The sequence below is a fragment of the Pseudomonas oryzihabitans genome, from assembly GCF_001518815.1.
Classification (GTDB): Bacteria; Pseudomonadota; Gammaproteobacteria; order Pseudomonadales; family Pseudomonadaceae; genus Chryseomonas; species Chryseomonas oryzihabitans_E.
Map to the genome: position 1 here is coordinate 984365 of NZ_CP013987.1, position 55735 is coordinate 1040099.

A 55735-nucleotide genomic window follows, 5' to 3' on the forward strand; every position below is an offset into this window, starting at 1 on the left:
GCGATCACTTCTTCCCGGAAGACCAGATCACCGACAGATCCAGCCGCTTCCTGGCAGCCGAGCTGATCCGCGAAAAGATCATGCGTCAGCTGGGGGCGGAATTGCCTTACCAGGTCGCCGTCGAGATCGAGGAATTCAAGTACGAGAACGGCGTGCTGCACATTCACGGCCTCATTCTGGTCGAGCGTGATGGCCAGAAGAAGATCCTCATCGGTCAGGCCGGTGAACGCATCAAGCGCATCGGCCAGGAAGCCCGTCACGACATGGAAACCCTGTTCGACGCCAAGGTCATGCTCAATCTCTGGGTCAAAGTCAAAGGCGGCTGGTCCGATGATGAGCGCGCACTGCGCTCTCTGGGTTATTCCGACCTCTAGCGATGCAGGCGTCCGAGCCGCTGTTCGTCCTGCATTCGCGCCCCTATCGGGAAAGCAGTGCGCTGGTGGATGTATTCGGCGCCTTCGGACGGATCCGTACGGTGCTGCGCGCAGCCCGCTCTCGCTCCGGTAGTCTGGCCAGGCCTTTCATTCCGCTCGAAGGCCAGGTCACCGGACGCGGGGAGCTGAAGAATCTGCAAAAGGTGGCTCCCCTGGCGCCACCCTATCTGCTCCAGGGACAGGCGCTGTTCAGCGGTTTCTATCTCAATGAACTCCTGGTTCGGCTACTGCCCGCCGAAGATCCCTATCCCGCCCTGTTCGAGCTCTATGGCCTGACCCTGGCTGCCCTTGCCCAGGGACGCCCGGTTGAGCCTCTGCTGCGTACCTTTGAATGGCGCCTGCTCGATCTCCTAGGCTATGGCTTCTCGCTGTCCCATGCCCTGGATGGTCAGATCATCGAAGATCAGCGCCTGTATCGCTTCATTCCGGACCAGGGCTTCGAGCCCGTCGACGAGGTTCGCCCCGGTTGCCTGGCCGGCGCGGAAATCCTGGCACTGGAGCGTGGCGAGTGGGACGATCCTACGGTCGTTCGGGCTGCCAAGCGCTTGATGCGTCAGGCCCTGGCGCCGCACCTGGGTAGCAAACCCCTGATGAGTCGCGAATTGTTCGCCAAGCCAAGTGAATAAACCATGAAAGAGTTCAGTCGAGTTCTGTTGGGCGTCAACATCGATCATGTCGCCACCCTGCGCCAGGCCCGGGGTACGCGTTACCCTGATCCGGTCAAGGCGGCACTGGATGCGGAGGAGGCGGGGGCGGATGGCATCACCCTGCACCTGCGCGAGGATCGTCGCCACATTCAAGAGCGGGATGTCCGCCTGCTGCGTGATGTGCTGCAGACCCGCATGAATCTCGAAGTGGCCCTGACTGCTGAAATGCTGGCATTCGCTCAGGAGATCCGCCCCGCGCACGTCTGCCTGGTACCCGAGCGTCGTGAAGAGCTGACGACAGAAGGTGGTTTGGATGTGGTGGGGCAGGTCCAGCGTATCCGCGACGCCATCGCCGCGCTGCCCGCGTCGGAAGTATCCCTCTTTATAGATCCCGAGCTGCAGCAGATTCAGGCGGCCAAGGATTGCGGCGCACCGGTGATCGAACTCCATACCGGTCGCTATGCCGAGGCTGAGACCCAGGAAGAGCAGGCCAGTGAGCTGCAACGCCTGGCCAAGGCCGTGGAGTTCGCCATTGGCCTTGGGCTGGTGGTCAATGCCGGCCATGGTCTGCACTATCACAATGTCCAGCCCATCGCGGCACTGCCGGGTATCAATGAGCTGAACATCGGCCACGCCATCGTGGCCCACGCCGTCTTCGTCGGCTTCAAGCAGGCGGTCAAGGAAATGGCTGAATTGATCCGCTGTCACTCGACTGTAAAATAACTGTTGACGCCCTTTGAAACTCGCCTATAATGCGCCCCACTTCCGGCGCAGATGCTGAAGCGGCTTGAAAATCAAGCACTTAGGTCTGAGCCGGGCGAGGGGTCCACGGAGTCCTCGCCGCTAGGTTAACGCCTCCGGGCGATAACAGAGTGAAGCGGAGGGGGTTGACAGCGTCTCAGGATGCTGTAGGATTCGCCTCCCGCTGCCGAGATTGGTTAGACCGGTCAGGCAAGCGCAAGTGGTTGAGTTGAAACGAAAAAGTTCAAATCAACGCTTGACAGGATGTGAGGACAGCGTAGAATGCGCGCCTCGGTTAGCGACACGGTCGCAGCCACTGCTCTTTAACAAGTTGAATCAAGCAATTCGTGTGGGTGCTTGTGAGATAAGTCTGATGTCGCAAGATTATCAGCAACACAAGTAACTCGTGAATTCATGAGTTTTTTGCGATTGCTGAGCCAAGTTTAGGGTTTTCTCAAAACCCGATCAGTCTACTTAACTGAAGAGTTTGATCATGGCTCAGATTGAACGCTGGCGGCAGGCCTAACACATGCAAGTCGAGCGGATGAAGAGAGCTTGCTCTCTGATTCAGCGGCGGACGGGTGAGTAATGCCTAGGAATCTGCCTAGTAGTGGGGGACAACGTTTCGAAAGGAACGCTAATACCGCATACGTCCTACGGGAGAAAGTGGGGGATCTTCGGACCTCACGCTATTAGATGAGCCTAGGTCGGATTAGCTAGTTGGTAGGGTAACGGCCTACCAAGGCGACGATCCGTAACTGGTCTGAGAGGATGATCAGTCACACTGGAACTGAGACACGGTCCAGACTCCTACGGGAGGCAGCAGTGGGGAATATTGGACAATGGGCGAAAGCCTGATCCAGCCATGCCGCGTGTGTGAAGAAGGCCCTCGGGTCGTAAAGCACTTTAAGTTGGGAGGAAGGGCTCATAGCGAATACCTGTGAGTTTTGACGTTACCAACAGAATAAGCACCGGCTAACTTCGTGCCAGCAGCCGCGGTAATACGAAGGGTGCAAGCGTTAATCGGAATTACTGGGCGTAAAGCGCGCGTAGGTGGCTTGATAAGTTGGATGTGAAATCCCCGGGCTCAACCTGGGAACTGCATCCAAAACTGTCTGGCTAGAGTGTGGTAGAGGGTAGTGGAATTTCCAGTGTAGCGGTGAAATGCGTAGATATTGGAAGGAACACCAGTGGCGAAGGCGACTACCTGGACTAACACTGACACTGAGGTGCGAAAGCGTGGGGAGCAAACAGGATTAGATACCCTGGTAGTCCACGCCGTAAACGATGTCAACTAGCCGTTGGGATCCTTGAGATCTTAGTGGCGCAGCTAACGCATTAAGTTGACCGCCTGGGGAGTACGGCCGCAAGGTTAAAACTCAAATGAATTGACGGGGGCCCGCACAAGCGGTGGAGCATGTGGTTTAATTCGAAGCAACGCGAAGAACCTTACCTGGCCTTGACATGCTGAGAACTTTCCAGAGATGGATTGGTGCCTTCGGGAACTCAGACACAGGTGCTGCATGGCTGTCGTCAGCTCGTGTCGTGAGATGTTGGGTTAAGTCCCGTAACGAGCGCAACCCTTGTCCTTAGTTACCAGCACGTTATGGTGGGCACTCTAAGGAGACTGCCGGTGACAAACCGGAGGAAGGTGGGGATGACGTCAAGTCATCATGGCCCTTACGGCCAGGGCTACACACGTGCTACAATGGTCGGTACAAAGGGTTGCCAAGCCGCGAGGTGGAGCTAATCCCATAAAACCGATCGTAGTCCGGATCGCAGTCTGCAACTCGACTGCGTGAAGTCGGAATCGCTAGTAATCGTGAATCAGAACGTCACGGTGAATACGTTCCCGGGCCTTGTACACACCGCCCGTCACACCATGGGAGTGGGTTGCTCCAGAAGTAGCTAGTCTAACCTTCGGGAGGACGGTTACCACGGAGTGATTCATGACTGGGGTGAAGTCGTAACAAGGTAGCCGTAGGGGAACCTGCGGCTGGATCACCTCCTTAATCGAAAGATGTCAGCTTGCTGGCAAGCACCCACACGAATTGCTTGATTCACTGATAGAAGAGCAATTGAGTTAGTTAGACTCAAGGTAAGACGATTGGGTCTGTAGCTCAGTTGGTTAGAGCGCACCCCTGATAAGGGTGAGGTCGGCAGTTCGAATCTGCCCAGACCCACCAATCGATGGGGCCATAGCTCAGCTGGGAGAGCGCCTGCCTTGCACGCAGGAGGTCAGGAGTTCGATCCTCCTTGGCTCCACCATCTCCACCTAACCGCTAACGCAATTGCTTGAAAAGCTCAGACATGAGCGTTTGATGCACCATCCGGTGTAGCCCAAACTCTGATGTCTGGTCTTTGATCAGAACTGTTCTTTAAAAAATTGGGAAAGTGATAGAAGTAGACTGCATTAACTGTTTTCACTGGCAGTTAGTGTCGTCAAGGTAAAATCTTGCGAACTCAAGCGCAAGTTTTCGGCGAAATGTCGTCTTCACTCATCTAACGCCCTGCAGATCGGTAGCGTCCTTGTGACGCCGGCGAGATTGCTTGGGGTTATATGGTCAAGTGAAGAAGCGCATACGGTGGATGCCTTGGCAGTCAGAGGCGATGAAAGACGTGATAGCCTGCGATAAGCTTCGGTGAGGTGGCAAATGACCTGTGACCCGGAGATCTCTGAATGGGGAAACCCACCTAGCATAAGCTAGGTATCTTAACCTGAATCCATAGGGTTAAGAGGCGAACCAGGGGAACTGAAACATCTAAGTACCCTGAGGAAAAGAAATCAACCGAGATTCCCTTAGTAGTGGCGAGCGAACGGGGACCAGCCCTTAAGTTGATTTGAGAGTAGCGGAACGCTCTGGAAAGTGCGGCCATAGTGGGTGATAGCCCTGTACGCGAAACGCTCTTATCAATGAAATCGAGTAGGACGGGGCACGAGAAACCCTGTCTGAATATGGGGGGACCATCCTCCAAGGCTAAATACTCCTGACTGACCGATAGTGAACCAGTACCGTGAGGGAAAGGCGAAAAGAACCCCGGAGAGGGGAGTGAAATAGAACCTGAAACCGTATGCGTACAAGCAGTGGGAGCCCACTTTGTTGGGTGACTGCGTACCTTTTGTATAATGGGTCAGCGACTTATTTTCAGTGGCGAGCTTAACCGAATAGGGGAGGCGTAGCGAAAGCGAGTCTTAATAGGGCGTCTAGTCGCTGGGAATAGACCCGAAACCGGGCGATCTATCCATGAGCAGGTTGAAGGTTAGGTAACACTGACTGGAGGACCGAACCCACTTCCGTTGAAAAGGCAGGGGATGACTTGTGGATCGGAGTGAAAGGCTAATCAAGCTCGGAGATAGCTGGTTCTCCTCGAAAGCTATTTAGGTAGCGCCTCATGTATCACTCTGGGGGGTAGAGCACTGTTTCGGCTAGGGGGTCATCCCGACTTACCAAACCGATGCAAACTCCGAATACCCAGAAGTGCCGAGCATGGGAGACACACGGCGGGTGCTAACGTCCGTCGTGAAAAGGGAAACAACCCAGACCGTCAGCTAAGGTCCCAAAGTCCTGGTTAAGTGGTAAACGATGTGGGAAGGCTTAGACAGCTAGGAGGTTGGCTTAGAAGCAGCCACCCTTTAAAGAAAGCGTAATAGCTCACTAGTCGAGTCGGCCTGCGCGGAAGATGTAACGGGGCTCAAACCAGGCACCGAAGCTACGGGTATCACCTTTGGTGATGCGGTAGAGGAGCGTTCTGTAAGCCTGTGAAGGTGAGTTGAGAAGCTTGCTGGAGGTATCAGAAGTGCGAATGCTGACATGAGTAACGACAATGCGAGTGAAAAACTCGCACGCCGAAAGACCAAGGGTTCCTGCGCAACGTTAATCGACGCAGGGTGAGTCGGTCCCTAAGGCGAGGCTGAAAGGCGTAGTCGATGGGAAACGGGTTAATATTCCCGTACTTCTAGTTACTGCGATGGGGGGACGGAGAAGGCTAGGCCAGCTTGGCGATGGTTGTCCAAGTTTAAGGTGGTAGGCTGACTGTTTAGGTAAATCCGGACAGTTAAGGCCGAGAACTGATGACGATCCTTCTTTTAGAAGGAGAAGTGGTTGATGCCATGCTTCCAGGAAAAGCCTCTAAGCTTCAGGTAACTAGGAACCGTACCCCAAACCGACACAGGTGGTCGGGTAGAGAATACCAAGGCGCTTGAGAGAACTCGGGTGAAGGAACTAGGCAAAATGGCACCGTAACTTCGGGAGAAGGTGCGCCGGTGAGGGTGAAGGGTTTACCCCGTAAGCTCATGCCGGTCGAAGATACCAGGCCGCTGCGACTGTTTATTAAAAACACAGCACTCTGCAAACACGAAAGTGGACGTATAGGGTGTGACGCCTGCCCGGTGCCGGAAGGTTAATTGATGGGGTTAGCGCAAGCGAAGCTCTTGATCGAAGCCCCGGTAAACGGCGGCCGTAACTATAACGGTCCTAAGGTAGCGAAATTCCTTGTCGGGTAAGTTCCGACCTGCACGAATGGCGTAACGATGGCGGCGCTGTCTCCACCCGAGACTCAGTGAAATTGAAATCGCTGTGAAGATGCAGTGTATCCGCGGCTAGACGGAAAGACCCCGTGAACCTTTACTGTAGCTTTGCACTGGACTTTGAGCTTGCTTGTGTAGGATAGGTGGGAGGCTTTGAAGCGTGGACGCCAGTCTGCGTGGAGCCATCCTTGAAATACCACCCTGGCAACCTTGAGGTTCTAACTCTGGTCCGTTATCCGGATCGAGGACAGTGTATGGTGGGCAGTTTGACTGGGGCGGTCTCCTCCTAAAGAGTAACGGAGGAGTACGAAGGTGCGCTCAGACCGGTCGGAAATCGGTCGTAGAGTATAAAGGCAAAAGCGCGCTTGACTGCGAGACAGACACGTCGAGCAGGTACGAAAGTAGGTCTTAGTGATCCGGTGGTTCTGTATGGAAGGGCCATCGCTCAACGGATAAAAGGTACTCCGGGGATAACAGGCTGATACCGCCCAAGAGTTCATATCGACGGCGGTGTTTGGCACCTCGATGTCGGCTCATCACATCCTGGGGCTGAAGCCGGTCCCAAGGGTATGGCTGTTCGCCATTTAAAGTGGTACGCGAGCTGGGTTTAGAACGTCGTGAGACAGTTCGGTCCCTATCTGCCGTGGACGTTTGAGATTTGAGAGGGGCTGCTCCTAGTACGAGAGGACCGGAGTGGACGAACCTCTGGTGTTCCGGTTGTCACGCCAGTGGCATCGCCGGGTAGCTATGTTCGGAAGAGATAACCGCTGAAAGCATCTAAGCGGGAAACTTGCCTCAAGATGAGATCTCACTGGAGCCTTGAGCTTCCTAAAGGGCCGTCGAAGACTACGACGTTGATAGGTCGGGTGTGTAAGCGCTGTGAGGCGTTGAGCTAACCGATACTAATTGCCCGTGAGGCTTGACCATATAACACCCAAACAATCTGACCGCAGGTCAGAGCGTGAGGAAGACGACGCCGGAAACGGGCGCGTGGGTTCGCAAGACCCCAAGACGAATTGTCTACTTCGATCACAGACCCAATTGGGCCAGCCAGGCAGTCTTATTGCCTGGCCAGCCAACCGAATTGCTTGACGAACATAGAGCATTGGAACCACCTGATCCCTTCCCGAACTCAGAAGTGAAACGATGCATCGCCGATGGTAGTGTGGGGTTTCCCCATGTGAGAGTAGGTCATCGTCAAGCGCCTAACACCCAGCACCCCCGCTCAGATCACTCTGGCGGGGGTGTTGTCTTTGGGGCGGAAGAAAGTCGAACGGAGTTCGGGCATGCCGTTGCTGAACCTGCTGAGTGATGGAAAATTTCATTCCGGCGTCGAGCTTGGTGAGGCCTTGGGCGTCTCCAGGAGTGCCATCTGGAAGCGCCTGAAGACGCTTGAAGAAGACTTTGGCGTCGAGGTGTTCAAGGTTCCGGGGCGGGGTTACCGCTTGGAGGAGCCCCTGTTCCTGCTCGATGCCGAGCGCATCGCTCGGCAGGGTGGGTGGCCAGTTACCGTCCTGGCTTCGATAGATTCCACCAATGCCGAGGCGCAACGCCGGCTGCACCAGCACGAGCAGCCACCCTTCGTCTTGCTGGCCGAGCATCAGCAGGCCGGGCGCGGACGTCGAGGTCGTGCCTGGATCAGCCCCTATGGCAAGAATCTCTATCTCACCGCCGTGGTGTCCAGCCAGGGTGGCATCCAGAAGCTGCAGGCACTGAGCCTGACCATGGGCCTGGCCGTGATCCGTACCCTGCAACGGCTGGGTGTCGAAGATGCCTGGCTGAAGTGGCCCAATGACGTCCTGGTTCGTGGTCGCAAGCTGGCTGGCATTCTGATCGAGCTGTCGGGTGATCCGCAGGACGTCTGTCAGGCAATCATCGGAATTGGCATCAACGTCAACATGCGCCTGGCCGAGAACATCGATCAGCCGTGGATTTCCATGGCCGAGGCGTTGGGTGGCCTGCAGGATCGCAACGAGGTCGCCAGCCTCCTGCTCCAGGAGATAGACAACCTGTGGTGTATTCATCGCCAGTCGGGATTCACCGCCCTGCGGGACGAGTGGGAGCGTTATCATGGCTGGCAAGGTCGAGCGGTAACCCTGTCTTCGGGGGTTCGCTGTATCCAGGGCACAGTGGAAGGAGTTGCCGAAGATGGGGCTATCCTCATGCGCGTAGACGGGCAGACGCAGGCTTTCAGCGGTGGCGAATTGAGCCTGAGCCTAGATCATGATTCTTGAACTCGATTGTGGTAACAGCCTGATCAAGTGGCGGCTCTTGGCCAAGGGTGGCGACGTGGTCGCTACCGGCATCGTCGACAGCGACGAAGCCCTGATCGCCGCGTTGTCCCAACCGGACACACCCGCCCTGACGGCCTGTCGCCTGGTCAGCGTGCGCAGTGACGAAGAGACCCAGCGACTCAAGGAGCTTCTCACGGCGACCTTCGGTATCGTCTGCCACCAGGCCTTGCCAGTAGAGATCTGGAACGGCGTGCGCAATGGATATCGGGACCACCAGCGCCTGGGCATGGACCGTTGGCTGGTGATCCTGGCAGCGGTGCAGTTGGCAGAAGGCAAGGCTTGTGTAGTGCTTGACCTGGGTACTGCGGTCACCGCCGATCTGGTCGACGCCCAGGGCGAGCATCAGGGTGGGTTCATCTGTCCGGGTATTCCGTTGATGCGTCGGGAACTGCAGACCCATACCCGTCGTATCCGCTACGATCCACATTGGGCCAGTGGTGAACGCTACGAGGCGCCGGGACGTACGACCATCGAGGCCGTGGAGCGTGGGTGTCTATACATGCTCAAGGGTTTCGTCCGTACTCAGTACGAACTGGCTCAGGATATGTTCGCCGAAGGTTGCGAAGTGTTTCTGACCGGGGGTGACGCAGAACTGGTCAAACATGTCGTTCCGGGTGCGCGAATCGTGCCCGATATGGTGTTTGCTGGATTGGCATTGGCGTGTCCGCTCGAGAACGAATGATGCGTTGGTTGTTTCTGCTATTGGCGGTACTGAACGTTTTCTACTACATATGGCACCAACAGCAGGCGCCTTTGTTAGGTAAGGAAATCGCCCCTCTGGCGTTGTACAAAGGCGAGCGTGAGAACATTCGCCTGTTGAACGAGACGGCATCCGGTGACGCTGTGCGGCGTCAGTGACGGCGGTACCCTTCGATGAGGAGCGAAGATGCTGACGCTAGGTAATCTCTGCCTGTTACTGGGCGCAGTCGGCATTGGTCTGTGGTTCTGGCATGCCCATGGCATTCGCGAACAGGCTCTGAGGTTGGCGGAGCAGGAGTGCCGCCGCCGCAAGGTCATCCTGCTCGATGGCGCCGTGGCTTTTTCACGTTTTCGCTGGATGGCCGATGCCAAGGGGCGCAAGCGCCTGGCCCGGCTATTCGCCTTCGAGTTCACCGTGACGGGTGAAGAGCGGCTGAACGCCTCTCTTGCGCTGTTCGGCAAGACGCTGGCCAAGGTCGACTTCGCCTCCTTCGTGGTACCCGAGGTCGAACGGCCGTCGGCGGACTCAGTGGTGGCTTCGGCTCCCGTCTATCAGGCCAAGCCCGAGCATGGCCAGGTGGTCTATCTGGATCAGTGGCGGCAGCGCCAGCGCACCGATACCAGCAGGCGCCAAGAGCCGGAGTAGGATCCGGCGCTTCTTTCAAACCCTTTCCTTTCTTGGTCTCGACGATCAGCGCGTGCTGGTCCGTTCTGGCTTTTCGCTTCCTTTCATGTGATCCCTGATGTTCAGCCCTCTAGTTACCTTTCCTGCGCTCTATTTCGCCACCCTGTTGATGTTGGCCGGTTCCGGTCTGTTCACCACCTATATCGGCCTGAGACTCACTCAGCAGGGAGCTGGCGACCTCTGGACCGGCGCCCTGATGGCGGCCTATTACTTCGGGCTGGTGTGCGGGGGCAAGTTCGGCCACCGGCTCATCGCCGGTGTCGGCCATATCCGCTCCTATGTGGCCTGTGCCGGTGCCGCCACGGTCACCGTCCTCATCCATGCCCTGGTCGACGACCTGAACGTCTGGATCGCGCTGAGATTCGTCATGGGCATAGTGATGATGAACCAGTACATGGTGATCGAGAGCTGGCTCAACGAGCAGGCGGAGAATCATCAGCGCGGCAAGGTGTTCGCGGGCTACATGGTTGCGGTGGACCTGGGTCTGGTGATCGGCCAGGCGCTGCTGGCCTGGCATCCGCAACTGGATTACAAGCCGCTGTTGCTGGTCGCGATCTGCTTCGCCTCTTGCCTGATTCCCCTGGCGATGACGCGGCGGGTGCACCCGGCCAAGCTGGTGGCGGCGCCCCTGGAGATCCGCTTCTTCTGGCAGCGTGTACCTCAGTCACTGGTGACCATCTTTACCGCGGGACTGCTGGTGGGCGGCTTCTATGGCCTGGCACCGGTATTCGCCAGCCGTAGCGGGCTGGACACGGCGCAGTCGAGCTTCTATGTCGGGTTGTGCATCGTGGCAGGTTTCTGCGCCCAGTGGCCGCTGGGTTGGCTGTCGGATCGTCTCGATCGCTGCAAGCTGATCCGCGCCAATGCGGTATTGCTGTGCCTCGCGGCGGTGCCGCTGTGGGGCCTGATCACCTTGCCCTATCCCTGGCTGCTGGCCGCGGGATTCGTGTCGGGGATGCTGCTGTTCACCCTCTATCCGCTGGCCACGGCCTTTGCCAATGACCATGTCGAGCCCGAGCGGCGGGTGGAGTTGTCGGCGATGCTGCTGACCACCTATGGCGTGGGTGCGTGCATCGGTCCTCTGCTGGCTGGCGCCGCCATGGAGCACTTTGGCCCGGGCATGTTCTATGTGCTGACCTCGGCCTATGCGCTGATCCTGATCTTCTTCGTGCAACCGCGCTTCGTGAGTGGCGAGCACCGACTGGACGCGGCGCCGCTGCATCACGTGGCCATGCCCGATTCGGTGAGTCCGATGGCGGCGGCGCTGGACCCGCGGATCGACGAGGTGCCTCAGGAGCTGAGCGTGGACGCACCCGCCAGCATCGGGCCGGGCAGCGAAAAGATTCATTGAGCGAGCCCGGCGCAAGGCCGGGCAGGAAGGCGCTGATAAGGCTTAGGCCTGGCGGGTCTGGCCGGCCTTGATCAGGCGGTCGAGGGTCTGGGCCGACCCGTTTTCAGCCACTTCATCGCTATCCAGGCGCTGTTGCTGGTCTTCGATGACCTGACCCAGTGGGCGCAGGCTGGACTCTTCGGCGACCCGGTGTTCCTGCAGCTGCCGTTGCTGCTGCTTGATGATCTGGCCCAGGGGACGCAGGCTGGATTCCTCGGCGAGGGTGTGTTCCTGCAGGCGCTGCTGCTGTTGCTTGATCAGCTGGCCCAGGGGGCGTTGGCTGGATTCCTCGGCGATCTGGGTCGCAGCGCTCGGAGCAGAGACGAAGTCCTGGGCGAAGGTGTTGAGGGCAAGAGCGGTCAGGGCAAAACCGAAGGCGATACGCAGGTTCATGGTGGTGTCCTCTGGGGAGACTGGTCTGGAGTGAGTTCAGTATCCCGAGCAGGGCCGCCCGAAAAAAATAGACTGGCGAGATAGTGACTATCAGCGCCGTCGATGGCTTTGCGAAAGTGTCTAGCCTCCTGTCGATGATTCTCGCTTTTCCGCTTCGCTCAGGTGCGCGCCACCGAACAGTTCGCGCAAGGCGGCGGCATAGTCGCGCGTGCCGATCACCATGCTGTTGGAGTGAGTGCCGCCCGGGATCAACAGCAGCCGCTTGGGCGGTTGCGCGGCTGCATAAAGCGCCTCGCTGAAGCGGGGCGGCACATAGCGGTCGTCGCCGCCGTGGACGATGAGCACCGGGATATGGATTTCCGGGATCTTGTCCAGGGAATCGAATTTCTCCGACATCAGCCAGCGCAGGGGAAAGCGGGTGTCGACCACTGCCGAGGCGGCGTCGGCCAGGGTGGTGAAGGTGGATTCGATGATCAAACCGGCCGCGGCGGGATAGTCGCCCGTCGGATCTCCGTCACGGGCGATGCGCCAGGCCAGATCCACCGCCACCGCACCACCCAGTGAATGGCCATAGATGTATCTCTTGCGGGGATCGGGCTGCAGGCTCTGCAGGTGCTTCCAGGCGATGCGGGCATCCTGGTAGACGCTGCGCTCCGACGGGACGTCGCCAGGGCTTTCACCGAAGCCGCGATAGTCGATGGCCAGCACCGAATAGCCGAGTTGTCGCAGGGTGGCGATGCGCCGGACCTGCGCCGTGAGGTTCCAGCGGGTACCGTGCAGATAGAGCAGGGTGGGGGCGTCTGGACGGCGGGCGGGCCACCACCAGGCGTGGAGGTAGTCGGTGCCGGTCAGACCGTCCGGAACCGGCAGATTGAACTGGCGGACGCCTTCCGGCACGCCAGTGAACCAGCTGGCATTGCCGGGCTCGATGCTGAACACCCACTGACGTTCGCGATAGGCCAGTTCCGAGCAGCCATAGGGGACACCTACACCCACCAGCAGGATGACGAAGAGCAGCGGGATCCAGCGGCGGCGGAGTAGGGCGGCAGGGGACATGGCGTTCTCTGAAGACTAAGGCGGGGGACTGGAGCGTTCGTCGCCTAGCGCGAACCCCCGTTTCGGTTGGACAGTCATCCTAGAGTCAACGACTGCAATGTCTCCAACTTGAGGTGAGCCATGAGTGCCACGGCCAAGAAGAGCGATCCCGAACTCTGGGAAAAGGTGAAGCAAGAAATTACCGCGGGCGACAAGGGCGGCAAGCCCGGTCAGTGGTCGGCGCGCAAGGCGCAGCTGGCGGCCCAGGAGTACCAGAAGCGCGGTGGTGAATACCAGGGCGGCAAAGGCAAGGACAACCATCTGCAGCAATGGACCGACGAGAAGTGGGGCACCCGCTCCGGCAAGAAGTCCGAAGCGACCGGTGAACGCTATCTGCCGGAAAAGGCACGGGATTCCCTGAGCAAGGAAGAGTACCAGCGCACCACCGCGAAGAAGCGTCGCGATACGCGACGCGGTAAGCAGCATTCCAAGCAGCCTGCCGATGTGGCACGCAAGACGGCGACCGCGCGCGAATCGGGCCTGGCCGGTCTGACCAAGGACGAGCTGATGAAACGTGCCGCGCGCCGTGAGGTGCGGGGCCGGTCGCGTATGAAGAAAGACGAACTGGTGAAAGCGTTGCAAAAGGCAGGTGAAAAATGAGCACCAAGAAGGCTTCCGACGACGACCGGAAAGAAGTACGCAACGAATTCAAGCAGGTGGTCAACATGACCCCGAGCCAGCTGCGCAAATGGCTCAGCGGTGACACCAGCAAGGGCGTCGGCATGACCAAGGGCGGCAAGAAGGTCACCGCAGCCAACGACGGCAAGGCGGTCGGCCACGCCATGGGCGAACGTATCCTGGAGCTCAAGGGCAAGCGCCAGGCCGAGCTGGAAGACGATGACTACCAGGCCATGCGCAAGGTCATCGGCTATGTCCATCGCCATCTCAAGCAGCGGCCGGAGGGCGATATCGAAGATTCGCGCTGGCGCAAATCGCTGATGAACTGGGGCCACGACCCGCTGCGCGACAAGCGCAGTGCCTGATCCCAACTAACCGCAGCCCAGGCTGCGGTTTTTCTTTTGCAGAGAGTGACTGGCCGAATTTGTGGGCAACTGTGACGCCGCAGCGCGGACACAAAGGAGTAGGGTAGCCGCCTATCTATCTGAACGCGTTCAAGGAGTTGTCGATGGCACCCCGGGATCTGTTGCTGGCACTGGTCGTCATCCTGGCCTGGGGGGTGAACTTCGTCGTCATCAAGCTCGGGCTGCATGGGGTGCCGCCCATGTTGCTGGGTACCTTGCGCTTCTGCCTGGCGGCCTTTCCGGCGATTCTGTTCGTGCGGCGACCCCAGGTGTCCTGGCGGCTGCTACTGGCCTACGGGCTGACCATCTCCCTGGGGCAGTTCGCCTTCCTGTTCTCGGCCATGTACGTGGGCATGCCGGCCGGCCTGGCCTCGCTGGTGCTGCAGGCGCAGGCCTTCTTTACCCTGGCGTTCGCCGCCACGTTGCTTGGGGAAAAGGTAAGACGTGCCAGCCTGGTAGGGCTGGCGGTGGCGGCCCTGGGGCTCTTGCTGATCGGTACCGAGCATGGCGTCACCATGACCCTGGCTGGTTTCCTGCTCACCCTGGCGGCCGCAGCCATGTGGGGCCTGGGCAATATCGTCACCAAGAAGATCGGCAAGGTGGACATGCTCGGTCTGGTGGTCTGGGGCAGCCTGATTCCGCCGCTGCCCTTCCTGGCCCTGTCGCTGCTGCTGGAAGGCCCGGAGCAGATCTCCACGGCACTGACGTCGCTGTCGGGCGGGTCGGTCTTCGCCATCGTCTACCTGGCCTTTATCGCCACCCTGGTTGGCTACGGCATCTGGAGTCGGCTGCTGTCGCGCTATCCGGCCGGTCAGGTGGCGCCCTTTTCGCTGCTGGTGCCGGTGGTTGGCCTGACGTCAGCGGCCGTCGTGCTGGGCGAGCAAATGACCACTCAGCAACAACTGGGTGGGCTGGCGGTCATGCTGGGCCTGCTGATCAATGTCTTTGGCGGTCGCTGGCTGGATGCTCGGAAAAGCGTGTCACCTAACGCATGATGTTGCACGTTTGTATTTGATTGTGCATGATCTACTGATCCTCTTGGAGTATCGGTATGAGTGCAGCTATCCATCTTCCCGAAGAACGCCAGGCCGCGATCCTGGCCCTGCTGCGTGAGCAGGGACGGGTCCTGTCCGCCGAGCTGGCCGCGACCTGGGGCATTTCCGAAGACAGCGTGCGCCGTGACCTGCGCGAGCTGGCCCGTCAGGGCCTGTGCCGACGGGTATACGGAGGGGCGCTGTCGCTGTTGACGCCGCCGGAGCCGCTGCCGACCCGTATCGGCCAGGACGAAACCGCCAAGCAGTCCCTGGGGCAGGCGGCGGCCCGGCTGGTGCAGCCGGGGCAATTGCTGCTGCTGGACGCCGGCTCGACCAACCTGGCCATCGCCCAGGCGCTACCGGGCGATCAGCAGTTGACCGTGGCGACCAATGCGCCAGTAATCGCGGCGGCGCTGCTGCAGCGCCAGGGTATCCGGGTGCTGATGATCGGCGGGCTGGCCGCTCCGGAGTCGGGCGCTTGCCTGGGTGCACGCGCGATGCGCGATCTGCGCGGTGTACGGGCGGACCTGGCTTTCCTTGGCGCCTGCGCCCTGGCAGTGGAAACCGGGGTGACCGGCTTCGATCTGGAGGAAGCCGAATTCAAGGCAGCCGTGGCCGAGCAGAGCAGCCAGGTCGCCGTCGCGGTGACTGCCGAGAAGCTCGACAGCGTGGCCTTCTATCATGTGCTGAAGCTCGATCAGGTGAACCACCTGGTGCTGGAGCCGGGTCTGAGCGAGGGGCGCCTCCAGCCCTATCGCGACGCCGGTCTGCAGCTGCATTCGCTCGCCAGTGACCGTTAGCCTCTCGCCCTAGGATCCCCATGACCACTGCCGTCTTGCGTCGCCAGCGCCGCGCCACCTTTACCGTCTTTCTCGCCAATGGTTGCGGGATTGGCGGCTGGGCGGCGGCCATTCCCGAGCTCAAGCGCAATCTGGCACTGGGGGACGGTCAGTTGAGCCTGGTGCTGCTGGCCGTCGCCCTGGGCGCCATGCTCACCATGCCCTTCGCCGGGGTGCTGGTGCCGCGGCTCGGCGGCACCGGACGCCTCACCCGCTTGAGTATCCTGGCCTTCGTATTGGTGCTGATCTGGCCCGGAGTGGCGCCGTCACTGGCCTGGCTGCTCCTCTGCGCGCTGCTGCTCGGCGCCTGCAATGGCCTGATCGACGTGGCCATGAACGCCCATGCCAGTGATGTCGAAAGCCGTTGGGACAGGCCGCTGATGTCGTCTTTCCACGCCGCCTTCAGCCTGGGCGGCTTCCTCGGTGCCGGCCTCGGGGCGCTGGTGCTGCACCTGGGCGCCTCGGCATTGCTGGTGCTGCTGGCCGCGGCGCTGGTGGCGCTGGTGCTGGCGTTGCCGGCCGCCCTGGCGCTGGACCAAGGTGACCGCAGTCCGGTGAGCCATGCCCTGCGGCTGCCGGATCGACGGGTGCTGGCGCTGGGGTTGATCGCCCTGGGCTGCCTGATGCTCGAAGGCGCCATGACCGACTGGAGCGCTGTCTACCTGGGTCAGGTGGGTGGGGCGACGCCGGTGGTCGCCACCCTCGGCTACGCCGCCTTTTCGCTGACCATGCTGGTGGGCCGTCTGTTTGGCGATGGCATTCGCCACCGCTTCGGCGGGCCCCAGGTGATCTTTGGCGGGGCCCTCCTTGCCACTCTTGGCCTGGCACTGGCGGTGATCCTGCCGGCGCCCTGGAGCGCCATCCTCGGCTTCGCCCTGGTGGGACTGGGTCTGTCCAACGTGGTGCCCGCAGCCTTCAGTGCCGCAGGCCAGGTGGCCGAGACCCCGGCCGCCGGTATCGCCATGACCGCCACCGCCGGCTATCTGGGCTTCCTGCTCGGCCCGCCGCTGATCGGGGCCGTGGCGGGGCAGGTGGGACTGCGCGGCAGTCTGCTGCTGCTGACCCTGATCGGGGTGGCGGTAGCGCTGCTCGCCCTGCGCCAGCGCAAGGCATGACGTCTATCCAGGGAACCCCGCTGCGCTGAGCAGACCCAAGAGGGAACGGAAATCCAAGGAGGCGGCCATGACACGCCCACGCAAGATCCTCGCCTGGCTGCTGGGAATCATCCTGCTGCTGCTCGTCCTGCTGGTGGTGGTCCTCGCCACCTTCGACTGGAATCGGCTCAAGCCAACCATCAACGAGCAGGTATCGAGCGCTTTGCACCGACCGTTCGCCATCGAGGGTAACCTGGGCGTGGTCTGGCACCGCGAGCCGGACCAGGGCGGCTGGCGTGCCTGGATCCCTTGGCCGCACATCGCCGCCGAAGATCTGACCCTGGGCAATCCGGACTGGGCCAAGGAAAAGACCTTCGTTCATCTCGACCGGGTGCAGTTGCGGATCTCGCCGCTGGCGCTGCTGGCCAAGCAGATCTATATCCCGCGCATCGACCTTACCGGGCCGGTGGTCAATGCTCAGCGGCTGGCCGATGGGCGCAACAGCTGGACCTTCGAGACCGCCGAAAAGGATCCCAAGGCCGAGCCTTCGGCCTGGACGGTGGACATCGGCACCATCGGCTTCGATGCCGGCAAGGTGGGCTTCGACGATGCCCAGACCGCCACCCGGCTAAAGGCGCGCATCACCTCCCTGGATGCTCCCATCGCCTATGCCGACCTGGTCGGCAAGCAGGGCACCTCGCGCCAGCGGTCCAACGTCAAGCAGACCCAGGCCTTCCAGTTCGCCCTGGCGGTGGAAGGCAGCTACAAGCAGGTGCCGGTCAATGGCCGTGGCCAGATCGGTGGTCTGCTGGCCTTGCAGGATGCCGATACGCCGTTTCCCATCCAGCTCGATGCCCGGGCAGGTGAGACCCGGGTGCAGGTGTTCGGGACCCTGACCGATCCGCGACGCCTGGGCGCCCTTGATCTGCATCTGGTACTGGAAGGCAAGAGTCTGGCGCAGCTCTATCCGCTGACAGGCGTCACCCTGCCGGAAACGGCACCCTATGCCACCGACGGTCATCTCACCGTCAAGCTCAACGATCCGGCTGGCGCCCGCTTCAGCTACGAAGACTTCAACGGCCGGGTAGGCAAGAGCGATCTGCATGGCGAGGTGCTGTTCACCGGTGGTAAGCCACGACCCAAGCTCAGCGGGACGCTGCGCTCCGATCAGTTGCTGTTCGAAGACCTGGCACCACTGATTGGCGCCGATACCAAGGAGCAGCAGGCCGCCAAGGGTGAAACCAGCCAGCAGCCGACGACCAAGGCGCTGCCCGTGTCCGAGTTTCGCACCGATCGGTGGCGCGCCATGGATGCCGACGTGCGCTTCACCGGTAAGCGCATCGTGCAGAACGCGCAGTTGCCGATCACCGACCTCAATACCCATGTACGCCTGACCGATGGGGTGCTGTTGCTCGATCCCCTTCGCTTTGGCGTGGCAGGGGGCGACCTGAACACCACGGTACGTTTGGAGGGCGACAAGACCCCACTGCGGGGGCGTGTCGACCTGCATGTACGACGGGTCAAATTGAATCAGCTGTTCCCTACCGTGGAGACGATGAAGCGCAGCATGGGTGAGCTCAATGGCGACGCCACCCTGAGCGGCACCGGCAACTCGGTGGCGGCCCTGCTGGGCACCAGCGATGGTGAGCTCAAGCTGCTGATGAACGACGGCCGCATCAGCCGCAGCCTGATGGAGCTGGCCGGCCTCAACGTCGGCAACTACCTGGTCGATCGGCTGTTCGGCGATGACGAAGTGGAGATCAATTGCGCGGTTGCCGATCTCGACTTCAAGAAGGGCTTGGTGCAGCCCCAGGTGTTCGTGCTCGACACCGAGAACGCCCTGATCAACATCACCGGCACCATCAACCTGGCGAGCGAACGACTGGATCTCACCGTCGATCCCCACAGCAAGGGCTTGCGCATCTTTTCCCTGCGCTCGCCGCTCTATGTGCGCGGTACCCTGAAGAATCCTTCGCCTGGCGTGAAGGCGCTGCCTCTGGCCGCCCGGGGTGCCGTGGCGGCGCTGCTGGCGACCTTCGCCGCGCCTGCCGCCGGTCTGCTGGCGCTGGTGGCGCCCAGCAATGAGCAGGGTGCCCAGTGCAGCGCGCTGCTCCAGCAAATGCGGGCCGCACACTGAGGTAAAGCCGCTGAAAAGGAACTTGACAGGCGACCGTTCGGCGGCGTCGGACGAGCGGAAAAGAACCGGTTTGGTTGGTCGAGTTCTATAACAATAACCCGAGTCGGGCAGCCTTTTCGCGGAGACCCCTCATGCGTGACGACACCGATAGCCATTACGAAATTCACTACAAGTTGCTGGGCGAAAGCTATACCGACCGTATCAGCAATCTGGATGTACCCATCACCGACGTGGTCCGCGATCTGGCCTGCCGGCACCTGGATGCCATCAACGATGAGCGCTTCCAGTTGGCCGACATCGAGTCCGGTCAGGCGCTGGTGGCCCTGCATGATGTCTCCATTCATCGTGTCTCGCCGGAAGCGCCATGAGTCGCCTGGCAAGCGGTGGCGTGCTGGCCCTGACCCTCATGGGGCTGGCGGCCTGTTCCACCGAGACAGTGGTGACCCTGCAGGATGGCACCCAGTACATCACCGAGGATCGTCCCACTACCAAGACGGCCGACGGCTTTTATGAATTCACCGATGTGGCGGGTCGTCACGTGCGGGTGAAAGCCGGTGAAGTGGCCACCATCAAGGCTGAAGACTAATCGGGAGACTGCCATGCCTCGCGGCGACAAGTCCAAGTACAGCGACAAGCAGGAACGCAAGGCCGAGCACATCGAGGAGAGCTACGAGAAAAAGGGCGTCTCCAAGGATGAAGCCGAAGCGCGGGCCTGGGCGACGGTGAACAAGCAGTCCGGCGGTGGTGAAAAGGCAGGTTCCGGCAAGGCCAAGAGCGGTACCGCCAAAAGCGCGGATCGCAAGGATTCCGCCCGGCGGGCGGTGGCCACCAAACAGGGCCAGTCGCCCAACAGCGGACATGCAGCGGCGCATCGCTCGCGCAGCGGTAGTACTTCGCTCAGTGACCTGACCCGCGACGAACTGGTGAAGAAGGCAGCCGAGCAGAATGTGCGGGGTCGTTCGCGGATGAAGAAGGACGAGTTGATCCGCGCCCTCAGCTGAGGTTTGAACACGCACAAAAAAGCCGGACCTGGTCCGGCTTTTTCTTGGCCTGGCGTCTTAGCTGGGCAGCAGACGGCAGGTGAGGCTCTTGATGTAGCGGGTTTCCGGAATGGCCGGGTGTACCGGATGATCCGGGCCCTGGGCGCCGCGTTCGAGGATCTGCAGGTTGCGATCCAGATGGCGGGCGCTGCCGAGCAGGATGTTCTGCAGGTCGTCTTCGGGCAGGTGCATGGAGCAGGAGGCACTGACCAGGATGCCGTCCTTGTTCAGCAGCCGCATGGCCTGCTCGTTGAGGCGACGGTAGGCGGCCTCGCCGTTCTTCAGGTCCTTGCGCTTCTTGATGAAGGCCGGCGGGTCGGCAACGATGACATCGAATTTTTCTTCACCGGCCTTGAGTTCCTTGAGCGCCTCGAAGACATCGCCCTCGACGCACACCAGCTTTTCCGCCAGGCCGTTGAGAGTGGCATTGCGCTCCACGCCGTCGAGGGCGAAGCCCGAGGCGTCCACGCACATGACTTCGCTGGCACCGAAGGCCGCGGCCTGCACGCCCCAGCCGCCGATGTAGCTGAACAGGTCGAGCACCCGCTTGCCTTCGACATAGGGCGCCAGGCGCGCACGATTCAGGCGGTGGTCATAGAACCAGCCGGTCTTCTGGCCTTCACGCACCGGGGCCTCGAAGCGCACGCCGTTCTCTTCCAGCCCCACCCAGTCGGGGACCTCGCCGTAGGCCACTTCCACATAGCTGGAAAGGCCCTCGGCCACACGGGCGCTGCCATCGTTCTTCCACAGCACGCCCTGGGGTTTGAATACCTGCAGCAGGGCGGCGAGGATGGCGTCGCGCTGGCGCTCCATGGTCGCCGAGGCGATCTGCACCACCAGGATATCGTTGAAGCGATCCACCACCAGGCCAGGCAGGAAATCCGAATCGCCATAGACCAGGCGATAGCAGTGGCTGCCGAACAGCCGCTCGCGCAGGCTCAGGGCGACCTTGAAGCGATGCACCAGCAGCGACTTGTCCAGCAGGTAGCCGGTGTCGCGGGAGAACAGGCGGGCGCAGATCAGGTTGTTGGGCGACAACGCCACCAGGCCCAGCGGCTTGCCGCTGGTGGTTTCCAGGATGGCCTGGTCGCCTGGTTCGAAGGCGGTGAGCGGCGTGGCGACCACGTCCACCTCGTTGCTGTACACCCAGAGGTGCCCGGCGCGCAGACGGCGGTCGGCATTGGCTTTGAGGCGCAGGCGAGGCAGGGTCATGAATCACTCCAACGAAGGGGGCAAAAGCGCGGAATTATAGCGCAAAGCCACCTGCCTGGGCCGGCCGTCAGTCCCGCTGGCTGATCTCGATGTCGCTCAGTCCGGCTTCCTGGGCGCGGCGGGCGATGCTCGGCTGGGCATGACGCTCCCAGGGTGCATCGACCACCACCTGGGGTTCCTCGACGTGCTTGATGAGCAATTGCAGCAGCGCTTCCTCCTCGGTGACCGGCTCGAAGCTCTCCAGCTCGTGGCTGAGTGGCTCGCCATTGAGGCGATAGCGGATCTGGTAGTGGTGCAGGGTCTGCATGGTGGTGCCTCGGTAGCGGGGGGATAACCGATGGACCCCGCTGGGCGGCAGCGGTTGCGTCAGCCGCCCAGGCTATCGAGGATCGGGCAGTCGGGGCTGGCATCGCCGTGGCAGCAGGAAACCAGTTCGCCCAGGGTGCTGCGCAGCCGCGTCAGCTCGGCGATCTTCTGGTCCAGCTCGGTGATGTGCCGCTTGGCCAGCGCCTTGACGTCGGCACTGGCACGCTGCCGGTCCTGCCAGAGACTGAGCAGCTGGCGGATCTCCTCGAGGCTGAAGCCCAGCTCCCGCGAGCGGCGGACGAAGGCCAGCACCCGCAGGTCTTCGGCGCCGTACTGGCGATAGCCGCTATCGGTGCGCCCGGCGGGTGCCAGGAGGCCGATGCGCTCGTAGTAGCGCAGCATCTTGGCGGTAAGCCCGCTGGCCTTGGCGGCCTGACCGATGTTCATGACGGGGAGTCTCCGGACGGGCGCCAGCGGCCGAGCAGCAGGGCATTGGCCAGGACACTGACGCTGGAAAAGGCCATGGCGGCCCCGGCATAGACCGGGTCGAGCAGGCCGAAGGCCGCCAGGGGCAGGCCGATGACATTGTAGACGAAGGCCCAGAACAGATTCTGGCGGATCTTGCGCTGGGTACGCCGGGCGATGTCCAGCGCCGCGACCACCTGGCGCGGGTCCTCCTGCAGCAGGGTGATGCCGGCGGCATGGCGGGCGGCCGCGGTGCCCGAGCCCATGGCGATGCCCAGCTCGGCAGCGGCCAGTGCCGGGGCGTCGTTGAGGCCGTCGCCGACCATGGCGACGCCCCCCTGGGTCGCTTGCAGGCGGGCGACCACCGCGGCCTTGTCGGCGGGCAGTACCTCGGCCTCCCACTGCGCGATGCCCAGCGCCTCGGCCACCTGGCGGGCACTGCCGCGGTTGTCACCGGTCAGCAGCCAGCTGTCGATGCCGTCCGCGCGCAACTGGGCGATAGCCTGGGTGGCGCCCGGACGGATCTCGTCGCCAAAGGCCAGCAGTCCCAGCACCCGCGCCGGGGCACCAGTCTCCAGCAGCCAGGACAGCGTGAGGCCCTGGTCTTCCCAGTCGCGGGCCGCCTCGGCCAGCGGGCCGGCAGCCAGGCCCTGTTCGGCCAGCAGCCGGGCATTGCCGAGGAGCAGCGCGCGCCCTTGCCAGCTACCGTTCAGGCCGCGGCCGGGGAGGGCGCGGACGTCGCTGGCTGGTGGCGTATCCAGGCCACGCGCGCGGCAGGCCTTCAGCACCGCCGTGGCGAGGGGGTGTTCGCTGCCCCGTTGCAGGCTGCCGGTCAGGCTCAGCAGCTCGTGCTCCTCGATTCCGGGCGCCGTGGCCAGCTGGCGCAGGCGCAACTGGCCGGCGGTCAGGGTGCCGGTCTTGTCGAACACCACGGTGGTGATGCCCTGGGCGCGTTCCAGGGTTTCGGCGTCCTTGATCAGGATGCCGTGGCGCGCCGCCACCCCGGTGCCGGCCATGAGCGCGGCTGGCGTCGCCAGACCCAGGGCGCAGGGGCAGGCGATGACCAGCACGGCGACGGCGGCGAGCAGGGCGGGTTCCAGGGCGTGTCCGGTCAGCAGCCAGCCAGCCAGGGTGAGGAAGGCCAGGCCGATCACTACCGGGACGAAGATCCGGCTGATGCGATCCACCAGTTGCTGGATGGGCGCCTTGCTGGCCTGGGCATCTTCCACCAGGCGGATGATGCCGGCCAGCACCGTCTCGCCGCCCAGCGCGCTGACCTCGATGTGCAGATTGCCCTCGCCATTGATGGCACCTCCGACCACTTCGTCACCGGGGCCTTTGGCGACCGGGCGGCTCTCGCCGGTGAGCAGGGCTTCGTCCACCTGGCTTTCGCCCAGCAGGATGCGACCGTCGGCCGGAATGCGTTCGCCCGGGCGAATCTGCAGGCGGTCGCCCAGCCGCAGCCGATTCAGCGCGACTTCTTCTTCCTCGCCGTCCGCGTTCAGGCGCCGGGCCTGCTCGGGGCGCAGGGCTTCCAGGGCGCGCAGGGCGGCACCGGTACGGCGCTTGGCGCGGGCCTCCAGGTATTTGCCCAGGCGGACCAGGGCGATGACCATCGCCGCCGTCTCGAAATAGAGATGGGGACTGTCCTTGACCAGCCAGAGGTAGAGGCTCAGGCCGTAGGCAGCGCTGGTGCCCAGGGCGACCAGCACATCCATGTTGCCGCTGCGGGCGCACAGGGCATGCCAGGCGCCGCGATAGAAGCGGGCGCCGACCAGGAACTGTACCGGTGTCGCCAGCAGGAATTGCAGCCAGGCCGGCGGCATCAGGTGCCAGCCGAAGGGTACCAGCAGCATGGGCAGGATCAGCGGGGCGGCCAGCAGCAGTGCCAGGGCCAGCTCCAGTTGCTCCCAGGGCAGCCCCGCACGCCCCGGGGCAGGGCGGTCATCCTCGGCGAGGCGGTCCTGGGCGTCGTAGCCCGCGGCTTCCACCGCGGCGATCAGGGCGCCGGTCTCGACCGCGGCCAGGGTCTTCACACGGGCACGCTCGCTGGCGAGATTGACCTCGGCCGACAGGACCCCGGGCACGGCGCGCAGGGCCTTTTCGATGCGCCCCGCGCAGTTGGCGCAACTCATGCCGGACAGCGCCAGGTCGTGCTCGGCCTCGGCTACCCGGTAGCCGGCCGCCGTGATGGCTTCGGCCAGCGCCGGGGCCGCCTCGGGTGGTGCGCTGACGCGGGCCTTTTCGCTGGCGAGGTTGACCCCGGCCGCGCTGACCGCCGGCACCTTCTGCAGGGCGCGCTCGACCCGCCCGGCGCAGGCTGCGCAGGTCATGCCGCTGATGGAGAGTTCGAATTCGTGCATGGGCACCTCCTGACATCAGTGTTGACCTTGACCTCGGGTCAAGGTCAACACTGGAACCCGGTCCTGGCGTTTGGCGTCAGGAGAGATAGGTTTCGTCAGACAGGAGCAGACCATGCATGTCATCAAGGTAGTCGGAATGAGTTGCGCCCACTGCGTGAGCGCGGTCGAGGCGGCGGTCCTCAAGGTCGATAGCCAGGCCCGGGTCGAGGTGGACCTGCAGGCGGGCGAAGTGCGCATCGACAGCGCCGAGGTGGATGCGCCTTTCCGCGCGGCCATCGAGCAGGCGGGTTATACCGTCGCTGACTGAGCCCAGTCGCGCACGATGGCGCGGAAGAAGGTGGTGAACACCTGCTCGGTGGCCAGCAGCGGCGCGAAGGTCTGTTCGTCGCGCAAGAGATCGGACAGGGTGCCAAGAAATAGGCTGTGCAGCAGTCGGCTGGCCAGTTGTGGTGTCACGCCCGGCTGCAGCCGGGCCGCCTGGGCGGTGAAAAGGGCGTCGGTGATGCGGATGAACTGACGCAGGAACTGCAGATCGCGTTCCTCGGCCTCGCGCAGTTCCTCGGTAAATTCGCAGCGGTGCAGCATGATCGTCATGACCCGCTGTTCACGTCCGGGCTTGGTGAATTTCTCCATGCCTTCGATGCAGAGCTTGAACAATCGCTGCAGACTGTCTTCCTCGCCATCGACGCGCAGGCGCTCGGTCAGTTCGTCGGCTGGGATCCTTATCTGGCTAAGCATTTCGTGGAACAGGTGGGCCTTGTTCTGGAAATGCCAGTACACTGCACCCCGGGTGACGCCGCATTCGCGGGCGATCATTTCCAAGCTGGTACGCGCCACGCCATTGGTCAGGAACAGGGCTTCCGCCGCATCGAGAATGGCTTGGCGAGTCTGTTCGGCTTCTTCTTTCGTACGACGCATGGGCGATCTGATTGGCAGTGGGTCTGCCATGCAGTTTAGCGCGCCTTGGCACTTTTACAAACATCATTGTATGTAACTGCGCGGCATTTCCGCTTCCACCGGATTGGCTTTCATGACCTTTCGCTTACTGTTGATTCTCGGGGCCCTCTCGGCCTTCGCTCCCTTCGCCATCGACATGTACCTGCCCAGCTTTCCTTCGCTGGCACTGTCGTTCGCCACTGACATCGAGCATGTGCAGCTGAGTCTGGCGGTGTATTTCGCCGGCCTCGCCAGCGGCCAGCTGTTCTACGGTCCCCTGGCAGATCGCTTCGGCCGACGGCTGCCGCTGCTGATCGGCATCGGCCTGTTCTGCCTGGCCTCGCTGGGTTGCGCCCTGGCGCCGAGCCTGCCCTGGTTGATCGCCGCGCGCTTCGTCCAGGCCTTGGGCGGCTGCGCCGGCATGGTGATCGCGCGCGCCGTGGTGCGCGACCTCTGCGAGCCGGTGGCGGCGGCACGGGCCTTCTCGCAGATCATGCTGGTGACCGGTATCGCCCCCATCATCGCGCCCTTCGCCGGCAGTCTGCTGCTGAGCACCTTCGGCTGGCAGGCCATCTTCGTCAGCCTGGCGCTGTTCGCCGCCGCCTGCGGCACCGCCGTGGCGCTCTGGTTGCCCGAATCCCTGCCGACGCACCATCCGCGGCCACCGCTGCGCGGGGCCTTGCGCAACTACCTGCGCCTGCTGCGCGATCGCGGCTTCATCGGCCATACCTTGACCGGTGGCATCGCCATGGCCGGCATGTTCGCCTACATCTCCGGCTCGCCCTTCGTGCTGATCGAACTCTATGGTGTTGCCCCGAGCACTACGGCTGGGTGTTCGGTCTCAATGCCGCCGGCTTCATCCTGCTCGGCCAGCTCAATGCGCGTCTGGTGGTTCGCCAGGGGCCGGCCTTCTGGCTGCGTCGCGCGGTGGTGGCCTATGCCGCGGCGGGGCTGATCCTGCTGCTGGTCGGTGCCTTCCAGCCCAAGGCGTTGCCGGTGCTGATGATCCCGCTGTTCTTCGCCATCGCCCTGCTCGGCGGCATCGTGCCCAACGCCTCGGCCTGCGCCCTCTCCGGGCAGGGCGCCAATGCCGGCAGTGCCTCGGCGCTGATGGGTAGCCTGCAATTCATCCTGGCGGCGCTCGCCTCCAGTAGCGTGGGCGCGCTGCACAACGGCACCGTGGTGCCCATGTGCGCGGTGCTCGCCCTCTGCGCGGTGGCGACCGCTTTGATGGCGCGCTGGACCCACAGGCGCACGCCGGCCTGAGTCGGAGGGATTTTTCCCGGTGCGGCGGGTCAGATAGGCGAACCCTCAACTTCCAGGGACGCCGACATGACCTTTGCCTACTGGTGCATCTTCCTCGTCTACTTCGTGCCCTATGGCGCGGCCTACTACGCCAAGTTCAAGGGCAGCGGCTTCACGCCCGAGGACAACCGTGATCCGCGCGGCTTCCTCGGCAAGCTGGAAGGCGCCCGGGCACGAGCCAACGCCGCCCAGCAGAACGCCTTTGAGATCAATCCGCTGTTCGCCGCGGCGGTGATCGTCGCCCACGTCACCGGTGGCGCCGACCAGGGCACCATCAACTTCTGGGCCTTCCTCTTCCTGCTCAGCCGCATTGCCTACACCTGGCTGTACATCCGCGACCATGCCACCCGCCGTTCGCTGGCCTGGGCCGGTGGTATGTTCTGCTGCCTGTGCCTGTTCATCGCCGCGGCCTGAGTCGCTCGAACGCGGACGTCGTCGGTCTTGACCGGCGGCGTTGGCTGCGGCTTCATTAGCGGCCTATCTTTCCTGACGTGCCGCCATGACCGCTGCTTCGCCCGCCCAGCAGGTGCTGGAGCATTTCGCCGATCTGGCTCGAACCCGTGGGTACACCCTTGATAGCGCCCAACAGGCGGCCATCGAGCGCTTCGCCATCTTGGCCGACGAGCTGCTGCGCCCGCGGCTGTTCCGCCCCAAAGCGCCGCGCAGCCTCTACCTCTGGGGGCCGGTGGGGCGTGGCAAGAGCTTCCTGCTGGACGGCTTCTTTGCCGCTCTACCATTCGCCGAGAAGCGCCGCGTGCACTTTCATGCCTTCTTTTGCGACCTGCACGAGCGCATGTTTCGCCAGCCAGCGGGTGGCGATGCCCTGGCCGCCAGCCTGGACGACCTGCTGGAAGGTTGCCGACTGCTCTGCTTCGATGAATTCCATGTGCATGACATCGGCGATGCCATGCTCATTACCCGGCTGTTCAAGGCCTTGTTCAGCCGCGGCGTGGTGTTGATCACCACCTCCAACTATCCCCCCGAAGGGCTGCTGCCCAATCCGCTTTATCACGAGCGCTTCCTGCCGGCGATCCAACTGATCGAAACGCGCATGGACATTCTCTCGGTGGCCGGCCCCCAGGACTACCGCAGTGCCAGCTCCGTCGAGCCCGATCCCTTCGGCGTTGGCGCCTATCTCTGGCCGGGTAGCCCTGATCAGCGCCGCGCTCTGGGGCTGCCGCCGATGGTGGAGACGCGGGTGGAGGTAGCGGTGGGGCATCGCCATCTCCCCGCCATCAGCGCGGCGGATGGGCTGCTGCAGTTCAGTTTCGCCGAGCTCTGCGAAGGCCCCACGGCGGTCCTCGACTACCTGACCCTGAGCGAAACCTGGCACCGCTGGCTGCTCGACGAGGTACCTCCGCTGCGGGAGGCCAGCCCCGCCGCGCGACAGCGCTTCATCAATCTGGTGGACGTGCTCTACGACCGTCGGCTGGCACTGTTCCTGGTCAGCGCCGCGCCGCTCGACGAGACCCTGGCCGACAGCGAGATCGCCGACATGTCGCGTACGCGCAGTCGGCTGTCCCAGCTGCGGCAGATCGGCACCGGTTAGCGCTGTTGCCGTAGCTTCGCACTGTCCAGATGCCAGCGGCGCTGTTCGGCCGAGGCGCCATCGACGTCGTTGACCCGGCGCACCTGGTAGCTGCCGCTAAAGGTCTGGCGGGTGCCGTCGACCAGGCGCGCTCTTACCGTGACCGGGACGCTGACATAGCTCGAGCCCGCCGCGCCCTCGACCGGACCAGGCTGACCGAGGGTCACCTGCACGCCGCGGGTGCGGGCATAGCCCTGGCGGAATTTCTCGTAGCTGTTGCCGGGCTGGCCGTCGCTTCCCCATTGCTGCCAGGCGGTACCGTAGTCCCGGGCATCCAGCGCGCGGTAGTACCGCGCCACCACTGCCGCGGCGGCTTCGGCGCTGCTGGGTAGCGGACCGCAACCGGGCTGCTTGGCTGCCTCGTCGTCACCGAACAGGGCGCAACTGCGGGCGATTTCGTCCTGCATCAGCGCGCAACTGTTGGCGGCGTTGCAGGGCGGATGCGTCGCGGGGGAGAGCGCCCGACAGGTCGTGGCCAGCGCCTGGGCCGGCTTTTGCCCCAGCTCCTGGGCGCAACTGCGCGGGGCACGCTCGGTGGCGGCCAGGGCACCGCTGGCAAGGGACCACAGCAGAAGAGGACAGAGCAGCAAGCGTGGGGGCATAGGTGCGATCCTTGGGCAAAGGCCCAGCCTAGCAGGCCGAGGTCGACACGGAAAAAGGCACGCGGCGGTCATCCGTCGTCTGGTCTTAGGGCTGACGTAAAAGCGTCATGCAGCCGGCGCAGGGTAGGCAGATCCCGTGTCGGAGTTCGCCCATGCCTTCGTCCAGTCCAGCCGCCTCCCTGTCACCGCTGTCCCATCCCCTGCACAGTTCGCGCAAGCCCGGTCCGCTGCGGATCGTGCTGTTCATCGTGCTGCTGCTGACCGGTCTGGCGGTCACTCTCGGGGGTATCCACAGCGACGTCAGCGATGCCCAGTCGCCGCCCACCACCTGGCTGCCCTTCGCCGGGCTGGCGCTGGCGCTGGTGATCGCCCTCGGCTTCGAATTCGTCAACGGCTTCCACGACACCGCCAATGCCGTGGCCACGGTGATCTACACCCACTCGCTGCCGCCCAATGCGGCGGTGCTCTGGTCCGGCTTCTGCAATTTCCTCGGGGTGCTGTTCTCCAGCGGCGCGGTGGCCTTCAGCGTCATCGCCCTGCTGCCGGTGGACCTGGTGGTGGAGATGGGCGCGGGCCGGGGCTTCGCCATGATCTTCGCCTTGCTGATCGCCGCCATCATCTGGAATCTCGGCACCTGGTGGCTGGGCTTGCCGGCGTCCTCGTCCCATACCCTGATCGGCTCCATCATCGGCGTCGGCCTGATGCACGCCTGGCTGGGCGGCCTGGATGGCAGCAGCGGCGTGGACTGGGACCAGGTGGCCAAGGTCGGCTATGCGCTGCTGTTCTCGCCGCTGATCGGCTTCGTCTGCGCGGCGGTGCTGCTGGTGCTGCTCAAGCGGATCGTGCGCGACCAGACGCTCTACCAGGAGCCGAAAAGCGCCGAGCCGCCGCCGCCCTGGATCCGCGGCCTGCTGATCCTGACCTGCACCGGGGTGTCCTTCGCCCATGGCTCCAACGACGGCCAGAAGGGCATGGGGCTGATCATGCTGATCCTGGTCGGCGCCCTGCCGACCGCCTATGCGCTCAATCGAGCGGTGCCGGCCACCGCCACGCCGGCCTTTGCCGCCGTGGCCGAGGTCACCGCCAGCGGCCTGCGCCAGGCGGCGCCCCAGGCTGCGCCAGCCGATCCCCACGGCGTACTGCTGGAATTCGTGCGCAAGCGGCAGAGCAATCCCGAGGTGCTGCCGGCGCTGGCGGCCATCACCGACGACATCGCGCGCGAGGTGCGTCAGTACGGCGCTCTCAACAACGTGCCGGCGCAGAGCATGCCCAACGTGCGCAATGCCATGTACCTGGCGTCGGAATCCATCCGCCTGCTGGAAAAGGAGCACCTGCCGGGCCTGGCGCCCAAGGCGCAGGAGGACCTCAAAGAATTCAAGCGGCAGATCGATCAGGCCACCCGCTTCATCCCGCTCTGGGTGAAGGTGGCGGTGGCCATCGCCCTGGGCCTGGGCACCCTGGTCGGCTGGCGGCGCATCGTCATCACCGTTGGCGAGCGCATCGGCAAGACCCACCTGACCTATGCCCAGGGTGCCTCGGCCGAGCTGGTGGCCATGGGCACCATAGGCGCGGCGGATGCCTTCGGCCTGCCGGTCTCCACCACCCATGTGCTCTCTTCGGGCGTGGCCGGGACCATGGCCGCCAATGGTTCCGGATTGCAGTGGGCCACGGTGCGCAATCTGGCGCTGGCCTGGGTGCTCACCCTGCCGGTAGCCATGGCGCTGTCCGCTTCACTCTACTGGTTGCTGGTGCAGCTGTTCTGACACGGCCTCGGTCAGGCACTGGCGAAACAGCGCCACCGCCGGCAGATCGCGCCCGGCGTGGCGAGTGATGACCTGCAGTTCGCGATGGAAGGTGAGGGTGCCGAGCGATAGCCGGCGCACCCGCGCATGCTCCAGCCAGAGGCCGGCGCAGGGCACCAGGGCCACCCCCAGGCCGTGCTCCACCATCTTGACGATGGCGTCGAGCTCGTCGAGTTCGAGCACCTGGCGCACCGTCAGGCGCTGCTCGCGCAGAAAAGCGCTGACCCGACGTCCGCCGAAGGAGTGGCGGTCGTAGCGGATGAAGGGTTGGGTCTCCAGCAGCAGCCGGGGGGCGTCACCTGTCAGCCCTGGCGGGACGATGAGCACGAAGGGTTCCTGCAACAAGGTGGTGGCGTGCAGCTCCTTGGGCAGCTCGAAGGGCGGGCGGATGAGGATGGCCAGGTCCAACTCGCCGGCGTCCACCTGGCTGAGCAGGGCGAGCGACACCCCAGGCACCAGGCGGGGCTCCAGGCGTGGCGCCCGCTGGCGCAGCCGCACCAGGGTGCCGGGGAGCAGGCCGGTCTGGACGCTGGCGATGGCGCCGATGCGCAACTCGCCCTGGATCTCGTCCCCGGCGCCCGCCATGCGGGCGTAGGTAGCGAGGATTTCCTCGGCCAAGGGCAGGGCGCGGCGTCCCGCGGCATTGAGCAGGGCGCTGCGTCCGTTGCGGTCGAAGAGATCCACGCCCAGGTTCTGCTCCAGATTGCGGATCTGGGCGCTCACCGCCGAAGGCGTGAGGCCTACGTGCAGACCGGCCGCGGCGAAGCTGCCATGGCGGACGACGGCGAGAAAGGTCTTGAGTTCGCGAAGCATGGCGGATGCCCGATGCCTGGGTAGGGCACTGTAGCGAGCCCAGCGCCGAGCGACAAAAATTTCGATGCTCGGAGGCAGGAATATGCGCTTCATACGCAGGAAAACTTAAGGTGAGAATGGGCCATCCATCCTCCATCAGGAATTCCACGTATGGCCCTGTCGCCCTTTCACCTCGCTATTCCTGTCTATGACCTGGCCGCCGCCCGGCATTTCTATGGGGAGGTCTTCGGCCTCGCCGAAGGTCGCTCCAGCGACCACTGGGTCGACTTCGACTTCTATGGCCACCAGCTGGTGATCCACGAGCATCCCAAGACCGCTTCCCAGGACGAGGCTCACACCAACGCCGTGGATGGCCACAACGTGCCGGTGCCGCACTTCGGCATCGTGCTGGGCTGGGACGAGTGGGAAGCCCTGGCCGACCGCCTGCGTGCCCGCGAGACCCAATTCGTCATCGAGCCTTACATCCGCTTCCAGGGCCAGGTGGGCGAGCAGGCCACCATGTTTCTGTTCGACCCCTGCGGCAATGCCCTGGAGTTCAAGGCCTTCAAGGACATGAGCCAGCTGTTCGCCAAATAGCGCGGCTCGGCCGGTCTGCTGTCGCGAAACCTAGGCAAAAGACGTGGCAACGGCCATCCTTGAGGCCTAGCCCGTCGCCCGGTCGCCGTCATGAATGCCCGCCAGCCCTTTCTCGATCCCTATCACCAGACCATTCGCCAGCTGTCCGACCGCATCGTCGCGGCCCAGGCGCCGATCCGTATTCTCGATGCGGTGAAGTGGGACGACGAGGTGCGCCAGGGTTTCCTGGACGGCAAGGGCAAGCGCCTGCCTGCGGTGGATCGCGCCTTCTACGACGGACGTCCGCTGGGGTTCGATGCCGATGCGCTCAAAGGCGAATTCCAGAGCATCGAGCGGGAGGTGACCCGCCAGCTCGGCCAGTTCAATCCGGTCGGCCAGATCATGAGGCGCATGTGCCGCGAGTACCGCATGGTGATTCGCATGTTGCAGGCGCGTGGCACCCCGGATTTCGGGCTGATCTCCCAGGAGCTCTATGGCGCCGCCTCGGACGCCTTTCATGCCGGCGATCCGACCCTGGCCGACCTGGGCATGATGATGTCCAGCTACCTGGACAACATCGCCCATCGCGGTGCCCTGGAGGACGAGCCCAAGACCCTGACCGCCAAGGACGCCGTGCCCATCCTGCAGGAACGGCTGAATCGGGTCTTTGGCGAGACGGAAGGCACCATCCGGGTGTTCGAGTCCGACGGTATCGTCGCCGACGCCGCGGCGGGCGCCGACTACATCAAGGTGCGTGCCGACGCCCTGTTCAACGAGCGTGACGTGCGCGCCCTGGAGGTCCACGAGGGGCTGGTGCACGTCGGTACCACCCTCAATGGCCAGAACCAGCCGATCTGCACCTTCCTGGCCAAGGGTCCGCCGTCGTCCACCGTGACCCAGGAGGGCCTGGCGATCCTCATGGAAGTGATCGCCTTCGCCTCCTATCCGACCCGCCTGCGCAAGCTGACCAATCGCACCCGCGCCATCCACCTGGCCGAGGACGGCGCCGATTTCCTTGAGGTCTTCCGCTTCTTCCAGGAGCAGGGCTACGACCTGGAGTCGGGCTACCAGAACGCCAGCCGGGTGTTCCGCGGCTCGACGCCGACCGGGCTGCCCTTCACCAAGGACCTGTCCTATCTCAAGGGCTTCATCCTGATCTACAACTACATCCAGCTGGCGGTGCGCAAGGGCAAGCTGGAGCAGATCCCGCTGCTGTTTTGCGGCAAGACCACCCTGGAGGACATGCGCATCCTGCGCCAGCTGGTGGACGAGGGCGTGGTGGTACCGCCCAAGTACCTGCCGGCGCAATTCCAGGACCTCAACGCCCTGGCGGCCTGGATGTGCTTCTCCAACTTCCTCAATCACCTGAGCCTGGATCGGATCGAGGCGGACTACGCCAACATCCTTTGAGAAGCTGGCAAGGATCTGAACAGGCCCTGACATGAAAAAAAGGCCCGGCAGACCGGGGCTTTTCTTTGCCATGACCAGAGGTCGCCGGGATCAGTCGCCCTGGAAGGCCGCGGCGATGCTGGGTTCGCTGTCGCCTGCGCGCTCCGGCAGGTGGGCCAGGGCACGGTTGAGAGCGCCGCAGGCTTCCCGGCCACTGGCGCGGGCGATGGCTTCGGCCACGGCGCTGCCGGGGATGGTCTCGTCGCGCAGCAGTTGCTCGGTGATGTCGTCCAGTGCCGGCTTGAGCTCGGTGATCAGCGCCAGGCAGCGATGATCCAGGCTGTGCAGCAGCTGATCGGCGGAGGCGATGCTGGGCGCGGCGTCGAACTCGATCCCGGCGTCGCGCAGGGCCTGCAGGCTGAGCAGCGAGCCGCTCGGGCCCATGCCCAGGGAGGCGACCATGGACAGCGCCAGCTTGGAGGCTTCCTGCAGGTCCTGGGCAGCGCCCGAAGAGACCTCGTTGAAGTACAGCTGCTCGGCGCAGCGGCCGGCCAGCAGCATCTGGATACGGCCTTCGAGTTCCGACTTCAGGTGCAGGCGCTTGTCTTCGGTGGGGGTGATCAGGGTCACGCCCAGGGCCTGGCCACGGGGCAGCAGGGTGACCTTTTCCACCCGGCCGACGTTGAGCACGGCAGCGACCAGGGCATGACCGGCTTCGTGCACGGCGATGCGGGTGCGCTCGGCCGAACCCAGCGGGGTGACGCCGACCGGTTGCTCGCCGATCCGGCAGGTCTCGATGGCCTCGACGAAGTGGGCCATGGTCACGGCGCTGGCATTCTCGCGAGCGGCCAGCAGGGCGGCGTGGTTGCTGATGTAGGCGATGGCCGCCGGGGTCAGGCCCACGGTGCCGCGCGACAGGGCGGCGAGGTCCAGTTCGCCTTCGCAGGGCAGCTTGCCGGCATAGAGTTCGAACAGGGCGCGACGGTCTTCCAGGCTCGGCAGCGGCACGGCGATGGTGCGGTCGAAGCGACCTTCGCGGCGCAGCGCCGGATCCAGGGAGTCGGCGAAGTTGGTGGCGCCCAGGACCAGCACGCCACTGGTGCCGTCGAAGCCGTCCAGTTCGGTGAGGAACTGGTTGATGATGCGGTTGGCTTCGGCATCGCTGGAGCGCGACTGCTCAGCGCGGCGACCGATGCCGTCGATCTCGTCGATGAAGATGATGCAGGGCGCCTTCTTGCGCGCCGTGCGGAACAACGACTTGACCTTCTGGATGCCCACACCAAAGAACATCGAGGAGAAGTCGCTGCCGGTCACCTGAATGAAGTGGGCGTTGCACTCGGTCGCCAGGGCCTTGGCCAACTGGGTCTTGCCGGTGCCGGGTTCGCCGGTCAGCAGTACGCCCTTGGGCGGACGGGCGCCGAGGGCGGCGAAGGCCTCGGGATTGCGCAGGCAGGTGGTGACGTCTTCCAGGGCGCGCTTGGCTTCGGCGGCGCCGACCACGTCCTTGAAGGAGATGCCGGTGCCCTTGCGGTGCAGCTTGAAGGGGCTGGCGAAACGCAGCGCCAGGGGCACGGCCAGCAGCAGCAGGAGCAGATAGCCCGGCAGGTTGAACAGCAGGGCATCCAGCCAGGGGTGGCGTTGGCCGGACTCGCTCCAGGTGGCGATCGGGAACAGCGGCTCGGCCTGGGTGGCGTAGTCGGCTAGCAGCCGGTCGGTCAGGCGGCCGCCATTGTCGGTCACCGCGTAGTGCTCGCCGCGGGTGGTGTCGATGTAGAGGGTATGGTCACCGATCACGGCGCCACTGATGACCTTGGCGCGCAGATCGGCCAGCAGCACGGAGAAATCGCGAGGCTCCTGGGTCCAGTGTTCAGGCGTCTGCTGCACACTGGCGAGCATGGCCGTGGCGGTCGGAGCCGGGGTGGAAGGCTTGAGCCACCACCAGCAGGCCAGGCTGACGAGGGTGACGAGTGCGAGAGCACCGGCGATCAGCAGGCGCGGATACTTGGAAACGACGGACTTCTTCATTCACATACCGTTGGGTAGGAGCGACATCGGACGCGGACTCCCGGATTATCGGCCTGTGGGAAAAAGGGTGAACCTCGGTTCCCGGGAAAACGATGAGCGGACTCACCATCCGTCGAGTATCGTCACACTTTCGGCCTTTTTAGCGGTCCGCAAGACCCCCTTGTGTTGCCTTAGATGTCAGGAGCCAGCGCCCTTATGCCCGATCCCTTCGATTGCCGGTCCGGACTCGCGCCGCTCCCCGAGGTCCTGCTCGATCGCTTGCGACAAGCCGACGAGGTGCTGGTGCTGACCGGCGCCGGCGTCTCGGCGGAGAGTGGCATAGCCACCTTTCGCGAAGCCCTGACCGGTCTCTGGGCGCGCTTCGATCCGGCGCAACTGGCCACCGCGGAGGCCTTTCAGGAGGATCCCGCGCGGGTCTGGAGTTGGTACGAGTGGCGGCGTGCCCAGGTGCTCAGGGCCGAACCCAACCCGGCCCATCGCGCTCTGGCGGACTGGGCCGACCGCCAGGGGCGGTTGCGGCTGGTCACCCAGAATGTCGACGACCTGCACGAGCGGGCTGGCAATCGCGACGTCATCCATCTGCACGGCAGCCTGCATGAACCGCGCTGCTTCGATTGCGCGAATCCCCTGGCGGCGTCGTCACCCGTGGGCGCGGAGGCGCAGCTGCTGGCGCCGCCGACCTGTCCGCTGTGCGGCGGCTTGGCGCGGCCCGGGGTGGTGTGGTTCGGCGAGTCCTTGCCGGAAGCGGCCCTGACTACCGCCTGGGCGCTGGCCGAGCGCTGCGACCTCTGCCTGGTAGTAGGCACGTCCGGTTTGGTGCAGCCAGCCGCCAGTCTGCCGGTGGTGGCGCGCCAGCAGGGGGCGACGGTGATACGCATCGACCTGCAGCCGGCGGCGGATTTCCAGGCGGACTGGCAGTTGCTGGGGGCTGCGGGTCTGATCCTGCCAGCGCTGCTGGAACGCCTTTAGGACATCAGTGCAGCGCCTGGCCGCCGGTGCCCAGGGCATCCAGGGTGCGCTTGAGCGCGGTGTAGGCCTGGCGCTGGTCCTCGTCTTCGGTCAGCAGGCCGTCGAACAGGGTGGCCACCAGCGCCGGATCCTGCGCCACGAAGCGGTCGATGAGGACGTCGTTGTCCTGGCGACCCGCGGTGATCAGCAGCACGGCGAGCTGGGCGACATAGCGTGCGGCGAGCGGATAGGCCTTGAGAAAGACCTTGAAGGGCGCATCGGCCAGACCCGGCGCGAAGCCCTTGGCCAACCCCTGCTGGGCGGCGGCGATGGCCTGGCGTACGGCGTCCTGCCAGTTGCCGGCGGTTACCGCACCGGCAGGCAGGGCACGGCGCATCTGGCCAAGCAGGCTGTTGAGGAAGATGCGACGATTGGCTTGATAGTCATGATCGGTATCGAGCAGTTCGCTGCGGATACGCGTCAGGACGCGATCGTCTTCGGCATCGGCGGTCACCGCCTGCTTGAAGGCCAGGGTCAGCTCGCGATCCAGCAGACCCGGCTTGCGACCCTCCAGCTCGGCCTGCAGCAGCGGGCCGCTGGAGTCGGCGAAGAAGAAGCGCTCGGCATGGGGCGCCAGGCGCTCGCGCAGGCGCGGCCAGAGATCTGCGGCAAACAGCTGCTCGGCCGTACCGCCGGAGACGATGACCCGGTGCTGCGGCGCCTCGGCCAGATAGTCGAACAGCGCAGGGCTATCGAGCGCGGTGCGATCGACGATGAGATAACGGTGCTTCACGGTCACTCCTGAATACGACGGCCGGACCTTTCGAGGCGCGGCGGGATGGCCATTAGTCTATAGGAAGGCGGGAACGCTTGGCCCGGCCTTTGGCCTAATCCACCAGGGTGCAGCCCGCGACACCCTTCCTTTCGCGGCAGGAGGACACCACGATGCGCAAGACCCCGCTGATACTTGCCTTAAGCGCCGCCCTGGCTCTGGTAGCCGGCCCTAGCCTGGCCGCCAGCAACAATGACGCCGGTGTGACCGGTAATGGCATCGGCGCGCCGGGCAGCTCCAACACCGGCAAGCGCGACAGCGCCGACGACACCTCCACGGCCAATCCAACCACCCAGAAAAAGACCGGCAAGACGCCCGCCACCAAGCAGGGCAGCCAGCAGAAGCGCGAACTCAACGATTGACGGTCACGAAAAAGGCGCCTCTTGGGGCGCCTGTTCAACCGCGATTGCCAGACTCAGGATGCGCGGGTGTAGCGCACCTGCCAGTCGAGGCGTTCGTGGGTCGCCCGCTCGATACGGGCACGGCTGTCGCAGATGAAGGCTTCCAGCAGGGAGTTGTCGAGCAGATCGACCCGGGCGATGCGTCGCTGCAACAGTGCCGTGCCGTTGGGCGCATAGACCTCGACGTTGAAGGTCGCCTGATCCTGGGCGGTCATGGCGCACAACATGGGTTGGAAAGCGCCCTTGATAATGGTGTTCGCATCCGTGAACTTCAGCGGCTCGGCCATCGCAATCACTCCTGTCAGCTATAACGCTTCGACCGATTCTTGCGGTACCCGTTCGACTTTCGCCACGACCGGCTGGCAGATTTGTGATGCAGGTGCTAGCGCGCCTCGTGCAGAAGACGACCGGTCAGTTGATCAGAGTGCCAAAGGCCTTGTCGGCTTCGATGACCTGGGGCAGTTCGGCCAGCAGTTCGTCCAGATCCACGCCCTCCAGCAAGGCGTTGCCCAAGGCGACCTTGGCCTGTTCGTTGATGCCGCCATGGCGACGCAGGACAAAGGAGACCAGGCGGGCCTGGGCCACCAGCCGCGCCTGGGTGGGGTCGTCGGGGGCGTCCTGGGGGTGCAGCTGATAGGCGATGGCGTGCTGGATCACCACGGGCAGCTGCCAGCGGCGAGCCAGCTCGGCACCCACTTCGGGATAGCCGAAGCCGAGGACTTCCCCTTCCACCAAGGGCGCACGCTGCTCGGCATCTATTCGCGCGGCGATGTCGGGTGCTGCCGTCCTGATCAGCAACTCGCCAATGCTGTGCAGCATGCCGCAGGTAAAGGCCGTTTCCGGATCGGCACCGACCTGGCGGGCGAGGACGCGACAGATGCTGGCCACGTCGAAACTGTGCTGCCAGAAATCTCGCGGGTCGAAGGCCGGGTTATGGCGGAAGGCCGCCGTGACCGCCGACGCCAGCACCAGGGTACGCAGGGCATCGAAGCCCAGGCGGATGGCCGCGCCTTCGATGCTGGTGGACGGGCGGACGCCGCGAAAGCGTACCGAGTTGGCCAGGCGCAAGACCTTGGCCGAGAGCACTGGATCCAATGCCAGGTTACGAGCGATGCCTTCGATGCTACTGCGGGGATCGTCGAACTGCTGGATGAGCTCCTGCGCCACCTTGGGAATGCTGGGAAGGGTATGCAGGTGGTCGAACAGAGCATCGATTTCCATGATGGCGCCTGGTGTGTTCTATGCCGGTAGAAAAGGGGCTTGAGGTCGCTCGAAGCATGAACGACGGCTTGGGCACTGCCAAGCCTAGCCGAAAATCTCAAGCGCAGAGCTTAGCGGGAGGGGCCTGCGGGTTCGCAGGGCGAGCTGACCGGTGGCGTCTTTTCGCCGCCGTTCGTTTCGTCGGTGCGGTGGAGAAAGCGGTCCTATGCTGTCTGGTCAGAGGCAGGGTGATGTTCAGACGTCTATCGTCTTGCTTGAATCCGCTTTTCGCCGACGAAACGCAACGAATGGGATAGCATCTAATGATGTCAGTTGGCCACTAAATTTGGCGTTCGAGTTATGCAATGACCTATCAGACTCATATTCGCCAAATGCTGCAGTTGCCCAATGTGCTGGCGCAGACCACTGGCATCCTGGGTTGGTTGATCAGTGTGCTGATCAACCCCTTCCTGAGCGCTGGGGTCCCGCTGTGTGGCTGGCTGGCCTTTGGCGGGATGGTCGGCTCGTGCCTGACGATGGCCACGGCGCGGCGCTTTGTCGTCTGGCGCTTGTTCGCCCTGGTATTCGTGCTCTTCGAAGCCCTGGCCTTTCGTTTCCAGATCCTGCAGATGGGCGAGCCCGGCCAGGCCTGGATGATTCCCATGGCCATCGTCATCACCCTGGGCTCGACCATCCTCTTTTCCCATGTGCTCGACTACGGCATCGCCGCCGCTGCCGTCTGGCTGCTGCTCTTCTACGGGCAGATGGACCTGGTCGCAGCGATGGGCCTGCCGCTGTTCGTGGTGATGCTCGGCGCCAGCCTGGCCCTGGGCGTGCTGCTCAACGCCACCTTCGTGCGTATCGTCGCCAGCACCCTGGAACTCAAGGAAAACTACCGGCGGCAGGCGGAGACCGATGCCCTCACCGGCATCAGCAATCGACGGGCGCTGATGCTGGACATGGAGCAGGTCTGCGAGGAGGCCTCGCCGTCCTGGTATTTCGCCATGCTCGATATCGATGACTTCAAACGGATCAACGACCGCTTCGGCCATGACGTGGGCGACCAGGTACTCAAGGAAATCGCGACCATCCTGGGCCGGCATTTTCCCGCTGGCCGCTTCGGCCGCCTGGGCGGCGAGGAGTTCGGCATGTTGCTGGAGGCCGAGGACGAGCGGTACCTGGCGCAGCGGTTGCAGGCGCTGCTCGATGACATCCGCAGCAACACCAGCACCGGTACCTGCTTTTCCTTCAGTGCGGGTGTTGCGCGCCTGGCCCCGGGTTATCAGCCTTCCGATCTGCTCAAGCAGGCCGATGGCGAGCTCTACCAGGCCAAGCGCGCCGGCAAGGATCGGGTGCACTACCGCGGTGGCATGATCTGCGGCTGATCGTCGTCGGGGTCCACCGATGGGTAGGTGCGATTACGCCCCAGGTGCTTGGCGCGATAGAGGGCGGCGTCGGCATTGGCCAGCAGCTCGGCGGGCTGCGGCGGCTGCAGCCCGCCGGGTGTCTGGACGGCGAAGCCGAGGCTGACGGTGATGCGGCCGAAGGCGCTGGTGGCGTGGGGTACCTCCAGAACCTGCAGCCGCTCCTGGACCGCAAGGGCCACCTGCTGGGCACCGGCCGCGTCGCAGTTGGGTAGCAAGAGAGCCATTTCCTCGCCGCCGTAGCGTACCGCCAGATCGCCCGGGCGCCGTGCTGCCGAGGCCACTACGCCAGCTACCGCCTGCAGGCAGCGATCACCCGCCGGATGACCGTAGTGATCGTTGTAGGCCTTGAAGTGATCGATGTCGATCATCAGCAGGCTGAGCGGTTGATGGTTGCGCTGCGCCCGCGCCAGTTCCACCGGCAGCAGGGTGTCGAACTGCCGGCGATTGCCCAGGCCGGTCAGGCTGTCCTTGAGCGTCAGCTTGTGCAACTCATCATGGGCCAGGCGCAGGGCCGCTTCGATACGCTCGCTGGCGCGGATTTCCCGCAAGAGGCTGAAGCCGAAGATCAGCATCCCAAGGATGATGAGGCCCACCACCGTCACCGAACGCAGCATGTCCTGGCGCCAGCTGGCGAGGATATCGCTCTTGGAGATGCCGGCCAGGGCCACCAGCGGATAACCTTCCAGGTGCTGGAAGGCATAGAGGCGCTCGCGCCCGTCGATCATGGCGCGTACCAGGGCGGTACCTGTGGACGCCTGGGTCACGTACTGGCGAAACAGCACGCTGCTGGCCAGCGGCGTGCCGACGTGCTCGGGCACATAGGGGCGCCGTACCATCAGGGTGCCATCGTCCAGCGCCAGGGTGATGGCGCCCCGGCCGTCCAGTTTGAAGCGGGCGTAATAGTCGACGAAATACTGCAGGCGAATGGTGGCGAGCAGGACCCCGGCGAAGTGGCCAGCGCGGTCTTCCAGGCGCCGCGACACCGGAATGATCAGCTCATGGGTGCTGCGGCTTTCGATCACGGCGCCGACGTGCAGCCGGTCTTCCGGATGTTCCCGGTGAAACTGGAAATACTCACGGTCGGCGTTGCTGGCCTGGGGCGGGTTGCTGCTCTTGTCGGTCACCCGCCAGTTGCCGTCGCGATCGTAGATGAACAACCCGTGGAGCTGCGGCAGCAGAGTCGCCTGGCGTGCCAGCAGGCGATGCACCCGCGGGCGATCCAGCTGGTCGAGCGGTTGGTCCTCCAGGCGGTCACGGATGCTGACCAGCAACGAATCGGCTTCCTTGATGGCATCGTCGGCGTGCTGGGCCGCTGCCAGGGCGATGTTGCCGACATCGCTGCGGGCGCTGGCAAAGGCATTCTGGTAGTTGCGCCACACCTGCCAGGACTCCAGTGCCAGGATCACCGCGACGGCGCAGACGAGCAGCCAGAGTGCCAGGCGCTGGGTGGCCGGATTACGGGGCGGAGTGGGGTGATCGTCAGCGTCGACCATGGCGGGGCAGCTTCCTCGTCCTCGGTGTGCAGGAGACCGCAACCCGGCCGATTGAGACGTCATGAAAGTCGTAAAGTCATACAAGTCTACAGTTTCGTCGGAATCTTGCAGAGAGAACGAATCCTCTCGCCGTGCTCGTGGTCATTAGCGAAACAGCCGTCCATGGGGATGGTGAATCAGCCAGTACCTGACCAGGAGGTCACAGATGTCGCAGATCGCCGAACAAATCGTCGAAGACGCCATGCAGCGCATCGAGGAGAACGAGCTGCAGCATGCCGCCGATCCTGTACGCAGTTTTTCCCTGACCTTGACCGATCCGGCGGAAATCCAGGTCGGCGCGGAGATCTACTTTCTCTTCGAGCAGCGCCTCAAGGGCTTCTATCCCGATGCGCGCGTCGTGGTCCGTGGCCATGCGGCCGAGGGCTACAACATCACTGCCCAGGTCGAACGTCGCCGTTCGGCCTAGGCCCCGGCGTCCGCACCTCCTGCTAGGTGCGGGCAAGCTTGACCAGCTGCCGGGCCAGTAGTGGCCCGGTCAGTACCACGCCGATCAGCCGTAGTGCCTGCATGGCCAGTACCAGACCGACATCGGCGTGGGCATCCACCGCGATAATGGCCATCGAATCCAGTCCGCCTGGGCTGGTAGCCAGGTAGGCGGTGAGAAAATCGACGTGCATCAGCCGCGCCATCAGCAGCGCCGACAAGGCGCACAGGGCGATGAGCAGCAGCGAGGCGAAAATCATCTTGGGCAGGGCCCGCCAGACATAGCTGACGGTGGCCCGGTCGAATCTCAGGCCGACATAGCAGCCCATGGCGCCATAGGCGGCCGCGAGCAGCAAGTGTGGCAGCGTGATATCCAGCCAGCCATTGAGTTGCAGCAGGGTGCCCAAGGCGATGGGTAACAGCAGGGCGCCGGCGGGAAACAACCGCCCGCCCAACCAGCTGCCGGCCAGGGCTACTGCCAGGGTCAGCGCCAGGTTGAAGGCGAAGTGTCCGTCAAGGCTGATGCCGGTGGCCTGATGACCCGTGCCGCTGCCTTCCGCACCCAGTAGCCGGCCCACCAGGGCACTGATGAGCACCACGCAGACCACGCGCACGTATTGCATGGTGGCGACGATACGCGGATCGGCGCCGTATTCCTCGGCCATGGCGACCATGGCCGCAGCTGCACCGGGCGTGGTGCCCCAGGCCGCGGTGCTACCGGGCAGGCCGCCAAAACGTACCAGCAGGGCCCCTGTGAGCAGGCTGAGCAAGACGGTCAGGGCGGTCGCCAGCAGCATCACCGGCCAGTGCTCGGCAACGGTGAGCAGTACCGCGGCGGTCATGGCATGGGCGATCAGACAGCCCACCACCCCCTGACCGGATTGGAACAGGCGCCGTGGCAGACGGATGCTGGCGCCGCTGACGCCAAAGGCGATGGCCACCAGCATGGGGCCCAGAAAGAGCGCGGCGGGCACCTGCAGCCAGCTGAGTCCGCCCCCGACCAGGGCCGAGCAGAGGATCAGGGCAAGCCATTGCAGCAGGGGAGGATAGGGCAGGTTGGCGGGCGGGATGGGCAAGACGGTCTCCAAACGACGAGGGGACCGGCGAGGCGTACCGACCCCGGGACCGGCACGGGGCCGACCCTGGGAGCGATTATACGACGTCTATCGCTTTCAATGGCCTTTCAGTCTACGAAAAAACCACCTTCTAGCGTACCAGGTGCAGGAACTGCAGGTGGCGTTCGTACTGATCGAGCATGTCGTTGAGGATCTGCTCGCGGTTGTAGCCCACCAGGTCGTAGTCCTGGCTGCCTTCGGTGAGGTGCACCTCGGCGCGGTAGTAGCGACGGTTCTTCAGGTGCAGCCGGCCGATGCCGGCGCGGGCGAAGGAGGGCGTGAAGTAGCCCTGCATGATCACTTGATAGATGAAGGGGTGCTCCTCGCCGTGACCGATGGTCAGCTGCAGGTTGGCATTGGTGGAATCGAACTGGGTTTCCACCACCAGTCCCTTCTCCCGCGAGACCTCGACCATCTCTTCCATGGCCGGCCGCACGAGGCTGTCCATGAAGCGGTACACCTCGTCCCGTGAGGGGAAGTACACCGCCTGGGACAGCCGCTGGCGCCAGCCGCCGTGGCGGGCCTTGCCGTTGGTCGCCACCGGCGCCAGGGAATGCAGTCGCGCGCGCTGGCGTTGAGATTCCAGGTGAAGCGCCTTGTGCAGGCCCCACATCATCAGCAGGACGACCACCGAGAAGGGCAGGGAGGTCAGCACCACCGCCGATTTGAGCGCATCCATGCTGCCGGCGAACAGCAGCCCGCCGGTGACCAGGGCCACCGCGGCGCCCCAGAACACCCGCAGCCATCTGGGACCGTCTTCGTCCGCCTCGCCGCCCTTGGAAGACAGGGTCGATAGCACCACGGTGCCGGAGTCGGCCGAGGTGACGAAGAAGACGAAACTCACCAGTACGGCGACGCTGATCACCACGCGGCTGGCCGGATAGGTTTCCAGCACCTGGTAGAAGACCATGGCGGGATCGGTGAGCGCGGTCTGTGCCAGGCCGGTCATGCCTTGGCCGAGGACCAGTTCCAGGGCGCTGTTGCCAAAGATCGACAGCCAGGCCAGGGTGAAGCCCAGCGGGATGAACAGGACGCCAAAGACGAATTCGCGGATGGTGCGGCCGCGCGAGATGCGGGCGATGAACAGCCCGACGAAGGGCGCCCAGGCGATCCACCAGGCCCAGTAGAACACCGTCCAGCCGCCGAGCCAGTCGGAGGGCTTGTCATAGGCATAGAGGTCGAAGCTCTTGCCCGGCAGCGCGGCGAGATAGTCGCCGATGTTCTGGATCAGGGTGTTGAGCAGATGTTGGGTAGGACCGGCGAACAGCACGAACAGCAGCAGGGCGACCGCCAGCACCATGTTGATGTCGGACATGATCCGCACGCCCTTGTCCACGCCGGACACGGCCACGGCGATGGCGGCGCCCATCATCAGCACGATGAGCACCAGCTGTACCCAGTGGCTGTGGCTGATGCCGAACAGGTAGTCGAGCCCGGCGTTGAGGTGCAGCACCCCGAAGCCCAGGTCGGCGCCCAGGCCAAAGATGGTGGCGATGATGCCGAAGGCGTCCACGGCGTGCCCGATGGGACCGTTGATGCGCTTGCCGATCAGCGGATAGAGCGCCGAACGCAGGGCCAGGGGCAGATTGTGCCGGTAGGCGAAATAGGCCAGGGACATGGCCACCAGGGCGAAGACGCCCCAGCCATGCAGGCCCCAGTGCAGAAAGAGGATCTGCATGGCCTGGCGGGCCGCCGCCGAATTACCGCCTTCACCTGCCGGGGGTTGGGTGAAGTGGGTAAGGGGTTCGGACACGCAAAAGAAGAACAGGGTGATGCTGATGCCGGCGGCGAACAGCATGCCGGCCCAGGACAGGTAGCTGAACTCGGGTTGGTCGTGGTCGGCACCGAGCTTGATCTTGCCGTAGCCGGACAGGGCGGTGACCACCACGAACACCAGGTAGAGCGACATGGCGAGCAGGTAATACCAGCCGACCGTGTTGGCAGCCCAGGTCTGCGCCTGCAGCAACCAGACGCCCGCTTGATCGGGCCAGCCGATGACAACCAGGGAAAACAGCAGGATCACTGCCGCCGCGCAATAGAAGGCGGGGGGATTGAGCTTTACGGTGCCGGATGAGGGCGTCGCACTCATGGGGACTCCTTACGAGCTGCCAAAAGGGATAGGGTTCTTTTTTTATTGATCGTTCAAACAAGAAAGAATATCACAGCGGGCTGTCAAGGTGAACGCCTAGGCTCAGCGAAACGCTGGAAAAATACCGCTTAGAGGGGTTGCCACTGCCGGTGGTCGACTTTGGTCGAGACTGGGCCAGGCAGCCAGAACCGCGCCTGTTTGGCAAAGTCTGTTGGTTATGACACAAGCATCTTCCCTTCTCGGCGGCTATCGTCCTCTACTGTTACTGGTGGAGGATGAGCCGTTGCTGCGGGAACTGGCCACCGAAGCGCTCGAGTCCCTGGTGGATCTGCAGGTGGTGGCCGTGTCCACCGCCGATGCGGCGCTGAGCTATCTGGAGCAGAACGGCGCTCGCATCGATGTGCTCTTCACCGATGTGCGCATGCCGGGCCGGCTGGATGGCGAAGCGCTGGCCCAACTCGTCTCCCAACGCTGGCCACACATTCCGGTAATCCTCACCTCGGGTGATCGCCTGACGGTCCCACGCGGCGCCGGCCGGACCCGTTTCATGCCCAAACCCTGGCACATCGACGACATGGCCAACTGCGTCAACGAGGCGCTGGGGCAAAGCCGGGTGGCGTGAAGGGTTAGCTGACTTTCCTCAGTGTTTGAGCTACTCCACTTTCAGGTTCCACTAGTGAACCCCTTCGTGATCCTTGTGTGGATGAGACGGCGTCGTCATCCAGGCGAGGGGTCGAACCTTTGTCAGGCGGTCGCTCGATGCGCATGTAGGAGCGGCCCATGGCCGCGATGGATTCGGCGCTGTAGCACCAGTGTGGAGAGGATAGCGGGAGGGAAAGCTTGCCTATCGCCAGCCTTCGGCCTTTTCATAATCGTCACGACTACTGACGGCATCGCGGCCATGGGCCGCTCCTACGGATACCTCAGGAGCGACCCAGGACCGCGATCCAGATCAACCTACGGCTGCCACTGCGGATCCCGGCCGCTCAGTTTGCGATCCAGGAAGAAGGCGGTGCTGATCAAGGCCAGGTGCGACAGGGCCTGTGGCACGTTGCCCAGGGGATAGCCGCGCTTGTCCAGCTCCTCGGCGTACAGGCCCAGCGGGTTGGCATAGCCCAGCAGCTTCTCGAACTCCAGGTGGGCTTCGTCGACCCGGCCGGCACGGGCCAGGCACTCGACGTACCAGAAGGCACAGGCGACGAAGGCGCCTTCCTCGCCCTTGAGGTTGTCCGCCGGAGTATCGACCGGGTTGTAGCGGCGGATCATGCCGTCGTAGGCCAGGTTGGTCTTGATGGCGTCCAGGGTGGCCAGCCACATGGGATCGGTGGCGCTGACGAAGCGCACCAGGGGCATCAGCAGCAGGGCCGCGTCCAGGCTCTTGCCATGGCGCGTCGAGGTGAAGTGCCCCAGCTCGGCGTTCCAGAAGTTTTCCCAGATGTCTTCCTGGATGGCGGCGCGGGCGGCGTACCAGCGCTCGTAGGGCATGGGCAGCGAGCGCTTGACTGACAGCCGCATGGCGCGGTCGATGGCTACCCAGCACATCAGGCGCGAATGCAGGAAATGCTCGGGATCGCCACGCATCTCCCAGATACCGGCATCCGGCTGATTCCAGTTCTCGCAGACGTGATCGATCATCCGCACCACGTCCTTCCAGCCGTGATGGGAGATGGCCTCGCCATATTTGTTGGACAGGTAGATGGCGTCCATCAGCTCGCCATAGATGTCCAGCTGGACCTGCTTGTAGGCCTCGTTGCCGATGCGCACCGGACTGGAATTCGCGTAGCCCGTCAGGTGGTCGAGGGTTTCCTCGGGCAGATCCAGGCCACCGTCCAGGCGATACATGATCTGCAGCTTTTCCGGGGCGTTGTGGCTGTTTTCCACGCACTGACCTACCCAGTGGGTAAAGTCCTTGGCCTCCTGGGTGTAGCCCAGACGCATGAAGGCGTAGACGGTAAAGGAGGCATCACGGATCCAGGAGGCGCGGTAGTCCCAGTTGCGTTCGCCGCCCAGGGCCTCGGGCAGGCTGAAGGTCGCGGCCGCGGCGATGGAGCCGTGCTTGCATGAGGTCAGCATCTTCAGCGCCAGGGCGGAACGGGTGACCATCTCGCGCCAGCGACCCTGGTAATGACTCTTGGCGGCCCAGCGGGTCCAGTAGGAGTGAGTCTCCTCGAAGCAGAGATCGCTCTGCCCGGTGACGACCTTGTCGTCCTCTTCGCAGCCAAAGACGAAGTCCAGCTGCTGGCCCTGTTCCAGCTCGAATTCACCGTAGGCGATATTGTTCTCCACCTGCAGGGTGACGCTGGAAGCCAGGCGCAGGGTCGGCTGGCCGTCGGCTTCGAACAGGGCACCGCCATCCACCAGACGCGCCCGGGTCTGGGCCCGGGCATAGTCGTGGGCCGGAGCGCAGACGAGGCGGAAACGGCAGCTTCCGGCCACCGCCTGCACGCGGCGCACGATGCGTGGCTTGGTGTCGTCGCTGCTGCACACCGGCATCAGGTCGGTGACCTCGGCAACGCCGTCCGCCGAAAGCCAGCGGGTCTGCAGGATGTTGGTGTCCGGCAGGTAGAGCTGTTGTTCACGGGCATCCTCCCAGACCGGCGCCAGGCTGAAGTAACCGGCCTTTTCCGAGTCGAGCAGGGAGGCGAACACCGAGGGACTGTCCAGATTCGGCCAGCAGAAGTGGTCGATGGTGCCGTCGGTGGCGACCAGGGCGCAGGTGCGCAGGTCGCCGATGACACCGTGGGCGCCGATACTGCGGCGGGCGTGCACGGAGGAGGAATCAGCCATTGTCTTCGAATCCTGGATAGAGGCACATGCCGCCGTCGACGAACAGGGTCGTCCCGACGATGTAGTCGGCCAGGTCGCTGGCCAGGAAAACCGCCACGTTGCCGATGTCATCGACATGGCCGACCCGCTTGTAGGGGATCAGCCTGAGCAGCTCGCGCGCCTTGGCCTCGTCACCGGTGACCTCTTCGTTGATGGCGGTGGCGATGGCGCCCGGGGCGATGCTGTTGACGCGGATGCCCTCGGCGGCGACTTCCTGGGCCAGGCTGCGCATCAGCAGATTGACCCCGCCCTTGGAGGCCGCGTAGTTGACGTGTCCAGCCCAGGGAATGACTTCGTGCACCGAGCTCATGTGAATGATCTTGCCGAGCGCGCGGGAAATGTTCTCGTCGCGGCCCTGCTTGCGGAACTGGCGGATCGCCGCCCGGGCGCAGAGAAACTGGCCGGTCAGGTTGGTGTTGATCACCGTGTTCCAGTCCTCGAGTGACATGTCGGCGACCGCCGCATCCTTTTGCAGGCCGGAATTGGCGACCAGGATGTCCAGCCGGCCGAAGGCTTCCAGGGTTTGGTCGAACAGGGCCTGGACCTCGGCCTCGTCGCCGACGTCACCGCCGACGGCGATGGCGCGACCGCCGGCATCCTCGATACGCTTGGCTAATTCCTCGGCCGGCTCGGCGCTGGAATGGTAGTTGATGGCGACGGCGGCACCGGCCTTGGCCAGGGCTTCGGCGACGGCGGCGCCGATCCCGGAGCTGCCACCGGTGACCAGGGCGACCTGACCGTTTAGGGAAAGCTGCATGTCCAGACTCCTGTGCGGGAAAAGGTGTCTGACTGCTGACCGTCACGCTTGCCGCTAGGTTCAGCCCGGGAGCGTTGCCGGATGTTCAGGTCTAGGCGGTGCGGAACAGACTCATGCGGCGTTCCAGATCCTCGGCCAGTTCCGCCAGTTGACGGCTGGCCCCGGCGATCTGCTGCGAGCCGCTGGCGGTTTCCAGGGTGGCCGAGTGGATGCGGTTGATGTTCTCGTTGACCTCTTCGGCCACCGCGGTCTGCTGGGCGGCTGCGGTGGCGATCTGGGCATTCATGGCGTTGACCGAGCCAACGTCGGCCCGAATGGCCGCCAGGGCCGTGACCGCGCGCTGGGTCAGCTCGGCAGTCTCATGGGCCTGGCTGCGGCTTTCTTCCATCTGCGCGGAGGCGCGGCTGGCTCCTTCCTGCAGGGTGGCGATCATGCCGCGGATCTCGCGGGTCGACTCCTGGGTGCGGGTCGCCAGGTTACGTACCTCGTCGGCCACCACGGCGAAGCCGCGGCCCTGCTCGCCGGCACGGGCGGCTTCGATGGCGGCATTCAGCGCCAGCAGATTGGTCTGCTCGGCGATGCCGTTGATGACGGCGACGATGTTCTCGATGCTGGCACTGTCGCTGGACACCTGCTGCACGGTCACGCTGGCCTGCTCCAAGGCCTGCACCAGTTGGCCGATGGCCTGGCCGGAGCTGGCCACCAGCTGGTTGCCGGTGTCCACCTGGGTACTGGCATTGCCGGTGGCCTGGGCGGCCTGAGCGGCGTAGCCGGCGACCTCGCCGATGGTGGCGGCCAGTTCGGTGACCGCCGCCGCCATGTGCTGGGCCTGGTTGGACTGGACATCGGTGTGCCGCTGGTTGGTCTGGGCGGTGTTCTGCAACTGGGCCGCGGCCGCGGCGACCGAAGTGGCGGTGCTGCGTACCTGGACGATGGTCTCGCCCAGGTGCGCCGTGGCGCTGCCCAGGGTGCCCATGACGCTGTCCGGGTGACGCGTGGCAGGACGCTCGTCCAGGCGGCCCTCGGCCAGCCGGCGAATGGCCGCAGCCACGGCGTGGGGCTCGCCGCCCAGGGTCGCACCCATCTGGCGAATGAGCAGAATGGAGACGGTCACGCTCAGCAGCAGGGCGATGGCGCAGGTCACCAGCATCAGCCAGCGGAAGCCGCCGGCGATGGTACGAACTTCGCCCAGATGGCCGCTGGCGATGGCTTCCTCGTGATCGATGAGCGCATTGATGCGCTTGAGCCACTCGACGTAGGCCGGCGAGACGCGGTCGAGCAGGAACACCCGGGCGCCTTCGAAATCACCGGCCTGACGCAGCTGCAGCAGGCGATCGGTCAAGGGCAGGGCGATGCCTTCGATCTCCTTGATGGCCGCGAGCAGGCGCTGCTCCTCAGGGGTAGCGCCTTGGCTGGCATAGAGCTGATCCATGGGGGCGGCGGACTGGCTATAGAAGGCCTTGAGGCGATCGATGTCGGCCAGGCGGTTGGTCAGGGGGGCGGCGTCGTGGATCAGCACCGTATCGCGGATGGCGATGGCACGGTCGTGGACGCTGCCGCGGAAGTTGATGGCGTAGCGCTGCTTGACGCTGGCGCCCTGGCTGACGGCGGTCAGGGTGTCGTCGATGACGTTGACGCGCTGGACGCCGACCAGGGTGATCAGCAGCATCAGCACCAGGATGAGGCCGAAGCCCAGACTCAGGCGAGCGGCTATGGAAAGGGGGGTATGCATGGAAACCTCAAGACTCGATCGGTATGTGATATGGATCACATTTTGCGATTAAGGTTTGCGCGATAAATGTCCCCTGGGCCGAACGGTCGTTCAGGGCGGATGAACGACCGTGGCGGTGACGGGCGGCTCAGCTGTCGACGCGTGGCTCGTGCAGGCGATCGCGTTTGGCCAGACCCGGGAACAGCTTCATCCAGGCCCCGGTGATGACCAGGGTGCCGACGCCGCCCAGCACCACGGCGGGCACCGTGCCGAAGTAGTGCGCGGTGACCCCGGACTCGAATTCGCCGAGCTGATTGGAGGCGCCGATGAACAGGCCATTGACCGCGCTGACCCGGCCGCGCATGGCATCCGGGGTTTCCAGCTGGACGAAAGAGCTGCGGATCACCACGCTGACCATGTCGGCGGCACCCAGCACCACCAGGGTGCCCAGCGAGAACCACAGCGAGGTGGATAGCCCGAAGGCGATGGTGGCCACGCCGAACAGCGCCACCGAGCCGAACATGACGCGCCCGACGTGGCGATTCAGGCTGACGTAGGCGAGCAGGAAGGACATGCCCAGGGCGCCCACCGCGGGTGCCGAGCGCAACAGGCCGAGGCCCCAGGGCCCGGTGAGCAGGATGTCGGCGGCGAACACCGGGAGCAGGGCGGTGGCGCCGCCCAGCAGCACGGCGAACAGATCCAGGGAAATGGCGCCGAGCACGTCCGGGCGACTCTTGATGAAGCGGATGCCGGCCAGCAGATTGTCCAGGGTTGGCTTTTCCTTCTGGCTGGGCGTCTGCCGTGCCGGCAGGCTCGACACCAGCAGGATGGCGATGCCATAGAAGAGCACGGCCGGGCCGTAGACCCAGGCGGCGCCCAGGGCATAGAGCAGGCCACCCAAGGCGGGCGCGATGATGGTGGCGCCCTGCATGGCCGAAGCCGCCGCGGCGATGGCGCGGGGAAAGATCGCCGGTGGCACGATGTTGGGCAGCAGCGCCTGGGTGGTCGGCTGCTCGAAGGCACGGGCGGTGCCCAGGCAGAAGGCCAGGATGAAGATCAGTTCGCGGGTCACCGCCTGGTTCAGGCTGCCCACCAGCAGCACCAGGGCGATCAGCCCCTGGCCGGTCTGGCAGAGGGCCGCGACCCGGCGGCGATCGTAGCGATCGGCGACATGGCCGGTGTGCAGCATGAACAGCACCCGCGGCAGGAACTCCACCAGGCCCACCAGCCCCAGGTCGAGTACGTTGCCGGTGAGGGAATAGAGGTGCCAGCCGATGGCCACGGTCAGCATCTGGAAGCTGCCAGCAGTACAGACGCGGGCGAACCAGAAGGCGACGAAGGGACGATGGTGACGCAGCTGCAGGGTATCGCCGGACATGACTGGGGCTCGCGGGGGCAGAGGCGGCATCTTAAGCCACCTGGAGACTAATCGTCAGACAACCTAGTGGGGTGGTTCAGGCGTTCGTGAAAAAATGGGCCAGCGATTTTCTGCGGTTCGATGCTCCGCTGGCGGGGCCAGGCGCCGCGGCGGCTCATGGCAGGGCTATGGTGAGGAGTGGCAATGCCGCCGCTGCGGCCGAAAAAGCCCCGCCGCAATGACGCGGTCGACGGCTGAAACAGCGCACCTGGGGTGCGACAGCCTGCCCAGTGCGACATCGAACCGCGTAAGCAAATGTATCCAAGAGGTCTACTCTAAAGCCTGACGTTGATCCACGTCAGTTTCCGGGCACGCCTGATCGGCTAGCCGCGCCACCTTTTTAGCGTCCCGCTAGAACCGCTGGCGATGCCTGGGGCTCGAACCTCGGTCAGCGTCATCTCGACCGGCTGCCCTCGACAGCCGGCGTGCCTGAGAGGAATAGCTATGTTCGGCCTCGAAGCCCTGGATCTCGCCCGGATCCAGTTCGCCTTCACCGTGTCCTTCCACATCGTCTTCCCGGCGCTGTCCATCGGTACCGCGAGCTTTCTCGCCGTGCTCGAAGGGCTCTGGCTGAAGACCGACAACCACGTCTACAAGGATCTGTATCACTTCTGGCTGAAGATCTTCGCGATCTTCTTCGGCATGGGCGTGGTGTCCGGTCTGGTGATGGCCTATGAGTTCGGCACCAACTGGAGCGGTTTCGCCGACTATGCCGGCGCCGTGACCGGTCCGCTGCTGACCTACGAGGTGCTCACCGCCTTCTTCATCGAGGCCGGCTTCCTTGGCGTCATGCTGTTCGGCTGGAATCGCGTGGGCCGCGGCCTGCACTTCTTCTCGACGGTGATGGTGGCCATCGGCACCCTGATGTCGACCTTCTGGATCCTGTCGTCCAACAGCTGGATGCACACCCCGAGCGGCTACGAGATCGTCGACGGGCGCATCGTCCCGGTGGACTGGCTGGCGGTGATCTTCAACCCGTCGTTCCCCTTCCGCTGGGCGCACATGACCATCGCCGCCTACCTGTCGGTGGCCTTCCTGGTCGGCGCCTCGGCGGCCTGGCACCTGCTGCGCGGCAACGACAACCCGGCCGTGCGCAAGATGTTTTCCATGGCCATGTGGATGGCCCTGCTGGTGGCGCCAATCCAGGCCTTCGTCGGCGACGCCCATGGCCTCAACACCCTGGAGCACCAGCCGGCCAAGATCGCCGCGATGGAAGGCCACTGGGAGAATCCCCCCGGCGAGGCGACCCCGCTGATCCTGTTCGGCTGGCCGGACATGGAGCGCGAGGAAACCCGCTTCAAGCTGGAGATCCCGGTACTGGGCAGCCTGATCCTCAAGCACAGCCTCACCGAGCCGATCCCGGCGCTCAAGGACTTCCCCAAGGAAGACCGGCCGCCGGCCTATGTGGTGTTCTGGTCGTTTCGCATCATGGTCGCCCTGGGCATGCTGATGATCGCCGCTGGTCTGTGGAGCGCCTGGCTGCGCTGGCGCGGCAAGCTGTTCGAGACTCGCGGCTTCCTGCGCCTGGTCACCTGCATGGGCCCGGTGGGCCTCATCGCCCTGCTGGCCGGCTGGTTCACCACCGAGGTGGGCCGCCAGCCGTGGATCGTCTACGGCCTGTTGCGCACCAAGGACGGGGTGTCCAACCACAGCGTCACCCAGCTGAGCATCACCCTGGTGGCCTTCGTGGTGGTCTACTTCGCCGTGTTCGGCATCGGCACCCTCTATGCCCTGCGCATGATCGGCAAGGGTCCGCACACCGGTGAAGGCGACCTGCCCACCTCCGGCGGCCCGGGCACCGATCGTCATCCCAAGCGTCCGCTGTCCGGTGCCGATGGCGGCCTGGAAGAAGAAAACCCCACCGACCAGCTGACCGGAGACCGCACATGAACGGCATCCCTGGCATCGACCTCCCGCTGATCTGGGCGATCATCATCATCTTCGGCCTCATGATGTACGTGGTCATGGATGGCTTCGACCTGGGCATCGGCATCCTCTTTCCCTTCGTCAAGGGCAAGGAAGACCGCGACGTCATGATGAACACCGTGGCGCCCATCTGGGACGGCAACGAGACCTGGCTGGTGCTGGGCGGGGCGGGGCTCTATGGCGCCTTCCCGCTGGCCTACTCGGTGATCCTGCCGGCGCTGTACCTGCCGCTGATCTTCATGTTGATCGGCCTGATCTTCCGCGGCGTGGCCTTCGAGTTCCGCTTCAAGGTCCAGGAAGGCAAGGAAGCCCTATGGGACAAGTCCTTCATCTTCGGCTCGCTGCTGGCCAGCTTCTGCCAGGGCGTGGCCCTGGGTGCCTTCATCGAAGGCTTCCCGGTGGAGAATCGCCAGTACGTCGGCGGGCCGCTGGATTGGCTGACGCCCTTCTCGATGTTCTGCGGCCTGGGCGTGATCGTCGCCTATGCTCTCCTGGGCAGCACCTGGCTGATCATGAAGACCGAAGGCCCGCTGCAGGCCACCATGCGCCGCCTGACCAAGCCATTGCTGTTCCTGCTGCTGGCCTTCACCGCGGTGGTGAGCATCTGGACGCCGCTGAGCCAGGCGGCCATCTCCGCCCGCTGGTTCAGCATGCCCAACCTGATCTGGTTCCTGCCGGTGCCGATCCTGGTGGGCGTGGTGACCCTGGCCCTGCTGCGCGCCATCCTGCGCGAGGACTCGCACCATGCGCCCTTCCTGCTCACCCTGGCGCTGATCTTTCTCGGCTACAGTGGCCTGGGCATCAGCCTCTGGCCGAACATCATCCCGCCGGCAGTTTCCATTTGGGAGGCGTCGTCGCCGCCGCAGAGCCAGCTGTTCCTGCTCATCGGCACCCTGTTCATCATTCCCATTACCCTGATGTACACCTTCTGGGGCTACTACGTGTTCCGTGGCAAGGTCCGGACGGGGGAGGGCTATCACTGATGGTCGGCCGCTCGCGCGTACCCAACCCCGCCGATAACAAGCCGCTCTGGCAGCGGCTGGCCTGGATGGCCGGCATCTGGGCCTGCAGCCTGGTAGCGCTCGGTGTGGTGGCCTGGGTGTTGAGATTGGTGCTGACGGCGGCGGGGCTCAAGTCGCATTGACCCTTCCATGTGTCGGTGGATGAGGCTGCGCCGTCATCCACCCTACGCAGGGGTTTGTCCTTGCGTAGGAAACTTATCCTGCACACCGGATTACCCCCTCTCCCGCTTGCGGGGGAGGGGGCTGTCTAGCGTCAAGGTATCATCCGCCGTACAAGGACCCTCCCTCGCAGGGAATCTGCTGGTTCCGCGAATCAACTCACTCCCCAAACCTACAACTTTTCCCAGTTATCCCCCTGCCACCCGCCCGCTAGCCTGACCCCGTTCCCATCCAGACGAGGAAGGCATCCATGCAGGTTCGAGAAGGCTACGCCGATTTCCAAGGCCACCAGACCTGGTACCGGGTCACCGGCGACCTGGCCAGCGGGCGGCTGCCGCTGGTAGTGGCTCATGGCGGTCCCGGCTGCACCCATGACTATGTCGACAGCTTCAAGGATCTGGCCGAGCACGGCTGGCCTGTGGTGCATTACGACCAATTGGGCAATGGCCGTTCCACCCACCTGCGCGGCATCGATCCGGGGTTCTGGACAGTGGCG

At 64.0% G+C, this 55735-nt stretch carries 51 protein-coding genes, 2 tRNA genes, 3 rRNA genes and 2 pseudogenes (2 of these 58 cut by a window edge); 37 read left to right on the forward strand and 21 right to left on the reverse strand.

Features of this window, described 5'->3' with window-relative positions; translation table 11 throughout:
* The 12 genes from era to APT59_RS04535 all read left to right on the forward strand — a co-directional run.
* On the forward strand, positions 1–374 hold the final stretch of the coding sequence (gene era / locus APT59_RS04475) for a GTPase Era (protein ID WP_059313749.1). 532 nt of this gene lie to the left of the window's left edge; 374 of the gene's 906 nt are visible here — the last part of the coding sequence; its start codon lies beyond the left edge, outside the window; the stop codon is at positions 372–374.
* 2 nt (positions 375–376) lie between these two features.
* Positions 377–1060, forward strand: a complete 684-nt coding sequence (gene recO, locus APT59_RS04480; RefSeq protein ID WP_059313750.1) for a DNA repair protein RecO — start codon at positions 377–379, stop codon at positions 1058–1060.
* 3 nt (positions 1061–1063) lie between these two features.
* Complete coding sequence (gene pdxJ / locus APT59_RS04485; protein WP_059313751.1) at positions 1064–1804, forward strand: pyridoxine 5'-phosphate synthase; 741 nt, start codon at positions 1064–1066, stop codon at positions 1802–1804.
* A 493-nt stretch (positions 1805–2297) separates the two neighbouring features.
* Positions 2298–3834: ribosomal RNA gene (locus APT59_RS04490) — 16S ribosomal RNA — on the forward strand.
* Positions 3835–3931: 97 nt separating this feature from the next.
* Positions 3932–4008: transfer RNA gene (locus APT59_RS04495), tRNA-Ile, on the forward strand.
* A 6-nt stretch (positions 4009–4014) separates the two neighbouring features.
* Positions 4015–4090: transfer RNA gene (locus APT59_RS04500), tRNA-Ala, on the forward strand.
* 294 nt (positions 4091–4384) lie between these two features.
* Positions 4385–7277, forward strand: a 23S ribosomal RNA gene (locus tag APT59_RS04505).
* Between the two features lie 160 nt (positions 7278–7437).
* Positions 7438–7553, forward strand: a 5S ribosomal RNA gene (gene rrf, locus APT59_RS04510).
* The 16S, 23S and 5S rRNA genes sit together here with 2 tRNA genes alongside, the layout of an rRNA operon.
* Before the next feature lie 83 nt (positions 7554–7636).
* Positions 7637–8584 (forward strand): bifunctional biotin--[acetyl-CoA-carboxylase] ligase/biotin operon repressor BirA, encoded by a 948-nt coding sequence (gene birA / locus APT59_RS04515; protein ID WP_059313752.1) that lies wholly within the window; start codon positions 7637–7639, stop codon positions 8582–8584.
* Complete coding sequence (locus APT59_RS04520) at positions 8574–9326, forward strand: type III pantothenate kinase (RefSeq protein ID WP_059313753.1); 753 nt, start codon at positions 8574–8576, stop codon at positions 9324–9326. The genes birA and APT59_RS04520 overlap by 11 nt, the downstream gene beginning before the upstream one ends.
* A gap of 204 nt (positions 9327–9530) precedes the next feature.
* Positions 9531–9989, forward strand: a complete 459-nt coding sequence (locus tag APT59_RS04530) for a DUF3301 domain-containing protein (RefSeq protein WP_059313755.1) — start codon at positions 9531–9533, stop codon at positions 9987–9989.
* Positions 9990–10086: 97 nt separating this feature from the next.
* The gene (locus tag APT59_RS04535; protein WP_059313756.1) at positions 10087–11379 is read left to right on the forward strand and encodes an MFS transporter; all 1293 of its coding nucleotides are present in this window, start codon (positions 10087–10089) and stop codon (positions 11377–11379) included.
* A gap of 42 nt (positions 11380–11421) precedes the next feature.
* Here APT59_RS04535 and APT59_RS04540 read toward each other — a convergent pair whose 3' ends face one another.
* The gene (locus APT59_RS04540) at positions 11422–11811 is read right to left on the reverse strand and encodes a hypothetical protein (RefSeq protein WP_059313757.1); all 390 of its coding nucleotides are present in this window, start codon (positions 11809–11811) and stop codon (positions 11422–11424) included.
* A 120-nt stretch (positions 11812–11931) separates the two neighbouring features.
* A complete protein-coding gene (locus APT59_RS04545; RefSeq protein WP_059313758.1) occupies positions 11932–12867 on the reverse strand; it encodes an alpha/beta hydrolase in 936 nt (311 codons plus the stop codon).
* Between the two features lie 120 nt (positions 12868–12987).
* On the opposite strand from APT59_RS04545, the gene APT59_RS04550 reads away from it, so the two are divergent.
* The 9 genes from APT59_RS04550 (at position 12988) to APT59_RS04590 (ending at position 20033) form a co-directional block, all read left to right on the forward strand.
* A complete protein-coding gene (locus tag APT59_RS04550; RefSeq protein WP_059313759.1) occupies positions 12988–13506 on the forward strand; it encodes a hypothetical protein in 519 nt (172 codons plus the stop codon).
* Complete coding sequence (locus APT59_RS04555) at positions 13503–13889, forward strand: DUF3140 domain-containing protein (RefSeq protein WP_059313760.1); 387 nt, start codon at positions 13503–13505, stop codon at positions 13887–13889. The genes APT59_RS04550 and APT59_RS04555 overlap by 4 nt, the downstream gene beginning before the upstream one ends.
* Before the next feature lie 143 nt (positions 13890–14032).
* Entirely contained in the window at positions 14033–14923 is an 891-nt protein-coding gene (locus tag APT59_RS04560) for an EamA family transporter (RefSeq protein ID WP_059313761.1), read from the forward strand.
* A gap of 56 nt (positions 14924–14979) precedes the next feature.
* On the forward strand, positions 14980–15762 hold the full coding sequence (locus tag APT59_RS04565; RefSeq protein WP_059313762.1) for a DeoR/GlpR family DNA-binding transcription regulator: 783 nt from the start codon (positions 14980–14982) through the stop codon (positions 15760–15762).
* Positions 15763–15782: 20 nt separating this feature from the next.
* Complete coding sequence (locus APT59_RS04570; protein ID WP_059313763.1) at positions 15783–16916, forward strand: MFS transporter; 1134 nt, start codon at positions 15783–15785, stop codon at positions 16914–16916.
* 67 nt (positions 16917–16983) lie between these two features.
* Positions 16984–19032, forward strand: coding sequence for an AsmA family protein (locus APT59_RS04575; RefSeq protein ID WP_059313764.1), 2049 nt, complete (start codon positions 16984–16986; stop codon positions 19030–19032).
* Positions 19033–19163: 131 nt separating this feature from the next.
* Positions 19164–19400 carry a hypothetical protein gene (locus APT59_RS04580; protein WP_058765520.1) on the forward strand — a complete coding sequence of 79 codons (237 nt, stop codon included), beginning with the start codon at positions 19164–19166 and terminating at the stop codon, positions 19398–19400.
* Positions 19397–19618, forward strand: a complete 222-nt coding sequence (locus APT59_RS04585) for a YgdI/YgdR family lipoprotein (RefSeq protein WP_059313765.1) — start codon at positions 19397–19399, stop codon at positions 19616–19618. The genes APT59_RS04580 and APT59_RS04585 overlap by 4 nt, the downstream gene beginning before the upstream one ends.
* A gap of 13 nt (positions 19619–19631) precedes the next feature.
* Positions 19632–20033, forward strand: coding sequence for a Rho termination factor N-terminal domain-containing protein (locus tag APT59_RS04590; RefSeq protein WP_059313766.1), 402 nt, complete (start codon positions 19632–19634; stop codon positions 20031–20033).
* Positions 20034–20090: 57 nt separating this feature from the next.
* Here APT59_RS04590 and APT59_RS04595 read toward each other — a convergent pair whose 3' ends face one another.
* The 4 genes from APT59_RS04595 to APT59_RS04610 all read right to left on the reverse strand — a co-directional run bounded on the left by APT59_RS04595 (position 20091) and on the right by APT59_RS04610 (position 24418).
* Positions 20091–21284, reverse strand: a complete 1194-nt coding sequence (locus APT59_RS04595) for a class I SAM-dependent rRNA methyltransferase (protein ID WP_059313767.1) — start codon at positions 21282–21284, stop codon at positions 20091–20093.
* 67 nt (positions 21285–21351) lie between these two features.
* The gene (locus APT59_RS04600) at positions 21352–21591 is read right to left on the reverse strand and encodes a hypothetical protein (protein ID WP_059313768.1); all 240 of its coding nucleotides are present in this window, start codon (positions 21589–21591) and stop codon (positions 21352–21354) included.
* 59 nt (positions 21592–21650) lie between these two features.
* Positions 21651–22037, reverse strand: coding sequence for a Cu(I)-responsive transcriptional regulator (cueR, locus tag APT59_RS04605; protein ID WP_059313769.1), 387 nt, complete (start codon positions 22035–22037; stop codon positions 21651–21653).
* Entirely contained in the window at positions 22034–24418 is a 2385-nt protein-coding gene (locus APT59_RS04610) for a heavy metal translocating P-type ATPase (protein WP_059313770.1), read from the reverse strand. The genes cueR and APT59_RS04610 overlap by 4 nt, the downstream gene beginning before the upstream one ends.
* A gap of 112 nt (positions 24419–24530) precedes the next feature.
* Between APT59_RS04610 and APT59_RS04615 the strand changes: the two genes are divergently transcribed.
* Positions 24531–24725 carry a heavy-metal-associated domain-containing protein gene (locus APT59_RS04615; protein WP_059313771.1) on the forward strand — a complete coding sequence of 65 codons (195 nt, stop codon included), beginning with the start codon at positions 24531–24533 and terminating at the stop codon, positions 24723–24725.
* Here APT59_RS04615 and APT59_RS04620 read toward each other — a convergent pair.
* On the reverse strand, positions 24707–25336 hold the full coding sequence (locus APT59_RS04620; RefSeq protein WP_059313772.1) for a TetR family transcriptional regulator: 630 nt from the start codon (positions 25334–25336) through the stop codon (positions 24707–24709). The genes APT59_RS04615 and APT59_RS04620 overlap by 19 nt on opposite strands.
* A gap of 112 nt (positions 25337–25448) precedes the next feature.
* On the opposite strand from APT59_RS04620, the pseudogene APT59_RS04625 reads away from it, so the two are divergent.
* From APT59_RS04625 to zapE, 3 genes and pseudogenes are all read left to right on the forward strand, one after another.
* A pseudogene (locus tag APT59_RS04625) lies at positions 25449–26620 on the forward strand (multidrug effflux MFS transporter).
* A 66-nt stretch (positions 26621–26686) separates the two neighbouring features.
* Complete coding sequence (locus APT59_RS04630) at positions 26687–27073, forward strand: MAPEG family protein (protein ID WP_059313773.1); 387 nt, start codon at positions 26687–26689, stop codon at positions 27071–27073.
* Positions 27074–27158: 85 nt separating this feature from the next.
* The gene (gene zapE, locus APT59_RS04635) at positions 27159–28208 is read left to right on the forward strand and encodes a cell division protein ZapE (RefSeq protein ID WP_059313774.1); all 1050 of its coding nucleotides are present in this window, start codon (positions 27159–27161) and stop codon (positions 28206–28208) included.
* On the opposite strand, the gene APT59_RS04640 is transcribed toward zapE, so the two are convergent.
* On the reverse strand, positions 28205–28849 hold the full coding sequence (locus tag APT59_RS04640) for a hypothetical protein (protein ID WP_059313775.1): 645 nt from the start codon (positions 28847–28849) through the stop codon (positions 28205–28207). The two genes, zapE and APT59_RS04640, sit on opposite strands and share 4 nt — an antisense overlap.
* Positions 28850–29001: 152 nt before the next feature.
* Between APT59_RS04640 and APT59_RS04645 the strand changes: the two genes are divergently transcribed.
* The gene (locus APT59_RS04645) at positions 29002–30612 is read left to right on the forward strand and encodes an inorganic phosphate transporter (protein WP_059313776.1); all 1611 of its coding nucleotides are present in this window, start codon (positions 29002–29004) and stop codon (positions 30610–30612) included.
* On the opposite strand, the gene APT59_RS04650 is transcribed toward APT59_RS04645, so the two are convergent.
* The gene (locus APT59_RS04650; RefSeq protein ID WP_059313777.1) at positions 30580–31464 is read right to left on the reverse strand and encodes a LysR family transcriptional regulator; all 885 of its coding nucleotides are present in this window, start codon (positions 31462–31464) and stop codon (positions 30580–30582) included. The two genes, APT59_RS04645 and APT59_RS04650, sit on opposite strands and share 33 nt — an antisense overlap.
* Before the next feature lie 150 nt (positions 31465–31614).
* Between APT59_RS04650 and APT59_RS04655 the strand changes: the two genes are divergently transcribed.
* A complete protein-coding gene (locus APT59_RS04655) occupies positions 31615–32040 on the forward strand; it encodes a VOC family protein (protein ID WP_059313778.1) in 426 nt (141 codons plus the stop codon).
* A gap of 90 nt (positions 32041–32130) precedes the next feature.
* On the forward strand, positions 32131–33429 hold the full coding sequence (locus tag APT59_RS04660) for a flavohemoglobin expression-modulating QEGLA motif protein (RefSeq protein ID WP_059313779.1): 1299 nt from the start codon (positions 32131–32133) through the stop codon (positions 33427–33429).
* A gap of 90 nt (positions 33430–33519) precedes the next feature.
* Here the strand turns inward: APT59_RS04660 and APT59_RS04665 are convergent, their stop codons facing one another.
* Entirely contained in the window at positions 33520–35433 is a 1914-nt protein-coding gene (locus APT59_RS04665; protein WP_059313780.1) for an AAA family ATPase, read from the reverse strand.
* Between the two features lie 195 nt (positions 35434–35628).
* Here APT59_RS04665 and APT59_RS04670 point away from each other — a divergent pair, with 195 nt between their 5' ends.
* Positions 35629–36402: an SIR2 family NAD-dependent protein deacylase gene (locus APT59_RS04670; protein WP_059313781.1), complete on the forward strand. Its 774-nt coding sequence runs from the start codon at positions 35629–35631 to the stop codon at positions 36400–36402.
* Positions 36403–36406: 4 nt separating this feature from the next.
* Here the strand turns inward: APT59_RS04670 and APT59_RS04675 are convergent, their stop codons facing one another.
* A complete protein-coding gene (locus APT59_RS04675) occupies positions 36407–37174 on the reverse strand; it encodes a hypothetical protein (protein ID WP_059313782.1) in 768 nt (255 codons plus the stop codon).
* A gap of 152 nt (positions 37175–37326) precedes the next feature.
* On the opposite strand from APT59_RS04675, the gene APT59_RS04680 reads away from it, so the two are divergent.
* On the forward strand, positions 37327–37575 hold the full coding sequence (locus APT59_RS04680; protein WP_059313783.1) for a hypothetical protein: 249 nt from the start codon (positions 37327–37329) through the stop codon (positions 37573–37575).
* A gap of 53 nt (positions 37576–37628) precedes the next feature.
* Here the strand turns inward: APT59_RS04680 and APT59_RS04685 are convergent, their stop codons facing one another.
* Both APT59_RS04685 and APT59_RS04690 read right to left on the reverse strand, forming a co-directional pair.
* Complete coding sequence (locus tag APT59_RS04685) at positions 37629–37901, reverse strand: hypothetical protein (protein WP_059313784.1); 273 nt, start codon at positions 37899–37901, stop codon at positions 37629–37631.
* A gap of 124 nt (positions 37902–38025) precedes the next feature.
* Positions 38026–38838 (reverse strand): HDOD domain-containing protein, encoded by an 813-nt coding sequence (locus tag APT59_RS04690; RefSeq protein WP_217265994.1) that lies wholly within the window; start codon positions 38836–38838, stop codon positions 38026–38028.
* A 341-nt stretch (positions 38839–39179) separates the two neighbouring features.
* On the opposite strand from APT59_RS04690, the gene APT59_RS04695 reads away from it, so the two are divergent.
* On the forward strand, positions 39180–40199 hold the full coding sequence (locus tag APT59_RS04695) for a GGDEF domain-containing protein (RefSeq protein ID WP_059313786.1): 1020 nt from the start codon (positions 39180–39182) through the stop codon (positions 40197–40199).
* On the opposite strand, the gene APT59_RS04700 is transcribed toward APT59_RS04695, so the two are convergent.
* Positions 40172–41734, reverse strand: a complete 1563-nt coding sequence (locus APT59_RS04700) for a diguanylate cyclase (RefSeq protein WP_059313787.1) — start codon at positions 41732–41734, stop codon at positions 40172–40174. The two genes, APT59_RS04695 and APT59_RS04700, sit on opposite strands and share 28 nt — an antisense overlap.
* A gap of 205 nt (positions 41735–41939) precedes the next feature.
* Between APT59_RS04700 and APT59_RS04705 the strand changes: the two genes are divergently transcribed.
* Positions 41940–42200, forward strand: a complete 261-nt coding sequence (locus tag APT59_RS04705) for a hypothetical protein (RefSeq protein ID WP_059313788.1) — start codon at positions 41940–41942, stop codon at positions 42198–42200.
* A gap of 22 nt (positions 42201–42222) precedes the next feature.
* On the opposite strand, the gene APT59_RS04710 is transcribed toward APT59_RS04705, so the two are convergent.
* Positions 42223–43293 carry an AbrB family transcriptional regulator gene (locus APT59_RS04710; RefSeq protein WP_059313789.1) on the reverse strand — a complete coding sequence of 357 codons (1071 nt, stop codon included), beginning with the start codon at positions 43291–43293 and terminating at the stop codon, positions 42223–42225.
* Between the two features lie 130 nt (positions 43294–43423).
* Complete coding sequence (gene betT, locus APT59_RS04715) at positions 43424–45421, reverse strand: choline BCCT transporter BetT (protein ID WP_059313790.1); 1998 nt, start codon at positions 45419–45421, stop codon at positions 43424–43426.
* Positions 45422–45638: 217 nt separating this feature from the next.
* Here betT and APT59_RS04720 point away from each other — a divergent pair, with 217 nt between their 5' ends.
* Complete coding sequence (locus APT59_RS04720) at positions 45639–46043, forward strand: response regulator (RefSeq protein ID WP_237140569.1); 405 nt, start codon at positions 45639–45641, stop codon at positions 46041–46043.
* Between the two features lie 335 nt (positions 46044–46378).
* Here APT59_RS04720 and APT59_RS04725 read toward each other — a convergent pair whose 3' ends face one another.
* From APT59_RS04725 to APT59_RS04740, 5 genes and pseudogenes are all read right to left on the reverse strand, one after another.
* Positions 46379–48208 carry a glycoside hydrolase family 15 protein gene (locus tag APT59_RS04725; RefSeq protein ID WP_059313792.1) on the reverse strand — a complete coding sequence of 610 codons (1830 nt, stop codon included), beginning with the start codon at positions 48206–48208 and terminating at the stop codon, positions 46379–46381.
* Positions 48201–49004: a glucose 1-dehydrogenase gene (locus APT59_RS04730; RefSeq protein ID WP_059313793.1), complete on the reverse strand. Its 804-nt coding sequence runs from the start codon at positions 49002–49004 to the stop codon at positions 48201–48203. The genes APT59_RS04725 and APT59_RS04730 overlap by 8 nt, the downstream gene beginning before the upstream one ends.
* A gap of 91 nt (positions 49005–49095) precedes the next feature.
* A complete protein-coding gene (locus tag APT59_RS22865) occupies positions 49096–50154 on the reverse strand; it encodes a methyl-accepting chemotaxis protein (protein WP_420480505.1) in 1059 nt (352 codons plus the stop codon).
* A 111-nt stretch (positions 50155–50265) separates the two neighbouring features.
* A pseudogene (locus tag APT59_RS22870) lies at positions 50266–50736 on the reverse strand (MCP four helix bundle domain-containing protein); the annotation flags it as partial.
* Positions 50737–50863: 127 nt separating this feature from the next.
* A complete protein-coding gene (locus tag APT59_RS04740; protein ID WP_167348554.1) occupies positions 50864–52093 on the reverse strand; it encodes an MFS transporter in 1230 nt (409 codons plus the stop codon).
* A 483-nt stretch (positions 52094–52576) separates the two neighbouring features.
* Between APT59_RS04740 and APT59_RS04745 the strand changes: the two genes are divergently transcribed.
* The 4 genes from APT59_RS04745 to APT59_RS04755 form a co-directional block, all read left to right on the forward strand.
* A complete protein-coding gene (locus APT59_RS04745; RefSeq protein ID WP_059313795.1) occupies positions 52577–54022 on the forward strand; it encodes a cytochrome ubiquinol oxidase subunit I in 1446 nt (481 codons plus the stop codon).
* Positions 54019–55041, forward strand: a complete 1023-nt coding sequence (gene cydB, locus APT59_RS04750; RefSeq protein ID WP_059313796.1) for a cytochrome d ubiquinol oxidase subunit II — start codon at positions 54019–54021, stop codon at positions 55039–55041. The genes APT59_RS04745 and cydB overlap by 4 nt, the downstream gene beginning before the upstream one ends.
* Positions 55041–55202, forward strand: coding sequence for a DUF2474 domain-containing protein (locus APT59_RS22090; protein ID WP_082696286.1), 162 nt, complete (start codon positions 55041–55043; stop codon positions 55200–55202). Before cydB ends, APT59_RS22090 begins: the two co-directional genes overlap by 1 nt.
* A gap of 287 nt (positions 55203–55489) precedes the next feature.
* On the forward strand, positions 55490–55735 hold the start of the coding sequence (locus APT59_RS04755; RefSeq protein ID WP_059313797.1) for a proline iminopeptidase-family hydrolase. Its footprint extends 648 nt past the window's final position; only the first 246 of its 894 coding nucleotides appear in the window; the start codon lies at positions 55490–55492; the stop codon falls past the right edge of the window.

What these genes read in the sequence shown, in the direction of transcription:
- recO (WP_059313750.1), top strand. Translation starts at nt 377, where the DNA reads ATGCAGGCGTCCGAGCCGCTGTTCGTCCTGCATTCGCGCCCCTATCGG.
- pdxJ (WP_059313751.1), top strand. Translation starts at nt 1,064, where the DNA reads ATGAAAGAGTTCAGTCGAGTTCTGTTGGGCGTCAACATCGATCATGTC.
- birA (WP_059313752.1), top strand. Translation starts at nt 7,637, where the DNA reads ATGCCGTTGCTGAACCTGCTGAGTGATGGAAAATTTCATTCCGGCGTC.
- APT59_RS04520 (WP_059313753.1), top strand. Translation starts at nt 8,574, where the DNA reads ATGATTCTTGAACTCGATTGTGGTAACAGCCTGATCAAGTGGCGGCTC.
- APT59_RS04530 (WP_059313755.1), top strand. Translation starts at nt 9,531, where the DNA reads ATGCTGACGCTAGGTAATCTCTGCCTGTTACTGGGCGCAGTCGGCATT.
- APT59_RS04535 (WP_059313756.1), top strand. Translation starts at nt 10,087, where the DNA reads ATGTTCAGCCCTCTAGTTACCTTTCCTGCGCTCTATTTCGCCACCCTG.
- APT59_RS04540 (WP_059313757.1), bottom strand. Translation starts at nt 11,811, where the DNA reads ATGAACCTGCGTATCGCCTTCGGTTTTGCCCTGACCGCTCTTGCCCTC.
- APT59_RS04545 (WP_059313758.1), bottom strand. Translation starts at nt 12,867, where the DNA reads ATGTCCCCTGCCGCCCTACTCCGCCGCCGCTGGATCCCGCTGCTCTTC.
- APT59_RS04550 (WP_059313759.1), top strand. Translation starts at nt 12,988, where the DNA reads ATGAGTGCCACGGCCAAGAAGAGCGATCCCGAACTCTGGGAAAAGGTG.
- APT59_RS04555 (WP_059313760.1), top strand. Translation starts at nt 13,503, where the DNA reads ATGAGCACCAAGAAGGCTTCCGACGACGACCGGAAAGAAGTACGCAAC.
- APT59_RS04560 (WP_059313761.1), top strand. Translation starts at nt 14,033, where the DNA reads ATGGCACCCCGGGATCTGTTGCTGGCACTGGTCGTCATCCTGGCCTGG.
- APT59_RS04565 (WP_059313762.1), top strand. Translation starts at nt 14,980, where the DNA reads ATGAGTGCAGCTATCCATCTTCCCGAAGAACGCCAGGCCGCGATCCTG.
- APT59_RS04570 (WP_059313763.1), top strand. Translation starts at nt 15,783, where the DNA reads ATGACCACTGCCGTCTTGCGTCGCCAGCGCCGCGCCACCTTTACCGTC.
- APT59_RS04575 (WP_059313764.1), top strand. Translation starts at nt 16,984, where the DNA reads ATGACACGCCCACGCAAGATCCTCGCCTGGCTGCTGGGAATCATCCTG.
- APT59_RS04580 (WP_058765520.1), top strand. Translation starts at nt 19,164, where the DNA reads ATGCGTGACGACACCGATAGCCATTACGAAATTCACTACAAGTTGCTG.
- APT59_RS04585 (WP_059313765.1), top strand. Translation starts at nt 19,397, where the DNA reads ATGAGTCGCCTGGCAAGCGGTGGCGTGCTGGCCCTGACCCTCATGGGG.
- APT59_RS04590 (WP_059313766.1), top strand. Translation starts at nt 19,632, where the DNA reads ATGCCTCGCGGCGACAAGTCCAAGTACAGCGACAAGCAGGAACGCAAG.
- APT59_RS04595 (WP_059313767.1), bottom strand. Translation starts at nt 21,284, where the DNA reads ATGACCCTGCCTCGCCTGCGCCTCAAAGCCAATGCCGACCGCCGTCTG.
- APT59_RS04600 (WP_059313768.1), bottom strand. Translation starts at nt 21,591, where the DNA reads ATGCAGACCCTGCACCACTACCAGATCCGCTATCGCCTCAATGGCGAG.
- cueR (WP_059313769.1), bottom strand. Translation starts at nt 22,037, where the DNA reads ATGAACATCGGTCAGGCCGCCAAGGCCAGCGGGCTTACCGCCAAGATG.
- APT59_RS04610 (WP_059313770.1), bottom strand. Translation starts at nt 24,418, where the DNA reads ATGCACGAATTCGAACTCTCCATCAGCGGCATGACCTGCGCAGCCTGC.
- APT59_RS04615 (WP_059313771.1), top strand. Translation starts at nt 24,531, where the DNA reads ATGCATGTCATCAAGGTAGTCGGAATGAGTTGCGCCCACTGCGTGAGC.
- APT59_RS04620 (WP_059313772.1), bottom strand. Translation starts at nt 25,336, where the DNA reads ATGCGTCGTACGAAAGAAGAAGCCGAACAGACTCGCCAAGCCATTCTC.
- APT59_RS04630 (WP_059313773.1), top strand. Translation starts at nt 26,687, where the DNA reads ATGACCTTTGCCTACTGGTGCATCTTCCTCGTCTACTTCGTGCCCTAT.
- zapE (WP_059313774.1), top strand. Translation starts at nt 27,159, where the DNA reads ATGACCGCTGCTTCGCCCGCCCAGCAGGTGCTGGAGCATTTCGCCGAT.
- APT59_RS04640 (WP_059313775.1), bottom strand. Translation starts at nt 28,849, where the DNA reads ATGCCCCCACGCTTGCTGCTCTGTCCTCTTCTGCTGTGGTCCCTTGCC.
- APT59_RS04645 (WP_059313776.1), top strand. Translation starts at nt 29,002, where the DNA reads ATGCCTTCGTCCAGTCCAGCCGCCTCCCTGTCACCGCTGTCCCATCCC.
- APT59_RS04650 (WP_059313777.1), bottom strand. Translation starts at nt 31,464, where the DNA reads ATGCTTCGCGAACTCAAGACCTTTCTCGCCGTCGTCCGCCATGGCAGC.
- APT59_RS04655 (WP_059313778.1), top strand. Translation starts at nt 31,615, where the DNA reads ATGGCCCTGTCGCCCTTTCACCTCGCTATTCCTGTCTATGACCTGGCC.
- APT59_RS04660 (WP_059313779.1), top strand. Translation starts at nt 32,131, where the DNA reads ATGAATGCCCGCCAGCCCTTTCTCGATCCCTATCACCAGACCATTCGC.
- APT59_RS04665 (WP_059313780.1), bottom strand. Translation starts at nt 35,433, where the DNA reads ATGAAGAAGTCCGTCGTTTCCAAGTATCCGCGCCTGCTGATCGCCGGT.
- APT59_RS04670 (WP_059313781.1), top strand. Translation starts at nt 35,629, where the DNA reads ATGCCCGATCCCTTCGATTGCCGGTCCGGACTCGCGCCGCTCCCCGAG.
- APT59_RS04680 (WP_059313783.1), top strand. Translation starts at nt 37,327, where the DNA reads ATGCGCAAGACCCCGCTGATACTTGCCTTAAGCGCCGCCCTGGCTCTG.
- APT59_RS04685 (WP_059313784.1), bottom strand. Translation starts at nt 37,901, where the DNA reads ATGGCCGAGCCGCTGAAGTTCACGGATGCGAACACCATTATCAAGGGC.
- APT59_RS04695 (WP_059313786.1), top strand. Translation starts at nt 39,180, where the DNA reads ATGACCTATCAGACTCATATTCGCCAAATGCTGCAGTTGCCCAATGTG.
- APT59_RS04700 (WP_059313787.1), bottom strand. Translation starts at nt 41,734, where the DNA reads ATGGTCGACGCTGACGATCACCCCACTCCGCCCCGTAATCCGGCCACC.
- APT59_RS04705 (WP_059313788.1), top strand. Translation starts at nt 41,940, where the DNA reads ATGTCGCAGATCGCCGAACAAATCGTCGAAGACGCCATGCAGCGCATC.
- betT (WP_059313790.1), bottom strand. Translation starts at nt 45,421, where the DNA reads ATGAGTGCGACGCCCTCATCCGGCACCGTAAAGCTCAATCCCCCCGCC.
- APT59_RS04720 (WP_237140569.1), top strand. Translation starts at nt 45,639, where the DNA reads ATGACACAAGCATCTTCCCTTCTCGGCGGCTATCGTCCTCTACTGTTA.
- APT59_RS04725 (WP_059313792.1), bottom strand. Translation starts at nt 48,208, where the DNA reads ATGGCTGATTCCTCCTCCGTGCACGCCCGCCGCAGTATCGGCGCCCAC.
- APT59_RS04730 (WP_059313793.1), bottom strand. Translation starts at nt 49,004, where the DNA reads ATGCAGCTTTCCCTAAACGGTCAGGTCGCCCTGGTCACCGGTGGCAGC.
- APT59_RS22865 (WP_420480505.1), bottom strand. Translation starts at nt 50,154, where the DNA reads ATGCTGGTGACCTGCGCCATCGCCCTGCTGCTGAGCGTGACCGTCTCC.
- APT59_RS04740 (WP_167348554.1), bottom strand. Translation starts at nt 52,093, where the DNA reads ATGTCCGGCGATACCCTGCAGCTGCGTCACCATCGTCCCTTCGTCGCC.
- APT59_RS04745 (WP_059313795.1), top strand. Translation starts at nt 52,577, where the DNA reads ATGTTCGGCCTCGAAGCCCTGGATCTCGCCCGGATCCAGTTCGCCTTC.
- cydB (WP_059313796.1), top strand. Translation starts at nt 54,019, where the DNA reads ATGAACGGCATCCCTGGCATCGACCTCCCGCTGATCTGGGCGATCATC.
- APT59_RS22090 (WP_082696286.1), top strand. Translation starts at nt 55,041, where the DNA reads ATGGTCGGCCGCTCGCGCGTACCCAACCCCGCCGATAACAAGCCGCTC.